Below are 57,671 nucleotides of genomic sequence, written 5' to 3'. Positions count from 1 at the left end.
TCAGCGGGCAGATCGCCGCCGGCAATCTCGATCTGTCGGCCCGCACCGAAGACCAGGCGGCCTCGCTGGAAGAAACCGCCTCGGCCATGGAACAGCTGACGGCCACCGTAAAGCAGAACGACAGCCACGCGCGCGAAGCGAATCGACTCGCGCGCAATGCCTCGGATATCGCCAGGCAGGGCGGCGCCATCGTGGACGAAGTGGTCGATACCATGGCAGCCATCAACACCTCTTCGCGCAAGATCGTGGACATCATCGGCGTGATCGACGGCATCGCCTTCCAGACCAACATCCTGGCCTTGAATGCCGCCGTGGAAGCGGCCCGTGCGGGCGAGCAAGGACGTGGCTTTGCCGTGGTCGCCACAGAGGTGCGCAACCTGGCCCAGCGCAGCGCAGCCGCTGCCAGGGAGATCAAGCAGTTGATCGATACCTCGGTCGGCAATGTGGAAACGGGCGCGCACCTGGTGCAACGCGCCGGTGACACCATGGAGCAAATCGTGGCCAGCGTGCAGCAGGTCACCGATGTGATGGGCGAGATCTCGGCGGCCAGCCATGAGCAGAGCCTGGGCATCGAGGAAGTCAACAAGGCGATCGCACTGATGGATCAGGTGACCCAGCACAATGCCGCGCTGGTGGAAGAGGCCACCGCCGCCGTGACCACGCTGCAGGAACAAGCGGTGAGCCTGACGCGGGCAGTGGGCGTGTTTCAGCTGGAGGCGCCGGATGCCGCAGGCTCGGTGGCGGCCGCAGCGCCCTCGCCTGCGCTCAACACCGTACAGATTCCGTTGCGCGTGGTACCGAAGCTGGAAGTGGTACGCAAGGCGGCATGATCCCGCGCCGCAGCCAGTCTGACTCGCCTCGCGGTACCACCGCACTGGCTGCACTGGCTGCACTGAGTGCATCTGGGCGAGTAATTACAGCTCGCTCAGGAATTGCTCCACAAACCCCCGCATCCTCTGCTGGCGCGCCTGCGCCATGGCCGCACCGGCGGCAGTCTGGAAACCCTCCTGCAAGCGGAACAGCTTGGCAGGAAAATGGTCCAGCGCATATCGCGCGTCCTGCAACGGGCGTTGCTCGGCCTGCGGATCCTGCGCTTCATACAGGCCCGATCCCATTCTCCCGGCGACATAGAAACAACGCGCCACACCGATGGCCCCGATGGCATCGAGGCGGTCGGCATCCTGCACGATCTTCGCCTCCAGCGTTTGCGGCGTGATCTGGGCCGAATAGCTGTGGGCCTGGACCGCATGGGCGACGCGTTGCGCATCTTTCGCTGCCCATCCCAGCGATGACAGGATCTGCTGCGCGCGCTCGCCGGAGAGCGTGGAAGCCTGGCTGCGCAGCGGGGAATTTTTTTCCACGTGCACGCAGTCGTGCAAGAGGACCGCAGCCACAAGGATGCGCAGCTCACCGCCCTCCTCGGCCTGCAGACGGCGCGCATTGTTCCATACGCGCAAGAGATGTGAGAGATCGTGGGAACCATCTCCGGCATCATCCTCGACGTAGGGCAACAATTGCGCAGCCAGTGTATCGAAGGGCTGGAAGGCCGCGGCGACCTGGGAAAGATTCATGATGCAAACAGATAAAAAGATGACGGTCCAGCAGTATGGCAGATGAATCAAGAGGATCGGGGAGCTTGCGGTGATGCGCACCATTCCGATTTTCCGACAAGTGTTTTTCCCCGGCTCCGCTACACGCAGGCGGGCCGCATATGAGATGATTCGGCTTCCATCTTCTCGCGGCCTGCCCCGGGATCACGATAGCGGCCCCGCTGCCGCAGCGATCCGCACGCCGCACATGAATGGCGTATCGCCACCTGCCGCTTTCTCTTGGGGTACGCCACAGTAACAACGCCCGACCACGCCTGTCCGGCCGACTGCCTTGGTGGCTGCCGGCCTGCGGTACCCGCCGTCGGCCCTGGTCCGATTTTTGGAGTCCCCTGATGTTCAGCTGGTTTGAAAAACTGGTCCACCCCTACCCCGAGTCGCAACCCTTGCCGCCGCCGCGCGGCTTCATGCGTTTCATCTGGTTCTGTACCAGGGGCGTACGTCCCTACATTGCGGCCATGACCCTGATGACGGCCATCATCGGCGTCTTCGAGGCGCTGCTCTTCGCCGCGCTCGGCCGCATCGTCGATTGGCTCTCCAAGATACAGCCCGCGCAATTGTGGCCGCAGGAAGGTCATACCCTGGCCTGGCTGGCGCTCATCCTGGCCGCCAGCCCGCTCTTGATCGCGCTGCAGACCATGTACAAGCACCAGACCCTGGCCGGCAATTTCCCCATGCTGCTGCGCTGGAATTTCCATCGCCTCATGTTGAGCCAGAGCATGAGCTTCTACCAGAACGAGTTCGCCGGACGGGTGGCCACCAAGGTCATGCAAAGCGCGCTGGCGGTGCGCGACTTCTGCATGATCGTGGGCGATATCCTGGTCTTCATCACGATCTACTTTGCCACCCTCATCGGCGTGGTCGGCAGCTTCGATATCTGGATGCTGGCCCCCTTCTTCGTCTGGCTGGCCGCCTTCGCGGTGGCCATGCGCTACTTCGTGCCGCGCCTGTCCGCGGTGGCACGCAACCAGGCCGATGCGCGCTCGCTGATGACCGGACGCATCACCGATGCCTACACCAACATCGCCACCGTCAAACTGTTTTCGCACGCAGGGCGCGAGGCCGAGTACGCCCGCAGCGCCATGCGCGAATTCCTCGCCACGGTCCATCGCCAGATGCGTCTGGTGTCGGGCTTCGAGGTGGTCAATCACCTGCTGAACATGGTGCTCATCATCGGTGCCACCGGGGTGTCGCTGTACCTGTGGACCCAGGGCAAGGTGGGGGTGGGCGCAGTTGCTGCCAGCACCGCCATGGCGCTGCGCCTGAACGGTATCGCGCACTGGGTGATGTGGGAAATGTCCTCCCTGTTCGAACACGTGGGCACGGTGCAGGATGGCATCAATACGCTGGCCCGTGCACATGAGGTCAAGGATGCACCCGATGCGACGCCGATCAAGGTCAGTCGGGGCGAGCTGCGCTTCGAGGGGGTGAGCTTCAGCTACGGCGGCGCGGCGCCGCGCCCGGTGGTGGACCAGCTGGACCTGGTGATCCGCCCCGGTGAAAAGATCGGACTGGTGGGCCGCTCCGGCGCCGGCAAGTCGACCATCGTCAACCTGCTGCTGCGCTTCTACGATATCGAGGGTGGCCGCATCACCATCGATGGCCAGGACATCGCCCATGTCACGCAAGACAGCCTGCGCGCGCAGATCGGCATGGTCACGCAGGATACTTCCCTGCTGCATCGGTCGGTGCGCGAGAACATCACCTATGGCCGTCCCGATGCGAGCGACGCCGAGATGATCCACGCCGCCGAACGCGCCGAGGCGCATGACTTCATCGGCACGCTGGCCGATGCCAAGGGCCGCCGCGCTTATGACGCGCATGTGGGCGAGCGCGGCGTGAAGCTCTCCGGCGGCCAGCGCCAGCGCATCGCGATTGCCCGCGTGATGTTGAAGGATGCGCCCATCCTGCTGCTGGATGAAGCCACCAGCGCGCTCGATTCGGAAGTGGAAGCGGCCATCCAGACCTCGCTCTACAAGCTCATGGAAGGCAAGACGGTGGTAGCCATTGCGCACCGCCTGTCGACCATCGCCGCGATGGATCGACTCATCGTGCTGGACCAGGGTCGCATCGTCGAGCAAGGGACACACGCCGAACTGCTGGCCGCCAATGGCCTGTATGCGCGGCTATGGTCGCACCAGAGTGGCGGCTTCCTGGGAGAAGAGGAAGAAGATGCGGTGATGACGGCGTGATGCCTGATCTTGGTAAATGATTTATATCATTTACGATGAATGCAGAAAGATTGCTGCAAAAAAATGGGCGCACTCAACGGTGCGCCCATTTTTCTTGCCCGCCCGGTTTTATCTTTATTGCAGAGTGAACGAAGCCGTCTTCACCTCCTTGGAATCCAGCCCGATCTGCACCTGGAATTCACCCGGCTCGGCCACGTATTCCAGCTTGGCGTTGTAGAAGGACAGTGCCTTGCGGTCGATACTGAACTGCACCTCTTGCTCTTCACCTGGCTGCAACATCAGCTTGCGGAAATCCTTCAGTTCCTTGACCGGACGCACCACCGAGGCCGCCACATCGCGGATGTACAGCTGCACCACGGTGGCGCCGGCGCGGCGGCCCACGTTCTTGACCGTCACACTGGCCTGCACCTGGCCGTCAGCGCTCATGGCGGCCTGCGACAGATGCACGTCCGAGAGCTTGAACTCGGTATAGCTCAAGCCGTATCCGAACGGATACAACGGGCCATTGGGCTCATCGAAGTACTGCGAGGTGTAATTGCCCGGCTTGCCTTCGGTGTAGGGACGGCCCACGCGCGGATGGTTGTAGTAGCTCGGGATCTGGCCCACCGAACGCGGGAAGGTGATGGGCAGCTTGCCCGAAGGATTGACGTCGCCGAAGAGGATATCGGCAATCGCATTGCCGCCCTCGGTTCCGGTGTACCAGGTCTCCAGGATGGCCGAGGCGTTCTCGCGCGCCCAATTGAGATCCAGCGGACGGCCATTCATCAGCACCAGCACCAGCGGCTTGCCGGTGGCTTTGAGGGCCGTGAGCAGATCCTGCTGGCTCTGCGGCAGCGACAGCGAGGTACGGCTGGAGGATTCATGCGACATGCCACGCGACTCGCCCACGGCGGCCACGATGACATCGGCATCGCGCGCGGCCTTGAGGGCCTCATCGATCATGGCCTTGGGGCTGCGCTTGTCCTGGATCACTTCCGGATCATCCCAGTTCAGGAAGTTGAGGTAGTCGACGATGTGCTTGTCTTCGGTGATGTTGGCCCCGCGTGCGTAAAGCAGCTTGCCCTGCCCGCCCAGCGCATTCTGCAGCCCCTGGCGCAGGGTGATGGTCTGCCTGGCCTGGCCGGCTGCAGACCAGCTGCCCAGCATGTCGATGTGGGAATCGGCCAGCGGACCGACCAGGGCGATGCGCGCAGTCTTCTTCAGCGGCAGCGCGGCATGGCGGTTCTCCAGCAGCACCATGGACTGCTGCGCGACTTCGCGCGCATCGCGACGATGCAGGCGGCGCTCGGCATGGACGTCCGGCGGATCATCGGCGGCGCGGCCGATGCGGATATACGGGTCCTTGAACAGGCCAAGATCGTACTTGGCACCGAGGATGTCGCGCACGGCATTGTCCAGCTCCTGCTGCGGCACCTTGCCCGAGCGCACCAGCGCCGGCAGTTGCTTGATGTAGACCTGGTCGGCCATGCTCATGTCGGTACCGGCCTTCATCGCCAGGCGTGCCGCTTGGGCATCGTCCTGTGCCACACCGTGGTTGACCAGTTCGGTGATGGCTCCGTGGTCCGACACCGTCAGCCCCTTGAATCCCCAATCCCGGCGCAACAGGTCCTGCAGCAGCCAGGTATTGGAGGTGGCCGGTGTCCCGTTGATGGAGTTGAGCGCCACCATCACCGCGCCCGCGCCGGCATCGATGGCGGCACGGTAAGGCGGCAGATAGTCGTTGTACATGCGCTGCGGGTCCATGTTGACGACGTTGTAGTCGCGTCCGCCCTCGACTGCACCGTACAGCGCAAAATGCTTCACACTGGCCATGAGGCGATTGGCGGCGATGGGCTTGGTATCGCCTTGCAGGGCGCGCACCGAGACCTCGGCAATGCGCGAGACCAGGTAAGGATCTTCACCAAAGCCCTCAGACGTGCGCCCCCAGCGCGGATCGCGGCTGATGTCGACCATCGGGGCGAAGGTCATGTCGATGCTGTCGGACGCGGCTTCTTCGGCGGAGATGCGCATGGCGCGGCCGACCAGGTCCATGTCCCAGCTGGAGGCCAGGCCCAGGCCGATGGGGAAGGTGGTGCGATGGCCGTGGATGACGTCATAGGCGAAGAACATCGGGATCTTCAGCCGTGAACGCATCGCGCCCTCCTGCAGCGGACGATTCTCGGGCCGGGTGATGGAATTGAAGGTGCCGCCGACACGGCCGGCGGCCAGTTCCTCGATCAGCTTCTTGGCGGGCATGTCCGGACCGATGCTGATGAGGCGCAGCTGGCCGATCTTTTCTTCCAGCGTCATCTGACGCAGCAGGTCATTGATGAAGGCGGTCTTGTCGCCGAGCAAGGCCGGATTGGCTTGCGCATGCGCGGCCGTGCCGGTGAGCGCGGCGCTGCAGGCCAGCGCGCACAAGGTCATGACCAGGGCCAGGCGGGGACGACGCGGGGACGCGGCGTGCCGCTCGGTAAGCTTGTGGGACACGGGTTTCCTCTCTCTTTTTTAAACTTTGGCGGCGCTCTGCCCTCTACTGTGTGACCTGCACAAGCGGGACAGCGGCCGGGCGGCGGGAGCATTTATTGCTTGCGTTCTTTGATGCGTCGCCAGCCAGACGGTTCGCTATATTATTCTGTTTTGATGCCTGCCGGACGCGCAGGCACACAGCGGCGTAGCTGGCCAACATGCCCGCGCGCCGCTTCTTTGTGGAGAAATACATTGATCAGACATGGATTGAAATGGCCCCTGCTGCAGGGGCTGGTGTTGTCGGCAAGCCTGCTGGCTGCCTCGGTGCAGGCACAGAGCGCGCAAGGCTTCGACCTCAACCAGGCCGTGGCCCGCGCCCAGGCACTGGCCGCCAAACCCTATCAGAAGCCGGTGAGCAATCTCTCGCCGACGTTTGCGGCGATGCAGTTCGCCGATTACATGAAGATCCAGCCCAAGAGCGACAAGTTCGAATGGCGCAACCAGCCTACCCCCTTCAAGCTGGCCTTCTATCATCAGGGCATGCAGTTCAACTCGCCGGTGGCGATCCACGAAATCGTCGATGGACGCGTGCAGGATGTGGGCTACAGCACCGATCGCTTCAACTTCGGTGACCTCAATCTGGCCAAGAGCAGCACCGCCCATCTGGGTTATGCCGGCTTCCGGGTGGTCTATCCGCTCAACCGCGATGACAAGGAAGACGAGGTCATGAGCGTGCTGGGCGCCAGCTATTTCCGCGTCATCGGCAAGGGTCAGGTCTATGGCCTCTCGGCACGCGGACTGGCGATCGATACGGCCATGTTGAGCGGTGAGGAATTCCCCCGCTTCACCGAATTCTGGATCCAGCGTCCGGCCCCCGGCGACAAGCAGCTGACCTTCTATGCACTGCTGGATTCACCGCGCGCTACCGGCGCCTACAAGTTCACGCTCACGCCGGGCAAGGATGCCCTGCTCGATGTGCAGGCACGCGTGTTCCTGCGCGCCGACGTGGGCCGCCTGGGCATTGCACCGCTGACCAGCATGTTCCTCTTCGGTCCCAACCAGCAATCTTCGCGCCGCAACTTCCGTCCGGCCATCCATGATTCCAATGGCCTGGCGATCCATACCGGCAATGGTGAATGGCTGTGGCGACCGCTGAACGATCCGCAGAACGTGGAAGTGAGTTCCTTCGAGGTCAGCCATCCGCGCGGCTTCGGGCTGTTGCAGCGGGGCCGCGATTTCGCCTCCTATGAAGACCTCAAGGATCGCTACGACCTGCGTCCCTCGGCCTGGATCGAGCCCAAGGGTGACTGGGGCCGTGGTGCCGTGCAACTGGTGGAGATCCCCACCGCCGACGAGACCAACGACAACATCGTGGCCTACTGGCTGCCTGCGCAACTGCCGCCGCGCGGCACGCCGCTGGCCTATGACTACCGCATCCACTGGACCATGGATGAACCGGCCATCCTCAACAATGAAGTGGGCTGGGTCAAGCAGACCTTCCATACCGATGGCGAACTCACGCAGGCCAACCTGATCCGCGCCTTCGATGGCACCACGGCCCTGCTGGTGGATTTCACCGGCGGACCACTGGGCTCGCTGCCCGCCGGGACGACGGTTCAGCCGCAGGTGAACGTTTCCAACAATGGCGAACTGATCGATGCCCAGCTGCAGCCCAATCCGGCCATCAATGGCTGGCGGCTGACGCTGCGGGTGAAGATTCGTAACGTTGCGCAGGCCGTGGAATTGCGCGCGGCACTCACGGCCAATGGCAAGCCCTTGACCGAGACCTGGAGTTATCAGCTGCCGCCGCGTTCGGATGTACAGCGGACTTTCTGATATTTCGGAAATTATTTATATCAATAAAAATGGGCTGCTCCGAATCGGGCAGCCCATTTTGTTTGGTGCATCCTGCCGGCGCGATCAGCTCTCCACCGACTCCCCGCGCAGACGCACGATCACGCCATCGAGGGCATCGAGGTCGTTGAAGTTGATGATGAGCTGGCCCTTGTTGCGGGCACCGGTCTTGATGCTGACCTGGGTGGCCAGCAGGTCCGAGAGTTCTTCTTCCAGGCGTGCGATATCGCGAGACTTGTCCCTGGCTTCGCGCGGCTTGGCGGCCTGCTCGGCGCTGGCGCGGGTGACCAGTTTCTCGGCATCGCGTACCGACATGCGCTTGGCCACGATCTGGTTGGCCAGCTGGATCTGCGTTGCCGAATCGACGGCCAGCAGCGCACGGGCGTGGCCCATGTCGATGTCACCGGCCATGAGCATGGTCTGCACCGGCTTGGCCAGGTTCAACAGGCGCAGCAGGTTGGAGACCGCACTGCGCGAGCGCCCCACGGCCAGCGCGGCCTGCTCGTGCGTGAAGGCGAAATCGGTAATGAGGCGATGGATGCCCTGGGCTTCTTCCAGGGGATTCAAATCCTCGCGCTGCATGTTTTCGATCAGGGCCATGGCGGCCGTGGTCTGGTCATCCACGTTCTTGACCAGCACCGGCACCTCGGTCAGCCCGGCGATCTTGGCCGCGCGGAAGCGGCGTTCACCGGCGATGATCTCGTAGGTATCGCGACCGTTCTTCTGGCCGATGGCGCGGATCAGGATGGGTTGCAGCAGGCCCTGTTCCTTGATCGAGGCAGCCAGCTCGTTGAGCGCGCCTTCATCCATGCGGGTACGTGGCTGGTACTTGCCGGCCTGCAGTTCGGTGACCGCCATCACGGTGGGCAGACCCTGCGCGGCCTGCGCCTGGACTTCTTCGGTGATGTCGGAGGATCCGCCCAGGAGCGCGTCCAGTCCGCGTCCCAGACCCTTGGATTTTTTCGGTAAAGTTGCCATGCGATTGCCTGATGAAAAACGATGCGTGATGACGGGGCCGGTTATAGCGTCTTGATGCGCTCGACCATTTCCGCGCCGAATGCGATATAAGCCTGCGCGCCCTTGGACAGCGGATCGAAGGTCACGCCCGGCAGACCATACGAGGGTGCTTCGGCCAGCCGCACGTTGCGCGGGATGACGGTCTTGAAGACCTTGTCGCCGAAGTGCTGTTCCAGCTGGTCCGAGACCTGCTGCGACAGTGTCATGCGCGGATCGAACATCACGCGCAACAGACCAATGACCTTCAGTTCCGGGTTCAGCTTGGCGTGCACCTTCTTGATGGTGTTGACCAGGTCCGACAGCCCCTCCAATGCGTAGTACTCACACTGCATCGGAATGATGACGCCATGCGCCGAGCACAGCCCGTTCAAGGTCAGCATGGACAGTGCGGGCGGGCAATCGATGAGGATGAAGTCATAGTCCTCGGCAACCTGGGCGAAGGCCATCTTCAGGCGCGCCTCGCGCTGCTCCAGCTCGACCATTTCCACTTCGGCGCCGGCCAGTTCGCGATTGGCGGGCAACACGTCGAAGCCCCCGGCTTCGGAACGCTTGCGCACGGCACGGATGTCGGACATGCCCAGCAGCACTTCATAGATCGAGCCTTCCAGGGTCGCCTTGTTCACGCCCGAACCCATGGTGGCATTGCCCTGCGGGTCGAGGTCGGCCAGCAGCACGCGCTGGTTCAGTTGCGCCAGCCCGGCAGCGAGATTGACCGCAGTAGTGGTCTTGCCTACGCCACCTTTCTGGTTGGCGACACAAAATATTTTTGCCATATCGTTGTTATGTGAGCGTTATTGCGTGGTCAACTTGATGCCGAAACCGATCAGGAAAATACCTGCCGCGCGAGAAGCCAGCTTGGCGATGGTGCGATTGCGGGCCATGCGGCGCGCGGCGGCATTGCCGACGATGACCAGGAAGCTACCATACAGGAAGGTGCAACTGCTGATGACTGCGCCCATCGTGAAGAAGGTCAGCGCGCCTTGCTGCGTGGCCGGATCCAGGAACAGCGGGAAGAAGGCCATGTAGAACACGATGGCTTTCGGGTTGAACAAGGTGACCAAAAAGCCGCGCCGGAAGTCTGCGGCATTGGAAAAGGGTACGACTGTACCACCGCCCTCGCCTCTTGCAAACAGGAGACGTCCGCCCAGGTAGGCCAGATAGGCCGCGCCCAGGTATTGCAGGCCGTGGAACAGCAAGGGATTGGCATGCAGCAAGGCGGCTACGCCAGCCGCGGCCAGGAACATCAGCACGATGTCGCCCAGCATGATGCCCGCCTGCGCCATGAAGCCGCCGCGCAAGCCGCCCTTGGCCGCGCAGGTGAGCATGCAGAAGGTACCGGGACCGGGCAGCAGCAGGAACACCATGGTGGCGGCGATCAGTTGCCAGATATCGGTGATGCCGAGGGAATGAAAGATCGCCTGCATGGTGGGTCTCCTTGAATGTGCGCGGCCCGGGTTGCTGCCCGGGCCGCTGGCCTGATCTCAGGTGCCGTATTACGGTTTGCTCTTGACCACCCGCGCGGTATCGAAACCTTGCTTGGTGGCGTTGTTGAGGGCGTTCTCGTATTGCTCGTCGCTGATGGTGGGCGTGCGCGAGAGAATCCACAGGTATTCGCGCGAGGGGCTGCCCACGGTGGCCAGGGTGTATTGATCGTCCAGGTCCATGATCCAGTAGTCGCCCCACACCATCGGGATCCAGGACAGCCAGGCCGGCGCAAAGCGCACTTCCAGCTTGCTGTTGTTGCTGCCCGGGACCACCCGCGCCACGCCCTTGGCTTCATCGATGCCGTCGGCCGTCTTGCAGCGGTTGACGACATCGATCATGCCATCATCGCGCGCGGAATACTCTGCGCTGGTGCCGGAAATGCACTTTTTCTGGAAGCTGTTGGGAATCTTGGCGATTTCGTACCACTTGCCGGCGTAACGCTTGAGGTCCACCGAAGCTACCGTCTTGACCTCTTGGGCATGAACGCAAGCCATGCCCAGCGCGCCATAGGCTGCCATCGAGACCATGGTGGCCACCAGGGCCCGTTTCAGTTTGTTCATCAGGTCGTTCTTTCCATGAAGATGAGATGCCGTTCAGCATCCAGGCCCGGTACCTGCAGGGGCTGCACTTGGCGCACTGTCCACCCCGCCGGCAACCGGTCGATTTCCTCTTGCGGCAGCACACCCTTGAGGGCGATGTACTGACCACCTTGTTGCAGGAGATGATTCGACCACGTCACGAAGTCCTTGAGTTCCGCAAACGCGCGCGACGTGATGACATCGTATTGTTGCTCGACAGGCAACTGCTCCACACGGGCATGCAGCACCGCGACATTGCTCAAATGCAATTGCGCCTTGACCTGGTTGAGGAAGGCGGTTTTCTTCTGCACGGTGTCGACCAGGGTGATCTGCATCTGTGGTTGCGCCTCGGCGGCCCAGATGGCCAGCACGATGCCCGGCAGGCCGCCGCCCGCGCCCACGTCCAGCACGCGTCGGGCGCCGGCAAAGGCCGACATCGCCGACAGGGAATCCAGCAGATGATGCGTGACCATCTGCGCCGGGTCGCGCAAGGCAGTCAGGTTGTAGACCTTGTTCCACTTGGCCAGCAGGGCCTGGTATGCCATGAGCTTGTCGATCTGGGCATCGGAAAGCGTCAGGCCCATGGCCTGGGCGCCTTCCTTCAGGGTATGGGTCAAAAGGTTCAGGTCTGCAGTGTTGCTCATGCGTGATGCCTTGGGTTGGATCTGGTTCGAGGGCGATGCCTGGTATTTTTCTTCACGCTGCCAGGTTGTCGGCGCCGCTCGGCTGTTTCAGGCCACCCTTCTTCAGGTGCACCAGCAGCAGCGACAGCGCCGCAGGCGTCACGCCGGAAATGCGCGAGGCCTGGCCCAGGGTTTCCGGACGATGCTTGTTGAGCTTCTGGCGCACTTCGATGGACAGTGCCTTCACATCCATGTAATCGAGCTCAGCCGGCAGCTTCAGGTTTTCATTGTGATCCTGGCGGCTGATCTCGTTGGCCTGGCGGGCAATGTAACCGGCGTACTTGACCTGGATCTCGACTTGTTCGCGCACCGGACCCTCTTCGATGCCGGGGCCGGCCAGGGCTTGACCCTCGGTGCCGGTCAGGCCCATCAGACTATCGTAGGTCACGTTGGGACGGCGCAGCAGGTCCAGCAGGTTGTATTCGCGCTCGATGGCCTTGCCCAGCACACGCTCGGCTTCGGCGGCCGCCAGGATGCGCGGGTTGACCCAGGTCGACTTGAGGCGTTCCATTTCACGTGAAACAGCTTCGCGCTTCTTGTCGAAGGCTTCCCATTGCGCATCGCCGACGCAGCCGAGTTCGCGGCCGATTTCGGTCAGGCGCAGGTCGGCATTGTCTTCGCGCAGAGAGAGGCGATACTCGGCACGGCTGGTGAACATGCGATACGGTTCCTGCACGCCCTGGGTCACCAGATCGTCGACCAGCACACCGAGGTAGGCTTCATCACGACGCGGGGTCCAGGCTTCACGGCCCTGGGTCTGCAGCGCGGCGTTGATGCCGGCCAGCATGCCCTGGGCGGCCGCTTCTTCATATCCGGTGGTGCCGTTGATCTGGCCGGCGAAGAACAGACCCTGCACCTGGCGTGTTTCCAGCGAGGACTTCAGGCCGCGCGGGTCGTAGTAGTCATATTCGATGGCATAGCCCGGACGCAGGATGTGGGCGTTTTCCATGCCCTTCATCGAGCGCACCAGTTCCAGTTGCACATCGAAAGGCAGGCTGGTGGAAATGCCGTTGGGATAGAACTCGTGGGTGGTCAGGCCCTCGGGTTCCAGGTAGATCTGGTGCGAATCCTTGCCGGCGAAACGATGGATCTTGTCCTCGATGGAAGGGCAGTAACGCGGGCCCACGCCTTCGATGACGCCGGTGTACATGGGGCTGCGATCCAGTCCGCCGCGGATGATGTCGTGGGTGCGGCTGTTGGTATGGGTGATCCAGCACGGCATCTGACGCGGGTGCATGGCGGCATCGCCCATGACGGAGAACACCGGTACCGGGTCCAGGTCGCCGGGCTGTTCTTCCAGGATCGCCAGGTTGATGGTACGGCCATCGATGCGCGGCGGCGTACCCGTCTTCAGCCGGCCTTGCGGCAGCTTCAATTCCTTCAGGCGCGCCGACAGCGACACCGCAGGCGGATCACCGGCACGGCCACCGGAATAATTGTTCAGGCCCACGTGAATCTTCCCATCCAGGAAAGTCCCGGCGGTCAACACTACGGCCCTGCCCGCGAAACGGATACCGGCCTGGGTGATGGCACCGACGACGCGGTCGCCTTCGAGCATCAGATCATCCACGGCCTGCTGGAACAGCCACAGGTTGGGCTGGTTCTCCAGGCGCGAACGGATCGCTGCCTTGTACAGGATACGGTCGGCCTGGGCACGGGTCGCGCGCACGGCCGGACCCTTGGAGGAATTCAGGATACGAAACTGGATCCCCGCCTCGTCGGTGGCAATGGCCATCGCCCCACCCATGGCATCGACTTCCTTGACCAGGTGGCCCTTGCCGATCCCGCCGATGGAGGGATTGCAGGACATCTGGCCCAGGGTTTCGATGTTGTGCGTCAGGAGCAGGGTTTTCTGGCCCATGCGTGCTGCGGCCAGTGCAGCTTCGGTGCCGGCGTGACCGCCGCCAACGACGATGACGTCAAATTGTGTGGGGAATAGCATGATGCGGGCCTCGCGTAGAGGTGAGAACAGAGGCGAGATTATAAGACCTTTTATCTGACGGGGTCGGGGGTGAGGTCCTTGGCTGTTGGTTTACCGCACTTCCCTGCCCCGCTGGACACTATCGCCGGGCCAGATTGATAGCAGGAGCTGATCAATGAAACATCCACGTGAACTGTTTCACGTGAAACAGTGAGGCTGGATTTTGCCCACGAGGGCGTTATATGAATAAAAAAACGGAGCAGCGCGCTCCGTCTTTCTGGTCGGGGGCCGGTTGTTTCACGTGAAACAACCGGTGAAGTTTTCTCCCTTATTTAAGGAAGGCGTCGTACCCCGACTTGAGAATCAATGCCCCCACCACCACGAGAAACAACTTGCGGACAAAGACGCTGCCATGTTTCATCGCCAGGCGGGTCCCCACCAGCGAGCCCCCAATATTGAATACCGCCATCAACAAACCCAATTGCCAGATCACATGCCCGCTATAGCCGAACCAGCACAAAGCCGCCAGGTTGGTGGCAATGTTGACGAACTTGGAGACGGCAGACGCCGAAAGAAAGTCGTAGCTGAATACACGGACAAAGAGAAAGACCAGGAAGCTCCCCGTCCCCGGACCGAACACCCCATCGTAGAAACCCACCGCCGCACCGATCAAGGCCGCGAACACCATTTCACGACTCCCCGTCAGGGTCGGCGCGTGGGTCGTCCCGAAATCCTTCTTCTTCAGCGTGTACAGGGCGACCGCCATCAAGATGAAGGGCAATGCCTTGCGAATGAGATCGGTCGGAATATGGGTAACGACATAAGCACCGAAAAAGGAGAAGGCAAAGGCTGCCATCGCAGCCGGTGTCACGGTACTCCAGCGCACGGCCACCTTGCGCGCAAAGTTGATCGCGGCGGCACTGGTGCCCATCACGCCGGCGACCTTGTTCGTCCCCAGCAAGGTCGCCGGGGGGGTATTGGGAAAGACCGAGAACAAGGTCGGCACCAACACCAGTCCACCTCCGCCCACCACGGCATCGATCAAGCCGGCCACGAAGGCTGCGCAGCACAACACCACATAATCGACCATTACTTGCCCTCCGCTGACGAAGTGAAGAAACAATCGGAAAAATCGGCAAGGGATGAAACAGGACTGAACATGGGATGAGGGGGAATGGACGGACGGTGAAATGAAGAATGGAGCAGGCCGGCCACATTCTACCGCCCTGCCCCGGATGGCATCAGCCACAGGGATGACGCTTCGCGTACTGTTGCGAAACACCTGGCTGCTGTTCTGGTTCGCCGAAAATGAAGATAAAAAATTACCGCCAGGAAATCACCCCAAGGTGACTTGCCGGCGGCAGATGAAGCGTTGAAGTTCAGCGCAAGAACTAGTGCGATCCCTTGGCCTTCCCCTTGCCCATGAATGCCAGGATCTCGCCCACGATGCCCTTGCGGAAGGCCAGCACGCAAACGATGAAGATGAAGCCGGTCACAATCGTCACCGAATCTCCCAGGGTATTGAACCAGTCGATGTGGGTGACGCTGGCCAGCCAGTTGCCGATATCGCCCAGCTTGTTCTCCAGCATGATGATGATGACCGCACCGACGATGGGACCGAGGATGGTGCCCAGCCCCCCTACCAGGGTCATCAGCACCACCAGGCCGGACATGCTCCAGTGCACGTCGGTCAGGGTCTCGAAGCCCAGCACCAGGGTCTTGGTGGCCCCCGCCAGCCCGGACAGGCCAGCCGATAGCACAAAGGCCAGCAGCTTGTAGCGGGCCACGTCATAGCCCAGCGAGACGGCACGCGGCTCGTTCTCCTTGATCGCCTTCAAGACCTGACCGAAGGGCGAATGGATGGTCCGCACGATCAGCGCAAAGCCCGCCACGGCGATGACCAGCACGACGTAGTACAGGGTCATGTCGTTTTCCAGGTTCAGGAAGCCCAGCAGCTTGCCGCGTGGCACGCCCTGCAAGCCATCCTCACCGCCCGTAAACGGCAGCTGCAAGGCCACGAAGAACAGCATCTGCGCCAGCGCCAGGGTAATCATGGTGAAGTAGATGCCCTGACGACGGATCGCCAGCAAGCCCATGACCAGGCCGATCAAGGCACCGGTCAGGGTACCAATGATCAGACCCAGTTCGGTCGGCAAACCCCACACCTTCAGCGCCTGGCCGCACAGGTAGCCGGCCCAGCCCAGGAAGGCAGCATGACCGAAAGACAACAGGCCGGTATAACCGATGAGCAGGTTGAAGGCGCAGGCGAACAGCGCAAAGCACAGCATCTTCATCAGGAACACCGGGTAGATGCCGAACGGTGCCGCCAACAACAATATTAGTAAAACAGCAATTCCGATTTTCTTGTTCATGCCGGTCTCCGATTATTTCTCTTTGCCGAACAGGCCGGCCGGACGGACCATCAGGACGATGGCCATGATGATGAAGACCACGGTGGCCGACAGCTCCGGGTAGAACACCCGGGTCAGGCCCTCGACCAGGCCCAGCATCAGGCCCGTGATGATGGAACCGAGGATGGAGCCCATGCCGCCGATCACCACCACCGCGAAGACGGTAATGATGAGGTTGGAACCCATCAGCGGCGAAACCTGGATCACGGGTGCGGCCAGCACGCCGGCAAAGGCGGCCAGCGCCACGCCGAAGCCGTAGGTCAGGGTCACCATGAGCGGCACGTTGATGCCGAAGGCTTCCACCAGCTTGGGGTTCTCGGTGCCGGCGCGCAGATAGGCGCCCAGGCGGGTCTTCTCGATCACGAACCAGGTAGCGAAGCAGATCACCAGCGAGGCCACCACGACCCAGGCGCGATAGTTGGGCAGCACCATGAAGCCGAGATTGGTCGCCCCCTGCAGCAGGTCAGGCACCGAATAAGGCTGGCCCGAGACGCCATAGATGGAGCGGAAGATACCCTCGACCATCAGCGTGATGCCGAAGGTCAGCAAGAGGCCGTAGAGGTGATCCAGCTTGTAGAGCCAGCGCAGCATGGTCTTTTCGATGACGATGCCGAAGGCGCCCACCAGGATCGGTGCGAGGATGAGCATGACCCAGTAGTTGAGCCCGAAATAGCTCATGCCCATCCAGGCCAGGAAAGCGCCCAGCATGTAGAGCGTGCCGTGCGCGAAGTTGATCACGTTGAGCAAGCCGAAGATCACCGCCAGACCCAGCGAGAGCATGGCGTAGAAGGAGCCGTTGACCAGGCCCAGCAGCAGCTGGCTCAACAAGGCTTGCAGGGGTATGCCGAATAGTTCCATAAAAACCCGTTCATCCAGATGGGTAAAAAACGCCATCGCTTACAGCAAAAATCTGCCATCCCCGCGTGAACAGAAATGACAGATTTTGCTGGGCTGTGCGATGGCCTTACTGCTACGGTGCTACGCCTTGCTTACTTCCAGGCCGCGCACTTGGACTCGGCCTTGGTGGTCCAGGCCTGCTCGGCAGGGATGGTCTGCACCAGCTTGTAGTAGTCCCACGGATACTTCGATTCCGACGGTGCCTTGACCTGATACAGGTACATGTCGTGGACCACGCGGCCATCGGCACGCAGGTAGCCGTTCTTCTGGTACATGTCGTTGAACTTGGTCTTGCGCATGGCCGCCAGCACCTTGTCGGAGTCATCGCTGCCGATTTCCTTGACGATCTTCAGGTACTGCAGCGCAGCCGAATAGTCAGCCGCTTGCAGGGAGGACGGCATCTTCTTGCGCTCGGCAAAGTAACGCTTGGCGAAGGCGCGGGTCTCGTCGTTGGTGTCCCAGTACCAGCTGTCGGTCAGGTACAGACCTTCGGTGTTCTTCAGGGTCAGCGAGTGCACGTCGTTGATGAACACCAGCAGGCCGGCCAGCTTGGCGGTCTTGGTGATGCCGAACTCGTTGGCGGCCTTCACCGAGTTGATGAAGTCGCCACCGGCGTTGGCCAGGCCGATGATCTGGGCCTTGGAGCTCTGTGCCTGCAGCAGGAAGGAGGAGAAGTCCGACGCGCCCAGCGGGTGCTTGACCGAACCCACCACGGTGCCGCCGGAAGCCTTCACGACGTTGGCGGTATCGGATTCCAGCGAGTGGCCGAAGGCATAGTCGGCTGTCAGGAAGAACCAGCTCTTGCCGCCCTGCTTGACCACGGCCGAACCGGTACCCTTGGCCAGGGCCACGGTGTCATAGGCGTAGTGCACGGTGTAGGGCGAGCATTCTTCGTTGGTCAGACGGGCCGAGCCGGCACCGACCTGCATGTAGACCTTCTTCTTTTCGGCGGCGACCTTGGCGCTGGCCAAGGCAGTGCCGGAGTTGGTACCACCGATGAGCATATCTACGCCCTGCTGGTCGAACCATTCACGGGCCTTGCTGGCGGCCACGTCGGCCTTGTTCTGGTGATCGGCGACCAGCAGTTCGATCTTCTTGCCGTTGATCGCACCGCCCATGTCGGCGATGGCCATCTTGATGGCTTCCGCACCACCCTGGCCGTCGATGTCCGAATACACACCCGAGATATCGGTGATGAAACCGATCTTGATCACATCACCCGAGATCTGTGCCGAAGCCGGCGCGGTCGCGAATGCCGCAGCGGCTGCGGTGACGGCCAGTGCCATTGCCTTGAGTTTCATTTTTCATCTCCTCTGTTTTGAAGCCCGCTTGATGATTTCGATGCGAGACAACTTGGTGGAACGGGGAGAGGGTCGCTCACCCCCGCGGACGTACTTGTTGCCAGTACTTCTTCTAGTCGTGAAGCTGGTGATACCGGAAAAATCGGGACAGTCGCTCAGGCAGCAACACAGGCTGCCCGGGCGCGATGCTCATACGCCGAGCAGTTCGTTCAAGGTCTGCATCTTTGCTTCCAGCTGCGAGGAAGCGAAGGACTCGACGATCTGGCCGTGTTCCATCACATAGAAACGATCGGCCAGGGGAGCGGCGAAGCGGAAGTTCTGCTCGACCATGACGATGGTGTAGCCCTTGGCCTTGAGCGTGGTGATCATGCGCGCCAGAGCCTGCACGATGACCGGGGCCAGGCCTTCGGAAATCTCATCGAGCAACAGCAGGCGCGCACCCGTACGCAGGATGCGGGCCACCGCCAGCATCTGCTGTTCACCACCGGACAGACGCGTGCCCTGGCTGTTGCGACGTTCCTTCAGGTTGGGGAACATCTCGTAGATCTCGTCGATGGACATGCCTTTGTCCGTCTTTGAAACAAAGGGCGGCAGCATCAGGTTTTCTTCGGCCGAGAGCGAGGAGAAGATGCCCCGCTCTTCCGGGCAGTAGCCCACGCCGTGGTGGGCGATCTTGTGCGTGGCCAGGTTGATGGTTTCCTGGCCGTTGATCTTGATCGATCCCTTGCGGGTACCGACCAGTCCCATGATGGAACGCATCGTGGTGGTACGACCGGCGCCATTGCGGCCCAACAGCGTCACCACCTCGCCCTGGTGGACGTTGAGGTTGACGTTGTGCAGGATGTGCGATTCACCGTACCAGGATTGCAGATCGCTGATCTGCAGCACCAGCGGTGCGGAAGAAGAAGACGTGGTCATGGCATCAGCATTCAGGGTGGCGGTGCTCATCAGTGGGCCCCTTGCAGTTCGACCGAGGTGCTGCCCATGTAGGCTTCCATCACCTGCGGATTGCGCGAGACTTCTTCATAGCTGCCTTCGGCCAGCAGCGCACCCCGTTGCAGCACGCTGATGCGGTCGCAGATGCCGGAGATCACGCTCATGTTGTGCTCCACCATGAGGATGGTGCGACCGGCCGAGACCTTCTTGATCAGGGCGGTGACACGGTCCACGTCTTCATGGCCCATGCCCTGGGTCGGTTCGTCCAGCAACATCAGTTCCGGTTCCATGGCCAGCGTCGTGGCAATCTCCAGCGCACGCTTGCGACCGTAGGGCAAGTCCACCGTGGTGGTGCGGGCAAAACTGGTCAGGTCCACTTCGTCGAGCAACTGCATGGCGCGCTCGTCGAGCTGCTTCAGGCTCTCGCCGTTCTTCCAGAAATGAAACGAAGTACCGAGCTTGCGTTGCAGGCCGATGCGCACGTTTTCCAGCACGCTCATGTGCGGGAAGACTGCGGAAATCTGGAAGGAACGAATGATGCCCTGACGCGCAATCTGCGCGGGTGCATCCATGGTGATGTCTTTGCCGTTGAACAGGATCTGGCCCGAAGTCGGTACCAGGAACTTGGTCAGCAAGTTGAAGCACGTGGTCTTGCCGGCACCGTTGGGGCCGATCAAGGCATGAATGTGACCGCGCTCAATTTGCAGGTTGACCGCGCTTACTGCCGTGAAACCCTTGAATTCCTTCGTCAGGTTTCGTGTCTCCAGAATGACGTCTGTCATGGTCTCTTCTTTCCCTTTGATGCCCGCGCCGGTGGGTCCGGTCGTCAAGGCCTGCCTGCTGCGGATCATCTGAATCTTTTGGATTCAGGAACCGCCCTTAATGACTGGCGAATCGAGAAGCTCGTTTTAATATTTGGCGCATAGTAGCCGGTTCGTACCATTCATACAATACGTATAAGTACCGTATGGTTCAGCACCTGAGAATTGCCGTTTTATGCCCGGGAAAGCAGGCTGGAAGCGACTTTCTCGGCGATCATGACGGTCGGCGAATTGGTGTTGCCGGAGGTGATGGAGGGCATCACGGAGGCATCGGCCACGCTCAGTCCTGACACGCCGCGCACCCGGCATTGGGCGTCGACCACGGCCATCGCGTCATCGCTGCGCCCCATGCGACAGGTGCCCACCGGATGGAAGATGGTGGTGCCCACATCGCCGGCAGCGCGATACAAATCCGCTTCACTTTCATACTGCGTACCGGGCTTGTATTCCTCGGGCCGATAGCGCGCCAGTGCAGGCGAGGCCGCGATGCGACGGGTCAGGCGCAACGCATTGGCGGCGACCTGGAGATCTTCTTCGGTGGAGAGATAGTTGGTGGTGATGCGGGGCGCCAGTGCGTGATCAGTCGAGGCCAGGCGCACATGACCGCGCGAGGTCGGACGCAAATTGCACACGCTGGCGGTGAAGGCCGGGAAGGCATGCAGCGGATCACCGAATTTTTCCAGTGACAACGGCTGCACGTGGTACTGCAGATTGGCGCTGCTCTGCCGGGCGTCGGACTTGGCGAAGGCGCCCAGCTGCGAAGGCGCCATCGACATCGGACCGCTTTGCATGAGCAGGTATTCCAGCCCTATCCTCATCTTGCCGACCAGGGTCGAGGCCATGGCGTTGAGCGTCTTGACGCCATCGACCTTGAAGACCATGCGCATCTGCAGGTGATCCTGCAGGTTCTCGCCTACGCCCGGCAACGCATGCTGCACGGGAATCTGGTGCTGCTGCAACAGGACCGGATCGGCGATACCCGACATCTGCAGGATGTGCGGCGAACCAATGGCACCGGCGCACAGGATGGTCTCCTTGGCCTCGGCAAACCAGGCACTGCCGCCCCCGGTGAATTCGACACCGGTGCACACCGGTCCCTGCTCGCCCTGCTCCATGCGCAGGCGGCTCACGTGGGAGCCGGTCATGATGGTGAGGTTGCCATCCTTCATGGCAGGCCGCAGGAAGGCTTTGGACGCGTTCCAGCGCACGCCGCGCTTCTGGTTGACGTCGAAGTAGCCAGAGCCCTCGTTGTCGCCGCAGTTGAAGTCCTCGACCTTGGGAATGCCATTTTCGGCGGCCGCATCGCGGAAGGCATCGAGGATGTCCCAGCGCAGGCGCTGTTTCTCCACGCGCCATTCACCGCCGGCACCGTGGAACTGGCTGGCACCGAGATGGTAGTCCTCACTCTTCTTGAACAGCGGTAGGACGTTCTGCCAGCGCCAGCTGTCGTCGCCCGTGACCTCGGCCCAGTGATCGTAATCACGCGCCTGACCACGCATGTAGATCATGCCGTTGATGGAGGAGCAGCCCCCCAACACCTTGCCGCGCGGGTAGATCAGGCTGCGGCCGTTGAGACCAGGATCGGCCTCGGTGCGAAACATCCAGTCGGTACGCGGATTGTTGATGCAGTAGAGATAGCCCACCGGAATATGGATCCAGATGTAGTCGTCCTTGGCCCCCGCTTCGATGAGCAGCACCTTCTTGCCGGTCTGGCGCGAGAGCCGGTTGGCCATGACGCAACCGGCGGTGCCGGCGCCAATGATGATGTAGTCGTATTGCCCTGCCGATTGCATGGTGTCTCCGCTTGCTTGTTCTTGTGGTCTTGTGGTCTGCTGCCGCCCCCTGCCCCGGCGAGGAAGCGGCCAGCGCCCTGCTTACTTCGCCACCGGCATGGTGAACTCCGCCCCCTTGCCGATGGTAGCCGACCAGCGCTGCATGATGGACTTGTAGCGCGTATAGAAGCGGATGCCCTCTTCGCCATAGGCATGGGTATCACCGAAGAGCGAACGCTTCCAGCCACCGAAGGAATGCCAGGCCATCGGCACCGGAATGGGCACGTTGATGCCGACCATACCAACCTGGATGCGGCGCGAGAACTCATGCGCCGTATTGCCGTCGGCGGTGAAGAGCGAGACGCCATTGCCGTATTCATGAGCATTGATCAGCTGCACGGCCGAGGCGAAGTCCGGCACGCGCACCACACACAGCACGGGACCGAAGATTTCTTCCTGGTAGATCTTCATGTCGGTCGTGACATTGTCAAACAGCGTGCCGCCAATGAAGAATCCTTCCTCGTGGCCCGGCACCTTCAGGCCACGGCCATCGACCAGCAGCCTGGCACCGGCATCCACCCCGCTCTGGATGTAGCCTTCGACCTTGGCCTTGTGGGCAGCAGTGACCAGCGGCCCCATCTCGGCATCGTCTTCCATGCCGTTCTTGACCTTGAGCGCTTTGACGCGCGGGATCAGGGCATCGACCAGCTTGTCGGCCACGCTGCCCACGGCTACCGCCACCGAAATCGCCATGCAGCGCTCGCCGGCCGATCCGTAGGCAGCACCGATGAGAGCATCGACGGCCTGGTCCAGATTGGCGTCCGGCATCACCACCAGGTGGTTCTTGGCACCGCCCAGGGCCTGGGCACGCAGCGGGAAGGTCCCGGCGCGCTCCGTGGCCTTGCGGTAAATGTATTCGGCAATCGGGGTGGACCCCACGAAGGACACCGCCTGCACGTCCGGATGTTCCAGCAGTGCATCCACGGCCACCTTGTCCCCCTGGACCACGTTGAAGACGCCATCGGGCAGGCCGGCGCGCTTGAACAGTTCGGCCAGCATCAGCGAGGGCGAAGGATCGCGCTCGGAGGGCTTCAACACGAAGCTGTTGCCGGTGGCGATGGCCACGGGCGCCATCCACAGCGGCACCATCACCGGGAAGTTGAACGGGGTGATGCCGGCCGTCACGCCCAGGGGCTGACGCAGGTTCCAGTTGTCGATACCGCCGCCGATGTTGTCGGTGAACTGGGTCTTCAACAGTTGCGGGATGCCGGTGGCGAATTCGACGATCTCCAGACCGCGCGTGACCTCCCCTTTCGCATCCGAAAACACCTTGCCATGTTCCAGCGTGATGGCCTTGGCCAGGGCATCGTGGTTCTGCTCGATCAGTTCCTTGAACTTGAACAGCACCCGCGCACGCTTCAAGGGCGCCGTCTCGGCCCAGGCCGGGGCGGCAGCACTGGCGGCGGCCACCGCCGCATTGACCTCCTGCACCGAAGCCAGCGCGACCTTGGCCGTAACCGCGCCCGTGGCCGGGTTGAAGACGTCCTGGCTGCGACCGCTCTCGGAGCGGGAAATCTGGCCATTGATGAAGTGATCGATGTGCGGGCGGCTCATAAGGTTTCCTTTGGTGTTTTGGACAATGGTGGACGGCGCTGTCTCCTGCGCCCTCCTGCAAGCGGGCCAGTCCGTCATCATGACGGGTCCATGGCGTGGAAGAGCAAGAATAGTCGTCTGCCCGCAGCACATCCAATGAGGAATTATCAAGAGCAATATAAAGATTGCTTATAATCTGGACTTTCTTGTACACACGCTACCCACAAGATCCTCACAAGCTGTACACCGGGATATCCACCGGTTTATCCACATCCAGCAAGGACAAGAAGAGGGATCAAAGGCGGGAGAAGACGATGGATCTCACCCAGTTACGCGCATTTATTGCAGTTGCCCATGAAGGTAACCTGACCCGGGCAGCCGAGAAGCTGCATCTGACTCAACCGGCCGTGAGCCTGCAGATCAAGGCCTTGCAGGAAAGTCTGGGCATTGCCTTGTTCAATCGGAGTGCATCCGGCATGGTCCTCACCGGCGAGGGCAATGCCCTGCTGCCGCTGGCCGAGCGCGTGCTGGCCGATGTCCAGGCATTGCGGCGCCAGGCGACCGACCTGCGTTCGAACGACAACATTGTTTCCGGCACCCTGGCCATCGGGACCATTCTGGATCCGGAATTCATTCGCCTCGGCGCCTTTCTGAAATTGCTGGTGGAACGCCATCCGCAATTGTCGACCCAGCTGTCCCACCACATGTCGGGTTCGGTGCTCAACGAAGTCAGGGCCGGCCGTCTGGACGTGGGCTTTTTCCTGGGCGACCCCGGCAAGGGGTTTCATGCCATGACGCTGACCTCCTTCAGCTACAACGTCATTGCACCAGCCGGTTGGAAGAACCGCGTATCGGGCAAGGGCTGGAAGGAACTGGCGCGCCTGCCATGGATATGGACTCCGGCAGAATCCGCACATCATCGTCTATTAAGCAAGATCTTCGCGCAACATCAGGTAAAGCCGCAGACTGTTGCCCTCGTCGACCAGGAGTCGTCGATGCTAGATCTGGTCAAGTCAGGGGTGGGCCTGTCACTGGCGCGCGAGTCGATCGCACTCAACCAGGCACACGCCCACGGGCTGGTGATCGCCGATGCAGTCGATCTGTCGACTGAACTGAGCTTCATTACATTAGAAAAAAGACAACATGAGGCTGCCATCAGGGCGGTTTTCCAGCTGTTGCAGCAAGTCTGGCAATCGTAAGTCTGCCAATAACTTGCCGAAAAGATATTGAATTGGCCTGAATACAGGCAACAAGGACTTGAGATCCTCGTTTTCCTGCCGAACCCAAAGGACTGTTCTTTCGCTTGATCGGTTTGCCAAGGGCTTTTCTGCTGGTTTTGGTGCTTGAAAGCCAGCTTTTTGGAAAGATGTCCACTGCGCACGCGCTTTCGGTTCTTTAATTTAGCTGTGGATATATATAAATAGTAGTAGTAGTTAACGTCGCCAAAAACTGTGGATAAGTCGGTTTACACGAAAAAAATCAAGACTTTAGCTTTCTGATAAACGCTTGGTAAGCTTCTGCATTGTCCAGGCACAGATTCTGGACAAAATTTCGTCCGTGGATAAAACGGCGAGATATACCCAAAACGCCCAGCGGATATGCAGAGACTTATCCACAGGGCGCCTTCAAACCCGCGAAAAACAAGGTATGGATAACCCAAAACCGTTCCGCGTCGCCATTTCACCCTCGGGTTTGCAATTTGAACAAGTTCCTGGACTGTCGATTTTGCAATCCGGGTTGCGTGCCGGTATCCGACTGCCCAACTCTTGTCGGAATGGCACTTGCCGGACCTGCATGTGCAAATTGTCCACAGGCGACATCGCGTACCAGATCGAATGGCCAGGATTGACCCGCGAAGAGAAGGCTGAAGGCTGGATCCTGCCCTGCGTGGCCCAGGCGTCTAGCGACCTGGTGCTGGAAGTCCCTGGAGCGCTCGACCTCAGCGCTTGATGTCTTGTCCACCGCTGCTGGCCAGCGCAGACCATTTCAGGCCGCCCTGTGGATAAAAAAAGGCAACAGAGCCCCGGCAGCGGTCGCAGGCGCTCTTTGTTTTCCACAGCAGCATGCCCCCTGCCTGTCTTATCCCCTTGCGCCTTGGCGAGCCCACCAGTGCCTCCGAGACCAGCGCTCCGTGTTTTCTCTTTTCTTGCTGCATTGAGCTTGCCTCTACGCACAGGCAGTGACAGTGGTCGCTGACCGACTGCAGGCCAAGCCGCGTCGCGGGCGAAAGCTCGCGCGCTTAGGCTTTAAATCCAAGCTGTTTATAAAATTAGTAGTGATGGTTAACGTCCAGCGTCTGCTGTGGATAACCTGGTTTACGCGAGAAAAATCAGCTGTTTACGGCAAGGACAAGGCCTTGGGCAAGCTCTGTATGACGCGATCACCGATCTTGGATAAAAATCCGCCTTTGGATAACTTTTTGACTTTTCCCCAATCGGTGAAAAAGTTATTCAGAACTTTATCCACAGGCAACTCCGAAATTGATGGAATCGTGTCGATCCGGGGTGGAATTTCAGGAAGTCACCGATTTCGGGCATTTGGTCCCCGATTTCGCACCTTGGCAGGGGAGAAACAGGGGCCGCCAGGCATGATTTCATGCAATTTCCCCACAGGCGAAAAAAGCAAACGGCTGCCATCGTACGCAGACGAGGCCCTGAAAGCCGCCGGGCCAGGGAAGTTATCCCCTGGCCCGGCGGCAATTTTCTTCCTGTTTTGCGGCTGCCTATTTTTTAGGCGCGGCTTGATGCGGACGGGATTTGCCCGCCGGCGGGGCCTGCGGCGTTTTCTTCACTTCCTCCAGCAAGCGGCCACACTCGGCCTTCTGGTCTGCGTCGATATTGATGAGGGGCAGGATGGCCGCCACCGGTGCCAGCAGGCCGAGCGCCACGGCACCGCCTGCACGCAATGCCAGCACGCCCTTGTTCACGCCGACGTCGGGATCCTTGAAACTGCCCTTGACGTATAGCGGCGAGCGCAAGGAGATGATGCGCAAGCCCTTGCTGTGCGGGTGTACGTTCAGGTCCAGCCGTTCGTGTTTCATGTCGATGCTGCCATCGACCACGATGAGCGCGTCTTCCGTATCCAGCAGCAGGGTCTTGACGGTCATGACGCCGTCGCGCACGGGCAGGTCGCCGGCCAGGCAATTGAGCTTGACCTCCTTGTCGCCGAACAGCTTGCTGATGACCACATTGCCCACATTCAGGCCTGCCGCCTCCAGCAGGAATTTGCTGATGGCGCCCTGGCTGACCAAAGTCTTCACTTCGCCATTGGCCGACCCCAGCATGGCGGCCACCGAATTGCCGCTTGCGCTCAAGCGCGCATCGCCGTTGATCTCGCCGAAGCTGGTACGTGACGCATCGAGCTCGGGATAGAGCTTCTGGATCTTCAGCTTGCGCGCAGAAAGCGTCATATCGGACTTCATCCGGGCGGCCTGGCCGTCCAGTCGGATGGTGGAGGTGAGATTGCCGCCGGCCACCCCGAAGTTGAGCGGGTCCAGCGTGAGAACTTTGTCCTTGAGCATCAGATGCGCCTGCAGATCGCTGATGGGCAAGCCCTGCTGGCGCGTGATGCGCTTGCCCGTGAAGCGTACATCGGCATCCAGTGCGCCCCAGGCCTCGGTGCTGAAGGTCTTGACCGGCAGCACCTTGTTGCCGGGCTGGCGTTCTTCGGCGCCGCGTTGCGCCTTCTCGGCATTGGAATCGGCGCCGATGAGCGGCGCCAGGTCGTCAAGCCGCAGGACATTCGAGCTCAGTGTCCCGGTCAGCTGCGGGCGGACCCCGCCGGTGAGGTAATTCAGGCTGCCGTTGAGATCGCTGTCGCCGACCTTGCCGCTGAAGTCCTGGTACTGCCACTGACTGCGGTCCGGGGCAATCGTGCCGATCAGGCGACCCTCGGTCGCAAAGGGCGGCGTTTCCGGCAGCAGCACCCCGGTCAGCGGATACAGGTTGCCCATGCTGGCACCGGCGACCGACAGCCGCAGATCCAGTGCCGCCAGCTCGGCCGGCTTGGTCAGGGTGCCGCGCACGCCGATGGTGGTTTTGCCGACCTTGACCAAAGCCTGCAGCGGATAGGGTTGCTGCTGGTCCTGCAGCGAGAGCACCCCGCCCGCCTTGCCTTGACCCGACACCGGCGCCCCGTTGAAGCTGCCGGTCAGTTTCCAGCCCAGTCCGTAGACCTTGTCCTTGTCCTTGTCCGGATCGAGGGTATCGATATCGGCCTTGATGTCGATCTTCTGCACCGCATCGTTGAGCGCCAGCTTGCCCTGGCGCAGGCTGATCCGTCCCAGCTGCAACTGCCAGGTAGAAGGACTGCCGCTGTCGGTCTTGAATGTCCAGTTGTTCACACCCTCACGGTCGCGCAGCAGTGACACGGCCGGCTCCTGTATCTCCAGCGCAGGCAAGGAGATCTTGTGCACAAGCAGCGGTAAGGGATTCAGGGTAAACGTGACCTGCCGCACCGTGACCATCTGGCCGGAGCTGGCCAGGGCTGCCGGATTGCCCAACCGCAGGTTCTCGGCCTGCAAACGCGGCCAGGGTACCCAGCGCGCCCAGAAGCCGGCGGGCGGCGTGCTCGGCTGCGGGCGCTGCCAGTGCAGCGACAGATTGCCGTCGATGGCGAACGCGCGCCCGGTGGCCGCAGAGACGCGCGCGTTGATCCAGGGCTTGGCCCGGTTCCAGTCGAAGGTGAGGAGGAAGATGACCGCGGCGGCGATCACAAGCAACAGGCTGGCGAGCAGCCAAAGGAGGAGTCTGGTCAGGCGCGGCATCGGATCGGCTTCCCTGGTTGGGGTTATCAACAGGCGCCGATGCGCGAACACGGGGGCTTTCCGGGCGCCTGTCTCCCGCACGCCCGTGGATGAGTCAGATCGGGAAAGCCTCGTGTACGCGCTGCCTCAGCGCTTCATGTTGATACGACCGAATTCGTCATGGGTTGTTGCAGACAAGTGCGCACGCAGCCACTTGTGGGCGGGATTGCGGGCATCGCGTTCATGCCAGAGCATGTCGACGTGTTCTTCCGGGGTCTGGAAGGGCAGTTCCTTCACCACCAGCACCTCGGCCATGCCGGTGGCGGCTACCAGATGGCGCGGCAGCACGGTGATCAGTTCCGAACTGGCCACAATGCGCCCGGCCGTGAAGAACTGGTTCACCGTCAACAGGATCTTGCGCTCGCGGTTCATGCCCGCCAGCACGTCATCGATGACCGCATGGGGTTTGCCCGACAGGCTCACCAACAAGTGATCGGCGCTGCAGTAGCTGTCCAGCGTCAGCGGCTGGGTGGCCAGCGGATGGTTCTTGTGCATCACGCAGACGTATTGCCCCGTATAGAGCCGGGCGTGGCTGATCTGGCTCTTGGCCATGCCCTGGCCGTCGGCCAGTTGCGCGGTCACGCCGGGGAAGAAGCCCACGGCCAGGTCGATGTCACCGCGCAGCAGCATGGCGCGCGGATCGCGGGTGGTCAGCGGCATCATGCGGATCTTGATGCGCGGGGCATCGCGCATGATGGTGCGCACCAGCGAGGGCAGCCACAGCGCGGCCGTGGCATCGACCATGGCCATGCGGAAGGTGTTCTGGGCGCGCGAGATGTCGAAGCTTTCCGGGGCAATCACCGCTTCCAGCTCGGAAAGCGCCCGGCGCACCGTCGGCCAGAGCTCTTCGGCGCGCGGAGTGGGCTTCACACCGTGGGCGGTGCGAATGACCAGGTCATCGTTGAGCGTGTCGCGCAGGCGGCGTAGCGCATTGGAGACAGCCGGCTGCGTCATGGCCAGCAGATTGGCCGCGCGCGTGAGGTTCTGCTCGGTCATGACGGCGTCGAATACGCGCAACAGGTTCAGGTCCAGGGTGAGAAAGCTCATAGGGCGGGCCTTTGCGGCGGTAAGGAGAGGCAGTATGGACGCCGGTCATCGCCGGCGGAAATATTATTCACAGATTATATAACTGATATCCGAAACGGAAAGTGGTCAAACAAATGTGAGTTCACTACACTGCAATGCAACATAACACACAACGTCAAGGATCGAATCATGGCAACCATCGCACAAAGCACCAACAGCACCTTCAAGAGCAAGTTCGCCGCCGTCATGCGCAACATCTTCGTGCACTTCGTGAAGGCCCACGAACTGCAAGCCGTTGCTCTGGTCGCCGCCGAACAGGATCGCGCCACCGGCAGCCGCCAGCTCAACCGCATGGCTGACAAGTTCGAAGCCACCCAGCCGAACCTGGCTGCTGAACTGCGCTTCATCGCTTCGCGCGGTTAATCGAAGGTTTCTGCTTCACCAGATTCCAGTTTTACCGGTCCGCATGACTTCTGCGTGACCTTGGCATCAGCCCGAGAGCTTGATGCCGGTAGTGAAGGATTTCGGTAGTTCCCGGCGCTTACGGCGCTTATGTTGACGCTGATTCGATCAACGCGTCAGGACACCGATCCGTTGTCTCCTCCTCCCTCTTTAGGAAGGATTAACCCCGCAGGCACAGCCTGCGGGGTTTTTTTTCGTGGACTGCCCGCAAAGCCGCGCCGGGTGGGCCTGTTGTCCTCGGCACCTTCATTTCTCCGGGCTCTGACGTGAGCCTTTTTGCCAATTTCCGCAAGTCAGATATTCACCGCCGCGCTCCTTGCCGTCAAATTGCGTTGCAAAACCACATCAGTGCGATCAGACAACAGGGGCTCATGCAGCCATGTTGCCGACAAAGGACGCGCCAGCATCGCTCAGGAAGCCGGTTTTACGCGGGATTGAGAGTGAACCGGCATGCCGGAACCTTCTTATTCACAAACGCTATAACTGATATGAGAACTCTAAAGTAGTCAATCCAGGGGCCAAGATTCATACTGCGACGCAACAACAGTGAACTTGAACGCCGCGCAATCGTGTCGCGGCCTGATTATCAGAGGTAGAAATATCATGTCCTTCCTGAATCTTGCCTTTCCCGCAGAAGCCGCCCTGCCTTTCGCGCAGTCCTTCCTGGGTTTGATGGCGGCCTATGTCCGTCCGGCGCTGGGTCTGGGAGCACTGGTGACCCTGATGATGGTGTTCAAGCCGCTGATCCTGGGACTGGCGCAAGCCGCCGTGCTGCTGATCAAGCCGCGCAAGTCGCTGGAGCAACGCATCCTGGCGCACAAGTTCAGCGGCAAGATGATGTTGAACCGCATGGCCAACGAATACAGCCTGTCCCAACCGAGTTTTGCCGCCGAACTGCGCAACATGGCCGCGCGTGATTGATCCAGTCCCCGCCTGACCGTAGTTCGAGGCCCACCGGCTTCTGGTCGTGTAGTTGAAGTTTTGTAGTACGTACTGTGTCTCCTCCTCCCTCTTTAGGAAGGATTAGCCCCGCCAGCGCAAGCTCGCGGGGCTTTTTTTGTCCACAGCCCGCGTCATGGGCGGCGGCAATCGTGATAACTTGTCCAGCTCACTATCATCACAGCCTCACCGCAAGACATCATGTGCCAGCTTCTCGGGATGAACTGCAACACCCCCACCGATATCGTCTTCAGCTTCACCGGCTTTGCCACCCGTGGCGGGCTGACCGACCATCATCGCGATGGCTGGGGGATCGCCTTCTTCGAAGGCTCCGGGGTGCGCACCTTCGTCGATCACCAGGCCGCCGTGGATTCCCCGGTGGCCGAGCTGATCAAGCGCTATCCGATCAAGTCGCAGCATGTCATCGCCCATATCCGCAAGGCGACACAAGGGCGTGTCACACTGGCCAACTGCCATCCTTTCGTGCGCGAGCTGTGGGGGCGCTACTGGGTATTTGCCCACAATGGTGACCTGAAAAACTTCACCCCCACGCTGGACGGACCTTTCCGCCCGGTCGGCACCACCGATAGTGAACTGGCCTTCTGCTTCATCCTCCAGGAGCTGCGCAAGCGCTTCGGCGATACCCTGCCCTTGCTGGCGGACCTGCGTACTGCACTGCGCGGGATCGTGGAGGACATTGCCAGCCATGGCACCTTCAACATGCTGCTCTCGGACGGCTCGGCGCTTTATACCCACTGCTCCACCCACCTCTATTACATCGTCCGCCAGCATCCCTTCACGAAGGCCAAGCTGTCCGACGAGGATCTGTCGGTGGACTTTGCCGAAGTCACCACCACCAATGACCGGGTGGCCGTGATCGTCACCCAGCCGCTGACCAACAATGAAGTCTGGACGCAATACCAGGCCGGTGAAATGAAGGTCTTTGTCGATGGGGCCGTGGTCGACTGACGCCGGTCATTTATCTTATCCACAGCCGGAATGTCACATCATTTCATTTGCCCACAGGGGAAATCGGGGACAGGATCCGTCCCTCTCTCAGGTTTTGCACAGGCTGTTACAAAAAACCGCGTCCCCAAGGATGAGCTTGTGTTTTCCACAAGATCGTTACTCTGTCCCCCTATCACCCGCCCCTCAAGCGCCTTTGCGTGAACACGACGAAGATGCCTGCTGCGCAGCCTGTGGATAGATGAAGTTTTTCAGGGTTTTTTGCCGGATCGCCTGTGGATAACTTCAGTTTACCGGAGTAAAATGCGTCCCTCGTTTCGCGCCCGGACGACTTCGTCCACAGGCCCGTCCCCTGGACGCGGCGGTCGGGCGCCGCAATCATCCGACAAGAAAGCTTCATGGAAAACTTCTGGCAGGCCTGCTCCCACAAACTTGAGCAGGAGCTGACGCCTCAGCAATACAGCGCCTGGATCAAGCCGCTGGTCCCGCTCGACTTCGAGGACGGGCTGCTGCGCATTGCCGCGCCCAATCGCTTCAAGCTGGACTGGGTCAAGACGCAGTTCGCCAACCGCATCACCGCGCTGGCCTGCGAATACTGGGACGCGCCCACCGAAGTGCAGTTCGTGCTGGACCCCCGCGGCAACCAGGGCCGCCGCCCGGCCGCCAACGCGCAAGCCAATGGCGGTGGCGCCAGCGGCCTGGGTCTGCCCAACCACGAGCAACTGCACCTGGATCCGGAACCGGCCCAGCCGGTGCGCGCGGTAGCCCCGCGCCAGGAACAGTCGCGCATCAACCCGGTGCTGACCTTCGACAACCTGGTGACCGGTAAAGCCAACCAGCTGGCCCGCGCAGCAGCCACCCAGGTGGCCAACAATCCCGGCACGTCCTACAACCCGCTGTTCCTGTACGGCGGTGTGGGTCTGGGTAAAACCCACATCATCCACGCCATCGGCAATCAGGTGCTTGTGGATAACCCGGGCGCCAAGATCCGCTACATCCACGCCGAGCAATACGTACGCGATGTGGTGACGGCTTACCAGCGCAAGGGCTTTGACGATTTCAAGCGCTATTACCATTCGCTGGACCTGCTGCTGATCGACGATATTCAATTCTTCGGCGGCAAGAGCCGTACCCAGGAAGAATTCTTCTACGCCTTCGAAGCCCTGATCGCGGCGAAGAAGCAGATCATCATCACCAGTGATACCTATCCCAAGGAAATCAGCGGCATGGATGACCGCCTGATCTCCCGCTTCGACTCCGGCCTGACGGTGGCCATCGAACCGCCCGAGCTGGAGATGCGGGTGGCGATCCTGATGAAGAAGGCGTCTGCCGAAGACGTGGTGCTGTCCGACGACGTCGCCTTCTTCGTGGCCAAGCACCTGCGCTCGAACGTGCGCGAGCTCGAAGGCGCGCTGCGCAAGATCCTGGCCTACTCCCGTTTCCACGGCAAGGACATCACCATCGACGTGGTCAAGGAAGCCCTGAAGGACCTGCTGTCGGTACAAAACCGCCAGATTTCGGTGGAAAACATCCAGAAGACCGTGGCCGATTTCTTCAACATCAAGGTCGCGGACATGTATTCCAAGAAGCGCCCGGCCAACATCGCCCGACCGCGCCAGATCGCCATGTACCTGGCCAAGGAGCTGACCCAGAAGAGCCTGCCGGAAATCGGCGACCTCTTCGGCGGACGCGACCACACCACCGTCCTGCACGCCGTGCGCAAGATCGCCGCCGACCGTGCCAAGAGCCCGGAATGCAACCATGAACTGCACGTGCTGGAGCAAACCCTGAAGGGTTGATCCGCTCGCTCCCGGCGAAAACGCCTGTGGATAAATCGACATGCCGCCCGCTTCCAGCGTGAACCGGGCGGCATTTCTTTTCCACAGGGCATTGCCGCAGAACAATGGCGAATTTCGTCAAAACCGCCTGTGGATAATTGAAAAATCCCGCCTTCGGCGGCATATGAAAGAAAAGACAACACAGCAGCTTCGCCGTCCATTTTTTCCCTCCCAAAGCCCTTGCCGGACCCCCGCCGCACTACTCCGAAGAGGGGATGATTGGTACAATGGAAGGCGTTATTTCGCAGGCGGACGCAAGGGCCGGCCATGGAGCAGGAAATCCGCGAAGTAGCACGGAAAATTCGAATAACTACCCGGCAAGATCCGGCAAAAGTATTCAAATGTTCCAAAAGTATAGCCAAGTGGTTCTGGCTACCCGGGCTTGTCAAGCGCAGATGGACAATGCCGGGTCGCTGTATCACCAGCTTTTCGGGAACGGGTTTTCGGACCGGCAGCGGCCGGTCATGCACGAGCAGGAGCGTTGCGTATTTCAGGCAGGTTGCAGTGCAGAGAGCAGCTGTTTTTCACCCAGAGGAGGAACACGCGCGACATGGGCATGACTGAACGCCGGCCGACGGCGCCCTTTAAACCACTACTAGCAAGGACAAACTGACTATGCAATTGGTTAAAACCCAACGAGACACGCTCCTGCGTCCTCTGCAGATCGTGAGTGGTATTGTCGAGCGTCGGCACACATTGCCGATTCTGGCCAATATTCTCATTCGCAAGGACGGCGAGAAGGTGTCTTTCCTGTCCACCGACATCGAAGTGCAGATCACCACGCACGCCGACGTCGGTTCCGGCAGCGAAGCGACCGCCACCACCGTGGCGGCGCGCAAGCTGCTCGACATCCTGCGCGCCCTGCCGGATTCCGGCGAAGTCTCGATTTCGCTCTCCAACAAGCGCCTGACCGTGCAATCGGGCAAGTCCCGCTTTGCCCTGCAGACGCTGGCCGCCGAGGAGTTCCCCACGGTGGCCCAGGCCGAGCAGTACAACGCTCAGGTCAACCTGCCGCAGAAGACCCTCAAGCATCTCTTCAACATGGTCCATTTCGCCATGGCCCAGCAGGATATCCGTTACTACCTCAACGGCCTGCTGCTGGTGGTGGAAGGCAAGAACGTCATCGCAGTGGCTACCGATGGCCACCGCCTGGCCTTCTGCCAGGTTGAGACCGAAGAAGACTTCCCGCGTCAGGAAGTCATCATCCCGCGCAAGACCATCATCGAGCTGCAACGTCTGCTCGACGACAGCGACGAGGAAGTCCAGCTGCAGATCGCCAACAACCAGGTCAAGCTGACCTTCGCCGACATCGAGCTGATTTCCAAGCTGGTCGAAGGCAAGTTCCCCGATTACACCCGCGTGGTGCCCAAGGGTTACAAGAACAGCTTCACCATCAGCCGCGACCAGCTGCTGCGCTCGCTGCAACGCGCGGCCATCATGACCAGCGACAAGTTCAAGGGCGTACGCTGGGTGATCGCACCGGGCAGCCTGAAGATCAGCTCCACCAATGCCGACCAGGAAGAAGCGGTCGAAGAACTGGAAATCGACTACGGTGGCGACACCGTCGATATCGGTTTCAACGTCAGCTACCTGCTCGACGTGCTCAACAACCTCAAGAACGACTACGTCAACATCGCCCTGGGCGATGCCAACTCGTCGGCCCTGATCACCATCCCTGATAACGCCGACTTCAAGTACGTCGTCATGCCGATGCGGATCTGAGCAAGCCCGCTCCACGCGCCCGAGGGGCCGTCCCAGACGGCCCCTCGGTTGCTTTTAAGAATTCCAAAGATTCGTCCCCAGAATTCCGTTTTTTGCAGCTCCCTAGTCGTTTGGCTAGCATTTTCAGAAGGTAACCATGTCCTCCAGCCCCGCAGACAACACCAATTCCGCGCAACAAAGCTATGGCGCTTCTTCCATCCAGATCCTGGAAGGGCTGGAGGCGGTGCGCAAGCGTCCCGGCATGTACATTGGCGACACCTCTGACGGCACCGGCCTGCACCACCTGGTGTTCGAAGTGCTGGACAACTCGATCGACGAAGCCCTGGCCGGCTATTGCAGCGAGATCCACGTCACCATCCACGCCGACAATTCCATCTCCATCACCGACAACGGCCGCGGCATCCCCACGGGCCTGAAGATGGACGACAAGCACGAACCCAAGCGTTCGGCGGCCGAAATCGTGATGACCGAACTGCACGCCGGCGGCAAGTTCGACCAGAACTCCTACAAGGTCTCCGGCGGCCTGCACGGCGTGGGCGTGTCCTGCGTGAACGCGCTGTCCAAGAAGCTCAAGCTCACCATCCGCCGCGACGGCAAGGTGCACGCGATGGAATTCGCCAAGGGCATCGTGCAGAACCGCGAGCTGGAGATGATCGATGGCGTGCAGGTCTCCCCGATCAAGGTCGTGGGCGAGTCCGACAAGCGCGGCACCGAAGTCCACTTCTGGGCCGACGAAGAAATCTTCACTCACGTCGAATTCCACTACGAGATCCTGGCCAAGCGTATCCGTGAACTGTCCTTCCTGAACAATGGCGTTCATATCAAGCTGACCGACCAGCGTACCGGCAAGGAAGAGGACTTCGCCTTCGAAGGCGGCACGCGCGGCTTCGTGGAATACATCAACAAGAACAAGAGCATCCTCAACCCGACCATTTTCCAGGCGACCGGCGAGAAGCAATCCGACCAGGGCACGCTGGTGTCGGTGGACGTGTCGATGCAATGGAACGACGCCTTCAACGAGCAGGTGCTCTGCTTCACCAACAACATCCCGCAGCGTGACGGCGGCACCCACTTGACCGGCCTGCGTGCCGCGATGACCCGCGTCATCAACAAGTACATCGAAGAAAACGATCTCGCCAAGAAGGCCAAGGTCGAGATCTCCGGCGACGACATGCGCGAAGGCCTGACCTGCGTGCTGTCGGTAAAGGTACCGGAACCGAAGTTCAGCTCGCAGACCAAGGACAAGCTGGTCTCCAGCGAAGTGCGCGGTCCCGTGGAAGAAATCGTCGCCAAGACCCTGACCGACTTCCTGGCCGAGAAGCCGAATGATGCCAAGATCATCTGCGGCAAGATCGTCGAAGCCGCACGTGCCCGTGAAGCCGCCCGCAAGGCACGCGAACTGACGCGCCGCAAGGGCGTGATGGATGGTTTGGGTTTGTCTTCCAAGCTGGCCGATTGCCAGGAACGCGACCCGGCCCTGTGCGAGCTGTACATCGTCGAGGGTGACTCCGCAGGCGGCTCAGCCAAGCAAGGCCGCGACCGCAAATTCCAGGCCATCCTGCCGCTGCGCGGCAAGGTCTTGAACGTGGAGAAGGCGCGCTTCGAGAAGATGCTTTCTTCCGAGCAGATCACCACGCTCATCGCGACCCTGGGCACCAGCATCGGTGCTGACGAATTCAACCCGGACAAGCTGCGCTACCACCGCATCATCATCATGACCGATGCGGACGTTGACGGCGCCCACATCCGCACGCTGCTGCTGACGCTCTTCTATCGCCAGATGCCGGCGCTGGTCGAACGCGGCCACATCTACATCGCCCAGCCGCCGCTGTACAAGGTCAAGGCGGGCAAGGACGAGCGCTACCTGAAGGACGACTTCGAGGAAGCGCAGTACATGATGCAGATCGCCCTGAACGATGCCGAGATCAAGCCTTCCGAAGGTGCTGCGCCGATCAGCGGCGAAGCGCTGGTGGAACTGGCACGCCAGTACAACACGGCCAACGCGATCATCATGCGCCTGTCGCGCGCGATCGATGAATCGGCCCTGAACGCCATCATGACCGGCGGCGTGGCGCTGAAGATGGACGACATCGAGCAGGCCACCGCCACGGCCGAAGAACTGAAGAAGGCCATCAACGACATCAACATCGACGTGCAGGCGCGCGTGGATGAGCATAGCGAGAAGGTGGCGCTGCATATCCATCGTCGCCAGCATGGCAACATCAAGGCGACCGTGATCGATGCGGACTTCGTGAGCGGCCCGGATTACCAGCAGCTGTCGACGGCGGCCGAGACCTTCAAGGGTCTCATCGGCAAGGGCGCCATCGTGGCGCGCGGCCAGGGCGAGAAGCGCAAGGAATCGGTCATCACCGAATTCCGCCAGGCCATGGCCTGGTTGCGTGATGAGGCTGAGCGTGGCGTCAACAAGCAGCGTTACAAAGGTCTGGGCGAGATGAATCCCGAGCAGCTGTGGGAAACCACCATGGATCCGACCGTGCGCCGTTTGCTGAAGGTGCAGATCGAGGATGCGATTGCTGCGGATCAGATCTTCATGACCTTGATGGGCGATGATGTGGAGCCGCGTCGGGCGTTTATTGAATCCAATGCGTTGCAGGCGGGGAATATTGACGTTTGATCTCTGTAGATAGCGGCATAAGCTGAGAAGAAAAAGGCCCATATGTGAGAAACATATGGGCCTTTCTTTTTGCTGAAGAATATTGTTACCAACCAGCAACTAGAAGATTTCCTGCTCTATCTCGTATGTGCTTAGAATAAAAGCTCTTGTACGAAGAATCCGAATCTGGGAGAGCGAAATTGAAAGTCTTTCTTGACACGGAATTCACTGATTTCATAAAGCCACAATTAATCAGCATTGGTTTGGTCGCTGAATCAGGTGAGGAGTTCTATGCCGAAATACCGTTCCTCTTGGACGAATGTAGTGATTTCGTCCGCGAGGTAGTATTGCCCTTGTTAGGAAGAATTCCGGGAGCAGCAGTATCGAAGCATGAAATGACCGCAAATCTGAAGTCCTGGCTCGAGAATATCAGCTCAGACAACAATGTGCTGGAGATTTGTTTTGACTTCCAAACAGATTGGGACTTGTTCATTGGGGCACTTGACTACTCTCTGCCGAAGCAATGTCAACAGAAAAAAATAGCGAATAAAGTCGACGAGCTGGCATGTCAAGAATTTCTACGTATCCACAATTTACCTGAGCATCATGCCTTATATGACGCACAGGCTAATCAGTTTGGATATCGCGAGGAATAGCCCTAGCGATGCAAGTGAATGCTTGCGCAGGAGCTGTAGAAAATATACGGAGTACCCGATACAAATCAAATGATCTTTTATTTTCCTGAGATATTGAAGCGTGCTCCGCTTGTAAATTAGATTGTCGCATTCAAAAAAAATGATCCAGGAGGGGGCATGAAACTATACAAACTTCATATTGAAGGGCTAAGGCGTTTAAAAAATGTTGACGTATTTTTCGGAGATGCCACGTTCTGCATCGGCAGGAATAACTGCGGAAAGAGTACAGTACTGCTAGCAATAGAGAAGTTATTATCTGGGGACAAACAATTCAATGCGACCGACTACTATTCCGAGCGGGATATTGATACTCGTGAGACAAAGATTGTCGGCACGAAAATTGTGCTTGAAGGTGAATTCAGAAACGTACCGATCGCTGCGAATGAATGGCCTGGGTTTAGGGGAAGGATCTTTGAATATGAAATTCCTCTGGATAGCGAAGAAAGTGGTCGGTGCATTTTTTACCGAAAGACCTATGAGCTTGGCAAGGATGTTGTGGTTGAGCTGAAATCACATACGCGAACTCTTAGGGAACAATTCTCCCGGTGCCTCACTCCTCAGCAGTTCGTTGAAGCAGGTGCGGACATGAAGACGCTAAGAGACATGTTTTCAGACTTCGGAAAAAGAATTCCAGAAAAGGAAAAAATCTATTTGCAAGCCGTTGACGATCTATGGGAGATCGGAGATCAACAGGAATGGTTTGTAAACCCAGGAGGAATTCCCGGGAACGTACTTAGCCGATTACCACGATTCCTCAAAATTCCAGCAGAAGTTTCGGCGTTTGAAATCGAAGATACAAAAAAAGGTGTTCTCGGAAAGACATTGGGAGATCTTTTTGAGGATGTGCGTAACGCATCCCCCTATTACAAGGAAGCACAGGGACTATTAGAAAAATTGGGAAAGGAGCTCGATCCAACTGATCGCACGTCTGAATTTGGGAAAATGATGGCCGAGCTAAATGGGGTCTTATCGAATGTATTTCCGGATTCAGAAGTGCATGCCTCCGCCGATCTAAGTGATCCAAACAAGGCGCTTGTCCCGAGCTTTTCTGTAGAGATGTCTAGTAATGTTCGTACTCCGGTTAGTCATCAAGGAAGTGGCATGGTGCGGGCCGCGGTATTTGGCGTACTACGATTTCGACAAAAATGGGTATCCACGCGGTTAGCCCATGCAGATCGCAGCTTAGTTATTGGATTCGAAGAACCAGAGATATATCTCCATCCAAGCGCGGCAAACCAAATGAGGGATATTATTTATGAGCTTTCGAGTGCTCAATCACAGATAGTCGCCACGACCCACTCACCTTATCTTATCGACCTTTCGCGAAAGCCAAGGCAGGTTCTGAATCGATTCAGAGGTGATGAAAGGGAGTCCGTCTGTAGAACATTTAGCGTGACCGAAAAATTTATGGAGCTACAAGGCGACGATAAATTTTACGTGAAGATGATATTAAAAATCGATGACCATATATCTCGAAGTTTTTTTACCAAACACGTTGTCATCGTCGAAGGTGATACCGAAGATATAGTTCTTCGAGAAGCACTTAGGCGTTTGCCCGAGGTACAGCGGCTCAAAATTCGTGCAGACTTTGAGGTTATAAAAGCCCGTGGCAAGGCTTCCATAATTGGTCTGGCAAAGTATCTAAAGGCCTTAGATGTTGACTTTACGATTATTCATGACAGAGACGCAGGGATAGAGGGGGCGGAAAAATTTAATGGGCCTATCCTGGAGGCTGCTGGCGATATAAATTCTGTAATCGTATTAGAGGAATGTATTGAAGATGTTTTAGGATACGAATCGCCGAAAACGGAAAAGCCCTCTACTGCGTTTGCTCATACCCTTCAGTGGGCTGATAACTGGGAGGGGGTTCCAGAAAAGCTCCGCGCGGTGCTAATTCGGGCCTTTAACGGATATATTCAATAACGTTTGGCTGAGGAAAAAATCAATCTGATTTAAGTGGCTATCAGAGCGATTTTCAAAATCTTCTTTTAATAATAAGCAGTGGGGAAATAATGGCATTGAAAATCAGGGTCAAAGATATTGCACAGCGAGAGGAGCATATCAACCTTCATATTGAACAATCGAAAGAGACGGTATCTTTTCATGGTTACCAAGGTCGTTCACTCCCTCTGCCGAAAATTCGCATTGCATCGGACTATCTGGTTTATCGAATGGCCAATTTCCGAACACAGACAGCACAACTTCGTTGGCTTCGAGAGAACGCCGATAGAACGGCTGACTATTTTTCAACGGGAGAGGAGAATGCGTCTACTCAACAGGTTCAACATGTCTTGCTCTTGGAGCTCTCTCGTAAGGGCACGCAGAGCATCACACCGATATATGATGTTCTGAAAAAAGAACCTATTCAAATCGAACCTCTTCTGATCACTCGAACTGGGGTAATCGTCAATGGCAACAGGCGCTTAGCAGCAATGCGCCAACTAGTTGCTGACGAGCCGAGCACACATCAAGGTTTAGCATTTGTTGAGTGCATAGTTTTGCCGGGTACGGTAACGGCACGAGACCTGGAGGAAATTGAGGTTCAGTTGCAAATGGCCAGAGAGACGAAGCTCCCTTACAGCTGGATTGATCAGGCGCTGGCAGTTCGGAAGTTGTTGGCTGATGGTGTCCCGATAGGCCGTGTTCGTGAACTGATGTACTTGGAGGAGGATGATGAGGTCAAGTCAATCATCAGCCAATTGAACGAGGCTGAACTCTACCTCTCAGAATATAAAAATGAAGACGGTGGATATGAGCAAGTTGACAGCGATAAGCAAATATTTATCGAGCTTGAAAAATCCCTCAAAGGAAAAGAGGGAGTTCAACAAGAAACTAGACGATTAATTGCTCATGTGATTATTGGAAATAATCAAAATGTACTAGATGGTCGCGTATATAACTACCGTTTAGCATTCGGAAAGCACCATGATGAGGTATTGGATGCGCTTACCGAGAAGTTCAACTTGGAGGAGCTGGATGCAGCCGCCGACGAGGATGATTTAGAAATTGATATCGACGATGGATCTGGGCGGGATGTGCTAGCTGGTTTCAGGGCCTTGTTAAAGGACACGAGCCGAGGACCTGAGCTTGCAAAGGTTATTGCAGAAACTCTCGATGATGTTATTGCAGACAAAACGGAAGAGAAGTCAGCCAAACGCTCACTTGCGTTGGCCCAGAAAGCTCTAAATAATTTAGCGAAAATTGACGTTTCAAAAACGCCCTCAGACGTTGTTTCAGCAGTTACGGCTGTTCTCGAACAGATAGAGAAGGAAACGGTACGTCTTATTGGTGAATTTGAAAAAGCAAAAACGTGAATACCATCGAAATATCTCTGCTAAATGGCAATGGCATATTTACTCCCTCTAAAGAGCTAGAGTCAAATATCTGGGCACGAATCCGGCATCTCGCAGTAGACGCTTATCCTGAGGGGGAGACAGAGGATGGCATCATAATTTTGCCATGGGCTAATGCACTAGGGTTAGTAAGGGAACTGTCGCCATTCCAACGACCTTTCGGATTTCGTCTGATTGCTAAAGATGGCGCTCGTGCAGAAATTCAGCGCTTCCAGAGCGAATTTAAAAAAGCACGTGAACTGAGCCCGACTTCTGTTCCACCAGAGTTTTCGGCGGAACAAATTGAGAAGGCGCTGCTTGAATGTGGTTTCTCTAAGCGGAGACTGAAGCCATATCAAATTCGCGACATTCAGCGCCTGCTCCAGTTACCTCATGGGGCAAACTTCAGTGTGCCTGGGGCAGGTAAAACTACGGTGACTTTTGCCCTTACGTTGCTAGAGAATCAGCGAGCTCCGTTCGTCTTGGTCATCGCTCCTCGAAATGCTTTCAAAGCATGGGATGAGGTGATAACGGACAACATTTCAGATGATTGCCATGAGTGGCCAAGTGAGCCGCTTTGGCGGCTAGATGGCGATATATTATTAATTAAAAAAGAGCTGAACTCAGGACGACGTCGATTCATTATCAGCTATGACAAAGCCATACGCGTTACTGACGTGCTCGAAGGTTTTCTCATAACAAATCCTACCCATCTGATATTGGATGAGTCTCACAGAATCAAGTCGGCAATTAGCCAACGGAAAATCGCAACATTGAGGTTAGCTCCATTTGCAAAAAGGCGGGATATTCTGTCTGGTACTCCCTCTCCTCATAGTGTGGCCGATCTGGTACCGCAACTGGATTTTCTTTGGCCTGGAACCGGGCTTAGTAAAAAAGTCTTGGAGAGCGCAAGCCCTAGCGAAGCAATGAGGACCTTGTACGTTAGGACTACAAAGCGAGATTTGAAACTACCGCCCAGGAAGATTGTGTTCAAACGCGTGCCGATGAGTGATTCCCAACTAGCTTTTTATGGGTTACTTCGTTCGGAATTCTTGCGCAAATATGGAGCGGCTCAATTAAATGGTAGCTTTGATCTCTTCCGAGCGCGCAACAATGCATTACGTCTCCTTCAAATAGCGACTAATCCAGTTCTTGCAGCGAAAGGTATTGAGGACTTCATACCTGAAGATGACAATGCGAGTGACATTGTTAAAGCCGTACTGCGCGAAGGTAACTCACCCAAAATACTGAAGGCTTGTGATCTAGCACGAGACCTTTCAAGAGACGGGCATAAGGTCGTCATTTGGACTGTCTTTATCGATACAATTCGTCGAATTCGCGACGAGTTGGCCGATCTTAGCCCCGTCGAATTACATGGCGGTATTCCAACAGGGAGTGCAGAAGATCCGCAGACCCGTGAATATGCAATTGAGAGGTTTCACAATGACCCAAATTGCCGTGTTGCTATTGCAAATGCGGCTGCTTGCGGGGAAGGAATAAGCTTGCATAGGATTTGCCATCATGCAATCTACGTGGACCGGAACTACAACGCCGCGCATTACTTGCAGTCTATTGATCGGATACATCGGCTAGGCCTGCCAGAGGGTACGAACACATATATTCACGTCCTGCAGTCAGTGGTCCCTGCTGGACTTGGCTCAATCGACCATTCGGTGAGCCGTCGGTTGGCAAGCAAAATCAGGGCAATGCAGGCGATTCTTGAAGATCAGGATCTACATGAGATAGCTCTAGATGAAGAGGAGGCAGAAGTCCCAATCGATGCTTCCATAACGCTCGAAGACGTAAAGGACATAATAGAACAGCTGATTAGCGGCTCGATTCCAGAGGGAGATGACGCTGCATGAGTAAAGATAGTGTTCTCTGCATGAGTGTTTTGTCTGCTGTCTTAGCGATGAGAAAAGCGCGAGAGAGGGATGCGATTTCATCCTGGGATGAGATCGCGTTATTGCTTTCTGAGCGCGGAATGTTTTCCCTAGACTTCAGTCGAGCGATAGCCATCGATCGGGAGCTAAATTGGCTATCGTGCCCTATCAGAACAGAAAGCCGCGTAGTGCAGTTTCGGGATCTGCTTGGCGACATACTGAAGAAGACTAAACCGATTTGGTTAGATGCGGTCCCGTCTGGATTGAGGTCCGTCAAGGGCGCGATTAATGATGATGTCAACCAAGTATTAGAAAGTGCCGGCCTACTAGGCGAAGAGATTGATCGGGATGCTATAGCATGGTGGGATCAAATAGCTTCTTCCGTTCGCAAAGATACAGATGATCGCCTACTCCTACAGGGGCGTAATGCCGAAGAATTAAGCTTTAATTTTGAGTGTGCACTTTTGAAGCGGCAAGGAATAGAGAGTCATGTACCAAAATGGGTCTCGATTGAGGACAATTCCCTTGGCTATGACATTTTGTCATTTCGGTTATCTGCAGATGGAGATATTCGAGAGACTCTCATTGAGGTCAAGTCAACCAGTCGACCTCATCCGTACTTTTTCATCAGTCGTAATGAATGGAAAAGGGCACAGAGTTCAATAAATCATTATCAATTCCACATCTGGACGGCCGGTAGTAAATCTCCACTAGAGCTACCGGCCCATCAGATTGCGGAACATGTGCCCAATGACCATGGAAAAGGGAAGTGGCAAAACGTCCTAGTAGATCTAGCAAACTAAGATTTCTATGAATGTTGCATCTGTTATCCCCGAAATACTGAGGATGCTATTGGGCCTGGCTGGATGTTACCTGCGCCGAAACATCGTTCAAAGAGGTCGCCGGGATTCCCTGGTGAAATGCGGGGGCTCCCTCGGGGGACGGCTCCGCGCGAGCAGCCGCGAAATGCGAAGGGGCGGTGGCGACTTTAGACCTTGGATCTGGTTGAGCGATCGGTGTTTCAAGTTCGCGAACTTTCAACGTGCCATCCAATGCGCCAACTAACCGCTCCTCGGCAATAGTGCAGTAATCAGATGACAATTCGGCTCCAATAAATTTTCGTGTATTTCTTAGAGCTGCTGCTCCAGTGGACGCTACCCCAGAGAATGGATCCAACACCAGTCCCTCCTCCGGGGATAAGGACAACACTAACTGTTCCGCTAAAGCGATGGGAAATTGGCATGGATGGGACGTTTTTTCCACATGCTTAGCTTTGACATTTGGAATATGTGCCCAAACGTCTGAGGGATTTTTCCCCAAAGGATTTCCGCTTGGCTGTCCGGCCTTTGGACCCTTGTAATGAGTTTTCCCCGGATATTTTTGGCGAACTCTTACTGGGTCGAGATCAAAATAGTAGTTATCCCCCTTCGTGAACCATAAAATAGTTTCATGGCGGCCGCTAAAGCGTCTAACTCCATGAAGACCATGTTCATAACTCCAAACAATACGGTTCCGAAGCTTAAGACCTGGTATTTTTGAGGCGATCTCAAAGATCAAGAAATCGAGTGGAGTGGTGACTCCATCTTTTACGTGATATCCGACTTCCCAACAAAGACTCCCGCCATCTTTTAAAACACGTGTGGCGGCTGGAAGTATAGTTTGATGAAGCTGTTTAAATCGGTCTAGATCCCAACCCTTTTCATATTCTTTACCGATGCAATAAGGCGGTGACGTCACTACCAAGTCAACGGAGTTGGACGGCATAGCATCGAGCAATTTCGTGCAGTCACCCTGAAATAGCGTTCCGCGTCTAGCCGGGTTATTCAGTGATTGGACCGCAGACGTTGCTTGTCGGTACACCTTAACAAGATCGTGTTGATTAGTTTTGCTCATTCGTGAATGCCAATGCTAGTCGGTAGATGCCATCTAGATTTCCCCTGTGTGAATGGTAGATCTATTTGGTCACGGGGGATAGATAAATTTTTTCAAAATGGCCACCTCTCCACCGCCGATTCAAAATAGTTGGTATTTTATACTGAATAAAAATACAGTGTCTGGAGGGAAAGGTGAATCATAAAGCTCCTAAGGTATTTCTGGCGCACAACTCTTGTCTCAATGCAAGTTATGACCTGAATGTGCTAAAAATCGGGTTAGAGAAAAGTGGTTATCAGATCGTGAATCAGCCCGAAGATGCCGACGAAGTCATCTTCTCGGGATGTTCCGTACGAAGCAAATGGGTTGATGACGCGATAAACCAAATTGATCAAATTCATGAACGAGCTCCAAGTGTAAAAATTACTGTTACGGGTTGTGTCGCCAATGTCAATGCTGCAGAAATCAAAAGCCGTACGATCGCTCAAACACTCGAATTTCATTCACAGCATGAAATCCTGAAAAATCGAACAGGATTGGATTTCAAGGCACTTGATAGGGTTATTTCGCAAGACACTTCTCACAGTTATGAAGGAGACGTAAACAATGGTTTGACTCAGCTGCGGCAACGAGTCGGCCCAGAAAAAGCGGAAGTCGTAGCAACGCTGCAGAAAATTGATCGGGAGTTTGGAACGGAATATGCGGAACGGTACCAGCGCGAAACAAAAGGCTTCGTCTTCTATAACGAAGCGAAGTTAGCAGAGCTCATCACCGTAACCCGGAGTTGTTTATACAAATGCAGTTTTTGTAGCATCCCTCGTGGGCGTGGGCCATTTACCTCCGTTCCTCTCGCCGACATCCTATTTAAAGCGAAGGCTGCGCTCGAGAGAGGGGTAAAACGAGTGATTCTCGTAGGGGACGAGGTCGGAAATTATGGCGCAGACGGGGGAAATCATAAATTCAGTGATCTACTGACGGCGCTCGTTGCGTTGGATGATCAAATTAGTATATCTATTCGATATATCGAGCCAAAGCCCTTTATCAAAAACGCTGAGCTGTTGAAGCGACTATGTGACCAGGGACGTATAGATTTGCTATATATATCTCTACAGAGCGGGTCGCAGCGGATCTTGAAAGCGATGAATCGTAACGTCGATATTGAAAGTGTCGCAGCTGTATACGCAGATTTTCGGAAGAGAACAGACGTGGTTTTTTACTGTAACTGGATGGTCGGCTTTCCAGGAGAAACTGAGCAAGACTTCCAAAAAACTGTACAGCTTGTGAAAGACCTTGATCTTCAGATCAGCGTCGCGATCCCATTCTCAAGTCGCCCAGACACTCCAGCTGCAACTTTGGAGGATCAGATTGGCGAAGAAATCAAAGAGCAGCGCGTGCTGAGTCTCACTCGTGTAATCGCGGACATCAAAGGCGCACAATACGAAAAGCATCTCGCATTTCTTGATGCTGAAGTACGAAATCCGTTAATCGATTTGATTAGAGCTGCGGAAATGAGACGTTATGCAGAGTCCAAGAGTGAAGCGCGACCACTGACTTTGCATGAACGATTGAGCGATTGAACGAAATGCCGAACGACTTGGATATTCATTGGGGAGATTGCCACTTCGCTGTAATTGATGTGGAGGGCAACGGACAAAATCCACTGGAGATCATCGAGATTGCAGTTCTTCATGTACGACACACTGAAATCCAATTACCCGTCGCCGAATGGATGGTTTTGCCTGAGAAGCCGGTGACGGAAATAGCTTCTCGCATACACGGCATTACCAATTCGGATCTAGTTGGAATGCCGAGATTAAGTGAAATTTCAACTGAGCTATTTCCCCTCCTGGGAACAAACATAATTATTGGGCATAACGTTTCACACGACGTGAAACTAATAAGGGATAAGATTCCTGCCTGGCATCCGGCCGTGCTATTGGATACGTTAAAGCTAGCTCGTCGACTTCTTCCCAACGTTCACTCTTATGCTCTACGAGATCTAATGGCGGAATATTCGATTAGTTCTAGTAGCCTACGGATGCACCGAGCAGCGGCCGATGTACTTGTGACTGCTCAGCTGTTTCTTCGCCTAGTAAAACAGTTAGATAAAAATGCGGACCTTACGATAAAGCAGCTGATAGAACTATCTGGAACAGGTGCGGGAACTCTTCTCACGGGCTCACAACTGAATCTGTTCTAACGAGCACCTGTACTCCGTTGTAAAAACGCAGCATGGCTTTAAATTTGATTCTTTTGTGATTCGAGGAATTTTTTATATTTTTTTTTAAAATTCCGGCCAATTATTTGGTCTTCCTGAAAGAAACTCCACCAGGCGACAATTTAAAAATAAAAAAAATGTCTGAGATTGGATGTGTAACCGCATATTCCCTTCAAACAAAATTGTAAATCCATTTGAATTTGCAAAATCGGCCAAAAACCATTTAGCCGGCGGGAAATCTATTCTGGTTGCATTGACCACCCGCCTTCGTTAGCCTCAAGACTTCACCAAAATTGGAGCTTGAAAATGTCCCCTTATGGAAGACGTCTGCAGGAGTTCCTACTTCGCGCCGAAATCCAAAAAGGAAAGCTCGCGAAAGCCATCGGGATTTCTCACAATCATGTGAGCCAGGTGTTGAAGGGGACAAAATCTCCATTTACGCAGGAGATACAGGACCGCATTTGCCTGGTTCTTAAGTTGAGCGATGGGGAAAAAGCAGAGCTAAGACAGCTGGCGAGCATATCTAAAGCAACTTTCCGCCTTCGAGAGGGGGCCCGGCCTGAAGAGTTTCACATCGCAGCCCTCTTTAGCAATAAGTCCTCCTTTTCATTTCATACCTATATCACGGTAGCAAAATTAGCTATGGCTGCGTACGAAGCGACCGTTCCGTATGCAGCTAGTCCTAACCAATTGGCGCCAGGTGACGACTGTCTTTCATATGCCAACAAAGAAAAGGAGGGGGAGAAGAAATATCTGTAGAAAATACGGCGTAGAAAAGCACAGGGCCCGATACCGTTCGAGCGGTAATCGGACCCTTTGATGTGCCTACAAGCGAGAGCAAGTAATGCCATCTTGTGCCAGCAAGCTGGGATTGTCAATATCCCGGCAACAGGATTCCTTTGTCTGAATCTTTTGCGCTACGCCATTTCACGTTTTCCTGTGTTCTGCATCTGCGGGACACTGCACACAAGGAAAAGAAATGGCTCAAATCGATTGTCAGGCGACGCGCTCTTGGTACCAAAAATCCATTGCGTCCGTAAGTCAGCTAGCGGTATCGATCTTCACGATTGAACGTTTAGAGTCGGCCGGGGTAGCCCTTCATGATGGTGGAGGTGTTTCATGACTCGAGCATCTCCAACATATGGGCGCCGTGGCCAACAAGACGAAGGCAATAACGGCATTCGAGCGGTGTCATCAACATTTGGCAAAGCAAAGCGCGGCACTTACAGCGAGAAGGCTGGCGGGGACATTAACGTCGAGTCGGATCCAGAGCGATTTGCCTCCCACCTGTTGTCCATTGACCCACGTGTAAAAAGCTTCCACCCACAGCCTTTCTCTGTAGATCTTCTTGATCAGCGACTATTGCTGAACCGTGAAGAGAAACGCGAGGCGACTCTAAGACATCGTGGCGTGCCTGGAGTAAAGATCTATACAACTGACTTTAGTGTCATGTGTACAGATGGTTTGCGATATACGATCGAGGTCAAATCGGAAGGGTATGAAGGAGACTATCTTTACTGGGAGAAGATACAACGTGCTCGACTCGTCTTATCTGCTAATGGCTATCCACTTAGGACGCTGCTTTTCCCCGCGAATACTGCTCATCCGATCCGCACAAACGCGAGGCTGCTGAAGCAGGCCCTTCATCAGATCGATACATACTTCGATAGGCTGCCCATCGACCGCATTGTGCGCCGCTGCGAGCAGGAACGATTGACCGTCGGAGAGCTGTGTAGAGATTTTCAGCTCTCACCCGGTCTCGTCCCTATCTTGCTTGTTAAAGGCGTTCTGAGCGCAAATGTCGCGCACCGTTACATCAACGGCAGCCTCGAGCTTTTCCCTGCCTACGGAGACCTGAGTCACCTTTTCTTACTTGAAGAGGTGGAGCTATGATGCACTCTCTACGTCTTCATGATCGGCTCGTAGATCCGAGAAGCCAGGAAGTTTATTTAGAAGTACTTGATGTTCAACTGCATGGTGGATGTGTCAAGGTATTCGATTCCGCTCAGAAAACGGATAGATATATTGAGTTGGCCGCTATTGCAGAGGACATTCACGTCGGAACATTAATGGTGCTCCGAAAAGGAAAGCCACGTCATAGCCATGCCGAGCAATATAACGATGATCACCTTCATCAGAAAGACCACTTTGTCCGTGGCATCCTATATGCCATACAAGACCGACAGAGCCAAGATGGGGTGAGCTTCTTAAGGGCGTATCGCCATGTTGAGCAGGCATACAAGAATAAAAAGGTTGATCCAACATTCCCTTTTCCCTCTCAGGCGGCGATATACAGATATCACCAAGCCGACATAGCAGGTTTGCCAATTCTCCGTGGAGATAAGAATAAAGGTAACCGCTCAAGCCGCTATTCGTCCGAGGTTATAGACACCATTCTGCAGATTGCCAGTGAGCATTACCTACAACCGCACTCACGATGGACCTTGATAAAGATTGCCGCGAGTGTGAATCGTAGGGTGCAGGGTATCTACCTTCCGCCCGGTCACCCCCCAATAAGCCCGAAGTATGTAAAGGCCGTTATAACGCGTCATGCCTGCACGGACCCAGAGGCAACAAGAATGCTTCCGAAAGACGCGATTGCTGGAAAGTCGATTGCCAAAAAGCGTATTCGCGCTGAGCAACCCCTAGAGCGAGTAGAGCAAGATGCTCTGCACCTGCCGTTTGTCGTTAGAACGCCAAATGGGGTCACCAGTGAAGTTTATCTCGTACTTGCTATTGACTGTTGTACGGGCTTTCCTCTTGGTTGGCGTCTCGTTGTAGGGACGCCAACTGACACAGATACCCTGGCATGCATCGAGATGTACATGTCGCCAGTGGCGAGAGAGCACGGTTTTATGCGGCTCGGTCTCACTCATAAGGTTTCACTATACGGCACACCTGGGCAAATCATATTTGACAACGGGCCTGAGAATCGAAGTGGGCGGATTTTGCGCCTCCAAAGAATTGGAAGCGACGTTCAATATTGCAAATCGAGAGCTGGCCAGGAGAAGCCCTTTGTAGAGCGTACAAATCGCTCAATCAAAGAAGACCTCGAAGTATTGCCGGGTTGCACGCGGCTCGACGGTGTAGACGGCAAGCGCGACCCCGTCAGTCTGGGTGAGGACCTGATGGATTTGGAGGAGCTCGAGCTCTGGGTCGTCAGATGGCTTTACGAGAAATGGATTCACAAGCCACTTGATCGACTACTTTGGGATGCAGTACTTGTGAGCTCCGTAGAGGGAGTAACTCCAGCTGAACGCTGGGCCCATTTCCAAGATTCTTGCTCCGCCATTCCACTTCCACCGTCTCGTGCTGAATGGATGGCCGTTCTCTATGAGCACGTAGAACGCAAGATCAACCGAAAAACAGGTGTCACCGTAGAGGGCCTTCATTACAAAGGTGATGCAGTAAGTTACTTGATCCAAAAGTATGGGGAGCAACGCAGCCTACGAATTCTTTTCGACCCAGACGATTTTAGACAGATCTACGTCTACGAGGGGGATGACTATCCATTAGTAACGCTGACCTTCGAGCACTTACGACCGGAGACGCCTGCGTGGTCATTCAAAGAAGCCAAGGAACGGCACCGCCAGAAGAAAGCTGGTCATGCACAGGCTCCTGAATACGCGAGCTTTGAGCAGGAGCTGGATGAGCGAGCTACCGGAGATGCGTCCTCTTGCAAGAGAAAAAGTGTCAGTAAACGTGAGCGGAACCGTTCAACAACAAAACGGACACGAGCGGTCGACGCTTTAAAGCGTGCGAGTAAATCTCCAAATCCTCCAGTGTCGAAATCTAGAAGTAAGGTCTTAGATTCACCCGGCGTAGAACAGCCCAATAACCTTCAGCTCGAAGAGACCGGAATCCTGGATATCTTGAGCCGTCATAGCGGAGAAAAACTATGTTGACACCAGCAAAAGAACTACGCCTTGCAATCGATAGTTGTGAGCTTCCACATCCGCTATATATACATCAACTTACGTATCTAGAGCGGCGGGTTGAAGATGCCATCGATGGCGCTCCAGCATGCGTTGAGAGAGTTATAGGGCCATCACGGGTTGGGAAATCGATGTTAATCAATGCCCTTGCTAGGAAATTTCCGGAGCAAAAAATTGACGGGCGCCGCTACGTGCCTGTAGTTGTCGTCCGAGTTCCTACCCCTGTCTCTCCGCTGCTATTGCCATCGAGCGTACTTGAGGCGCTGAAGGTACCTGTTCAGCGGCGCATTACGTCTGGTGCAATGGGGAGTCGTATGTTGGAGCAATTAAGACTGGCCGGTGTTCGTGCCCTGATTTTTGAGGAGGCCAGCCATTTGGTCGAGCCCGGAGCGCGAGTGCCACCGCGTGCTGCTGGAGACTGGTTCAAGGCACTTGCGGATTCGTTGAACCTGACAATAATTCTGCTAGGTGTTCCCAGGTTAGACAGGCTCTTTGAGTCCAATGAACAACTTCGTCTCCGAGCATCTGCAGCTAGCCATTTCCGTCCATACGATTCTCGAGTCCAGGAAGGCATGCAGGCCTTTCACACGTGCGTTGCTAGCTATGCTCATCTCTTCCGAAAATTCGGCTTTCCAATAGAGTTGTCTTCGCGCGCACTTACCTACCAGTGTTATCTGCTAACAGGTGGTCTTATTGGAGTTTTGAGTCGCTTCATGCAAGAACTTGCCATCCAGAGAAAGCGGGAGACACCTCGAGCGCTAACTTGTGCAGATTGTTGGGCTGCGGCTCAAAATGTTGAGTCAGCTGGATCTCCACATTTCCGCGCGTTTTCGGATGCGACACTCCTAGAAAGCGTAGCGCCTGCAGCGCTTCATCACGCCTTTGTTCAGGTCATGAATGATAACGGTATGGCTGTGCCAATCATTAAAGAGCCAGGAGAAGTTAAATGACGCTGCTCGTAACATATGGGCCCCACGGCAATGGATCGGGAGTGGGCTACTACCGTCAACTGGCGGAGGACAATTTTCTTTCTTGGCGTGACTTGCCTGCATTGGCTGGTCTGCAGCGTACGCGTAGGGAATTGTTTGTTCATCCAGAAATCATCGCCCAGCAACTTGGACTAGAAAAAGCATGGACGGAGGATGCGTCTCAAAAGGAAAGTGAGTGCCAAAGTTGGGGGCGGCTACATAGAGCCAAAACAGACCCTGTTTGTCCAGACTGCCTGCAGGAGAATTGTTATATTCGACACTTCTGGCAGCACGCTTATGTCACAGCCTGCCCATATCACCGCACCAGGTTAATCGACGTCTGCAACCAATGCGATAAGCCTTTATCGCAACATCGCTATCACATAGGAACATGCGACTGCGGGCAACCTTTAACGATGCTACCTCGGATTCCCGCGACCTCTTCGCAGCTATGGTTATCGACTCTGATCACTAGCCGTGGTGAGGACGCAAACGGAATTGCGCCTGCAATAGAAGGAGTAGATGTTTCTGCTCTGATAAAAGTTGTTCACGCACTGTGTACGTTTGCCGATCCGGCGAAACCGGTTTCTCGTCGTGACGGAATGAAGTCAAAGCTCGTAGCCGACGCGATTGATTTCCTAAAACCACTCGACGATCTGCTGCCAGATTGGCCAAAAGGCTTCCATTTCCATGTTGAGAAACGTATCTCAGCTGGACGCGCCAATGCCAGAACGTTGAATTCACTCTTGGGCCCTTGGTACGTGATGCTTCGAAAGCACTGCCTGGGCACGCCCCTTGAACCGCTACTAACCGCCATCATTGAGGTTGCTGCGCTCAAATTTGATGGCGCTCTCGGCATGGATTCCTCCAAAGCTATTGCAGAAGGAGTTACATCTTACGTTCGGGCTCCGGATGCTGCGAAAGCGATAGGAGTTAGCGCCTCGCGTTTGCTTAAAGCGATACAGGATGGCGAGTGTGAATTTCGTACTCGTCGCCTTGGAACGCGTGGCCAGATATATGAGATTCCATGCCAGGAAGTCGAGCGCATTCAGAAACAACGGAGTGAGTGGATAAGTGAAGAGACCGCATGCGATCTTGCGGGTGTCTCCCCCTCTGTCTTGCTGCATATGATGGCATCGAATGTGATTCAATCTGATGTAAATTGGCGCAACGATCTCTTGAAGGCGGGACCAATTCAGAGCAGCTCAATATTTAAGCTGGAGGGGCTAATTCGCGATGCGGCAACAGCTGTGGCAGCGACGCATAGTGAGAAAATGACTTGGGCCGAACTTAATAGTCGGCGGATGGGAGACAAGCACGCTATTCGAAATACGATGCAGGCTGTTTCGGAGGGAAAGATTAAAGCCGTGGCCTGTGGCGCTCGTTTGGGCGACACACAGTTTCTGCGAAGCGAGGTAACTCCGTATTTCGGTACTCCATTGCTCGAGTCGGGGTTCTCGATTCAGCAGCTCTCGAAGTTTACTGGCTGGAAATGGGAGAGTATCTCTCACTGGATAGACCAGGGGCTTTTGGAGTCTGAATCAATCCAGCTGAGAGGGCAGTCTTGTAGAGTAGTCCTCCCACCTCAACTACTTGCGTTCAGACAAAACTACGTACCTATGGCAGACCTGGCGAGAGGCATGGGGACTAAATCGTCGGCGCTCTTCAAGCAGCTATCAGGCATCGAAATCGTTGGCGCTCAACAGCTAGGAGATGGCGCATTACGAGGCGCATTGATCCGTATTTCTGACCTATGCAGGTTAGCAGTAATCGGCGCGAAAGCGGGAAAGGATCTTTTTGTTCCTTTCAGATGAATCACTAACTTATGCACTAGGTACGAATAGCAAATTCAACACCTCGTTCCTGTCACAGTTCGTAATCTAAATCTGTCGCACCTACGTCAATCAATCTAGCCATGAGCGCGTTATACGCGACATCAATTTTGATATTTTCAGACGCGTACTTGTTTGCAATGACAAGTATAGGGTTCCATATCAGGATGTATTGCACTTCACTTGCTAAGCCAGCGCGAATGTCGATAAAACCTAGTTCTTGAAGGCGGCGCATTCTTCCGCGCCAAGTAACTTCACCCCTCGGACCGGAAAAACCGGCTTCAAATGCGACCTCACGCTCATTGCGAATTTCGACAAATGCTTCGTCGTAGACACGGCCCCACAGAGCCAAATAGGTACCAAACAGCGGAAAACCTTTGCCAGAGAGCTGATCCATGATTCGGCCAATTAGGCTCATCGTGCGCGGAATAGTAGTGAAGCCAACTCTGTCTTTTCGGAGCCAAAGTTGCTCTTCATCAAGTTCCGGCCACAGTCTTTCACGCATAGCGAGCCGTTTTCCGCCTGCACCTCTTACTTTTTTCTTGTCTGTTGATGCCATTCATTCCCCAGGATTTGCAGGTTCTGATGAAAATAAGAGCTGCTATATTCAAATAATGCGTAAATTCTACCGCTATATCTACAACATACGTTGAATATACACCTTTTTAAATCAATGAGTTAGTCGCTTTTATGTACTCCATGTTATCTGTGTAATCTTCGTTATCTTTGAGTACTCCCGTTGTCGGCGATTGCGACTTTTTCTCGAGTTGCTGAAACTCACGCCTGATAACGCACGAAACGCTTGAGATCCGTAAAACGACTCATGTTTTTGGTCTTCCGATTCGGAAGACCAAAAACAAGCGCAACAATCGTGATACTACGATCATCGTCTTATCGATGATCGGGGAAAAAGGCCCTAGCGGGCCTTTTTTTTTGCCTATAACAAGATGAGCGATTATAACAAGGCGCCTCTTTCCAACACGGAGCTTTACGATAAGCTCGTGTCGCGCAATCTGCTGGGGGCAGAGGAAGACAAGAAGGCTATTTACAACGCCATCATCAAGATTGGCTACTATCGTCTGAGCGCGTATTGCTTGCCGTTCCTCCAGAGAACCGGCACCGTACCGCCTGCGAAAGTATTCAAACAAGGAACAACAATACACAAAATTCTTGCGCTCCTTGAATTTGATTCGAGCGTCAGAGCAATTGCGCTTAAAGCTCTCGAAAGAATTGAGATTGCCTTAGGAGCCTCTATTTGCAATCACTTATGCAGGGCGCATGGCATAAATTGGTATGTTAATGCCGACGCTTTCGAAAACGAGAAAGCGAGAGACGAGGTCTACGCAAAAGCAATCAAGCATATTGGTTTTGACCACGAAAATAATTGTGGTTTGCCTAGCAATCCGAATTTGTATCTCAACCACTACTACACGAAATATAAAAAGCCGAAGCTCCCACCAGCATGGATGCTTCGGGAGTGCGCGAGCTTTGGTTTTTGGTCTATCGCATTCAAGAATCTAAATAGTGCGGAAAAGACAAAGATAGCAAACGCGTGGAGCTACCCAAACAAGTCAAAAATCCAGCCAGCTGTGTTTGAAAGTTGGCTGCACTCATTGACGATCTTTCGAAATCGGTGTGCCCATTACAACCGCATAACGAATCTATCGATACCTTATGGCCCCAAGACGCCCGACAACCCGGTGGCTGCAGGCCGATTTACGAGTAGTGCGAATACGTTGAGAGCATTTCTTCTAGTTACGGATATTTTCATGCTCAACGTCGACCCCAATTTTGATTGGAAGGCTCTTTTGCGCGACGAATTCGAACGTCTTTCTGATCGAGTTGACGTTGCCAAAGCTGCTGATTTCGCCCCTGGTTGGAAGAACGATATCTTCTGGCAGCCTTGGCGTCCGCCAGCTTCTCAATCGAGTTCTTAATAGCTCACGGGCGCGGCTTGCAAGCGCAGTTGATAGCGATCACATCCCCTCTAGTATTTTCGGCGCAGGTGCATAGTAGCGCTCCTCTGGAGGTAGGTGCAGCTTAGGCCTAATAGGCCATCTATGAGTATCTGTCCCGAAATCGTTTTAATTTACTTGCTGAAAAATCTTGAAATCAGCATCCTAGACGGAACTGCACCTACACGTACTACCCAGGTGTTGATGGGAGGGGTCAGGCGAGAGGAAATCCAAGCGGGGTTGATTGGCGTTACGTCTTGGAGATGAAAGAAAAATTTCTCCCGATATGCTTTCAACTTTCTCATGACATGCATCGCACCAGTCTGCAAATGCGGCGTGTGCGGCGTATGTCTTTCTCAGCATATGCGTTCATCTACAATCTCAATCGTGTAGGGAGTCACAGTAAGTGAAAAAATCGTCACTCCCGTGAAAACGAATAGTCATAGTAAATGAAAAAAGAGAGCCGATATGGCTCTCTTTTTTTTGTCATGCAATCTTGCGTTTCAAATATAACGCCTTGATGCGAGGTAGCTAACTGGTTCGGTTTAGCCAAAAGATAGGCTAACGAAAGTCAATTAAGTATTTGATTTTGTTCAGTTTTGTTCCTATTTCCACGTTGTTTTCTCGCGTAAAATCAAGCTCTCTCATATCTCTTGGATTGGCCGTGACACCTCTGGGATTGGTCCTAAATGATCTACGCAGAAATCGGCGTATGCACCAAAAACAGTTAGCGAGTTTGCTCAACTTGGATCAGTCCTATTTGAGCGGGCTTGAGAGTGGTCGCAAAGGATCGTCGAGGCAGTGAGCCATCTTCACCTGACACTCAAAATGTCTGCCGCAGGTGCTAGTCCCAAGCATTCACTCCTGCTTGGTGAGTCAGGCACCGGTAAAACATGGGTAGCGAAGCATTTGCAGTCCTTGTATCCGGCAGGCGTGGATGGTGACCACCTTCTTCGCCCTATTGTTTGTGTGCAGACCCCCGCATCGCCATCTATCAAATCCCTGGCCGAAAGTCTACTAGAACTCATTTCATAAATAGCGCCGCATGAGGATGACGGAGAAAGCGAGATGAACAAAGCCGGTGTAATGATCGG

General features: G+C 56.3%; 47 protein-coding genes (1 of these 47 running past the window's edge). 26 read left to right on the top strand and 21 right to left on the bottom strand.

Annotation, left to right across the window (positions count from 1 at the left end; genetic code table 11):
- Positions 1 to 830 carry the 3' portion of a methyl-accepting chemotaxis protein gene (locus HWE01_RS18870; protein WP_008333864.1) on the top strand. Its footprint begins 871 nt before the window's first position, so 830 of the gene's 1,701 nt are visible here — the last part of the coding sequence; its start codon lies beyond the left edge, outside the window; its stop codon occupies positions 828 to 830.
- 84 nt (positions 831 to 914) lie between these two features.
- Here HWE01_RS18870 and HWE01_RS18865 read toward each other — a convergent pair whose 3' ends face one another.
- Positions 915 to 1,571 carry an HD domain-containing protein gene (locus HWE01_RS18865; protein WP_241822565.1) on the bottom strand — a complete coding sequence of 219 codons (657 nt, stop codon included), beginning with the start codon at positions 1,569 to 1,571 and terminating at the stop codon, positions 915 to 917.
- A 371-nt stretch (positions 1,572 to 1,942) separates the two neighbouring features.
- On the opposite strand from HWE01_RS18865, the gene HWE01_RS18860 reads away from it, so the two are divergent.
- Positions 1,943 to 3,799 carry an ABC transporter ATP-binding protein gene (locus HWE01_RS18860; protein WP_241822564.1) on the top strand — a complete coding sequence of 619 codons (1,857 nt, stop codon included), beginning with the start codon at positions 1,943 to 1,945 and terminating at the stop codon, positions 3,797 to 3,799.
- A 114-nt stretch (positions 3,800 to 3,913) separates the two neighbouring features.
- Here the strand turns inward: HWE01_RS18860 and bglX are convergent, their stop codons facing one another.
- The gene (gene bglX / locus HWE01_RS18855; RefSeq protein ID WP_241822563.1) at positions 3,914 to 6,268 is read right to left on the bottom strand and encodes a beta-glucosidase BglX; all 2,355 of its coding nucleotides are present in this window, start codon (positions 6,266 to 6,268) and stop codon (positions 3,914 to 3,916) included.
- A gap of 258 nt (positions 6,269 to 6,526) precedes the next feature.
- Between bglX and HWE01_RS18850 the strand changes: the two genes are divergently transcribed.
- Positions 6,527 to 8,083 carry a glucan biosynthesis protein G gene (locus HWE01_RS18850; protein ID WP_081486121.1) on the top strand — a complete coding sequence of 519 codons (1,557 nt, stop codon included), beginning with the start codon at positions 6,527 to 6,529 and terminating at the stop codon, positions 8,081 to 8,083.
- Between the two features lie 84 nt (positions 8,084 to 8,167).
- Here HWE01_RS18850 and HWE01_RS18845 read toward each other — a convergent pair whose 3' ends face one another.
- From HWE01_RS18845 to HWE01_RS18780, 14 genes are all read right to left on the bottom strand, one after another.
- Entirely contained in the window at positions 8,168 to 9,079 is a 912-nt protein-coding gene (locus HWE01_RS18845) for a ParB/RepB/Spo0J family partition protein (protein WP_241822562.1), read from the bottom strand.
- A 41-nt stretch (positions 9,080 to 9,120) separates the two neighbouring features.
- Entirely contained in the window at positions 9,121 to 9,891 is a 771-nt protein-coding gene (locus HWE01_RS18840) for a ParA family protein (RefSeq protein ID WP_008333877.1), read from the bottom strand.
- An 18-nt stretch (positions 9,892 to 9,909) separates the two neighbouring features.
- The gene (gene leuE, locus HWE01_RS18835; protein ID WP_008333879.1) at positions 9,910 to 10,542 is read right to left on the bottom strand and encodes a leucine efflux protein LeuE; all 633 of its coding nucleotides are present in this window, start codon (positions 10,540 to 10,542) and stop codon (positions 9,910 to 9,912) included.
- A 69-nt stretch (positions 10,543 to 10,611) separates the two neighbouring features.
- Positions 10,612 to 11,163, bottom strand: coding sequence for a lipocalin family protein (locus tag HWE01_RS18830; RefSeq protein ID WP_008333880.1), 552 nt, complete (start codon positions 11,161 to 11,163; stop codon positions 10,612 to 10,614).
- Positions 11,163 to 11,825: a 16S rRNA (guanine(527)-N(7))-methyltransferase RsmG gene (gene rsmG, locus HWE01_RS18825; RefSeq protein ID WP_241822561.1), complete on the bottom strand. Its 663-nt coding sequence runs from the start codon at positions 11,823 to 11,825 to the stop codon at positions 11,163 to 11,165. Before rsmG ends, HWE01_RS18830 begins: the two co-directional genes overlap by 1 nt.
- A 52-nt stretch (positions 11,826 to 11,877) precedes the next feature.
- Positions 11,878 to 13,806, bottom strand: coding sequence for a tRNA uridine-5-carboxymethylaminomethyl(34) synthesis enzyme MnmG (gene mnmG, locus HWE01_RS18820; protein WP_241822560.1), 1,929 nt, complete (start codon positions 13,804 to 13,806; stop codon positions 11,878 to 11,880).
- Between the two features lie 307 nt (positions 13,807 to 14,113).
- On the bottom strand, positions 14,114 to 14,875 hold the full coding sequence (locus tag HWE01_RS18815; RefSeq protein ID WP_008333886.1) for a sulfite exporter TauE/SafE family protein: 762 nt from the start codon (positions 14,873 to 14,875) through the stop codon (positions 14,114 to 14,116).
- A 301-nt stretch (positions 14,876 to 15,176) separates the two neighbouring features.
- Positions 15,177 to 16,157, bottom strand: coding sequence for a branched-chain amino acid ABC transporter permease (locus HWE01_RS18810; protein ID WP_241822559.1), 981 nt, complete (start codon positions 16,155 to 16,157; stop codon positions 15,177 to 15,179).
- A gap of 12 nt (positions 16,158 to 16,169) precedes the next feature.
- Positions 16,170 to 17,054, bottom strand: coding sequence for a branched-chain amino acid ABC transporter permease (locus HWE01_RS18805; protein ID WP_008333897.1), 885 nt, complete (start codon positions 17,052 to 17,054; stop codon positions 16,170 to 16,172).
- 131 nt (positions 17,055 to 17,185) lie between these two features.
- Positions 17,186 to 18,394 carry an ABC transporter substrate-binding protein gene (locus tag HWE01_RS18800; RefSeq protein ID WP_008333899.1) on the bottom strand — a complete coding sequence of 403 codons (1,209 nt, stop codon included), beginning with the start codon at positions 18,392 to 18,394 and terminating at the stop codon, positions 17,186 to 17,188.
- A 189-nt stretch (positions 18,395 to 18,583) separates the two neighbouring features.
- Positions 18,584 to 19,312 (bottom strand): ABC transporter ATP-binding protein, encoded by a 729-nt coding sequence (locus HWE01_RS18795; protein WP_034351713.1) that lies wholly within the window; start codon positions 19,310 to 19,312, stop codon positions 18,584 to 18,586.
- Positions 19,313 to 19,341: 29 nt separating this feature from the next.
- Entirely contained in the window at positions 19,342 to 20,112 is a 771-nt protein-coding gene (locus tag HWE01_RS18790) for an ABC transporter ATP-binding protein (RefSeq protein WP_034351715.1), read from the bottom strand.
- A 212-nt stretch (positions 20,113 to 20,324) separates the two neighbouring features.
- Positions 20,325 to 21,944, bottom strand: coding sequence for a GMC family oxidoreductase (locus HWE01_RS18785; protein WP_008333904.1), 1,620 nt, complete (start codon positions 21,942 to 21,944; stop codon positions 20,325 to 20,327).
- 81 nt (positions 21,945 to 22,025) lie between these two features.
- Positions 22,026 to 23,537, bottom strand: coding sequence for a CoA-acylating methylmalonate-semialdehyde dehydrogenase (locus tag HWE01_RS18780; protein ID WP_008333908.1), 1,512 nt, complete (start codon positions 23,535 to 23,537; stop codon positions 22,026 to 22,028).
- A gap of 293 nt (positions 23,538 to 23,830) precedes the next feature.
- On the opposite strand from HWE01_RS18780, the gene HWE01_RS18775 reads away from it, so the two are divergent.
- Entirely contained in the window at positions 23,831 to 24,715 is an 885-nt protein-coding gene (locus HWE01_RS18775) for a LysR family transcriptional regulator (protein ID WP_008333910.1), read from the top strand.
- Positions 24,716 to 25,163: 448 nt separating this feature from the next.
- Positions 25,164 to 25,466 carry a 2Fe-2S iron-sulfur cluster-binding protein gene (locus HWE01_RS18770; RefSeq protein ID WP_034351717.1) on the top strand — a complete coding sequence of 101 codons (303 nt, stop codon included), beginning with the start codon at positions 25,164 to 25,166 and terminating at the stop codon, positions 25,464 to 25,466.
- Here the strand turns inward: HWE01_RS18770 and HWE01_RS18765 are convergent.
- The 3 genes from HWE01_RS18765 to HWE01_RS18755 form a co-directional block, all read right to left on the bottom strand.
- The gene (locus HWE01_RS18765) at positions 25,456 to 25,671 is read right to left on the bottom strand and encodes a hypothetical protein (RefSeq protein ID WP_241822558.1); all 216 of its coding nucleotides are present in this window, start codon (positions 25,669 to 25,671) and stop codon (positions 25,456 to 25,458) included. The two genes, HWE01_RS18770 and HWE01_RS18765, sit on opposite strands and share 11 nt — an antisense overlap.
- 567 nt (positions 25,672 to 26,238) lie before the next feature.
- The gene (locus tag HWE01_RS18760) at positions 26,239 to 28,281 is read right to left on the bottom strand and encodes an AsmA family protein (protein WP_241822557.1); all 2,043 of its coding nucleotides are present in this window, start codon (positions 28,279 to 28,281) and stop codon (positions 26,239 to 26,241) included.
- Positions 28,282 to 28,407: 126 nt separating this feature from the next.
- Entirely contained in the window at positions 28,408 to 29,367 is a 960-nt protein-coding gene (locus tag HWE01_RS18755; protein ID WP_008333922.1) for a LysR family transcriptional regulator, read from the bottom strand.
- A gap of 168 nt (positions 29,368 to 29,535) precedes the next feature.
- Between HWE01_RS18755 and HWE01_RS18750 the strand changes: the two genes are divergently transcribed.
- From HWE01_RS18750 to HWE01_RS18700, 11 genes are all read left to right on the top strand, one after another.
- Entirely contained in the window at positions 29,536 to 29,769 is a 234-nt protein-coding gene (locus HWE01_RS18750; protein ID WP_008333924.1) for a hypothetical protein, read from the top strand.
- A gap of 642 nt (positions 29,770 to 30,411) precedes the next feature.
- A complete protein-coding gene (locus tag HWE01_RS18745) occupies positions 30,412 to 30,729 on the top strand; it encodes a hypothetical protein (protein WP_008333926.1) in 318 nt (105 codons plus the stop codon).
- A gap of 219 nt (positions 30,730 to 30,948) precedes the next feature.
- Positions 30,949 to 31,716: a class II glutamine amidotransferase gene (locus tag HWE01_RS18740; RefSeq protein WP_241822556.1), complete on the top strand. Its 768-nt coding sequence runs from the start codon at positions 30,949 to 30,951 to the stop codon at positions 31,714 to 31,716.
- A gap of 395 nt (positions 31,717 to 32,111) precedes the next feature.
- Entirely contained in the window at positions 32,112 to 33,512 is a 1,401-nt protein-coding gene (gene dnaA, locus HWE01_RS18735) for a chromosomal replication initiator protein DnaA (protein WP_008333930.1), read from the top strand.
- Positions 33,513 to 34,166: 654 nt separating this feature from the next.
- Positions 34,167 to 35,273 (top strand): DNA polymerase III subunit beta, encoded by a 1,107-nt coding sequence (gene dnaN / locus HWE01_RS18730; protein WP_241822555.1) that lies wholly within the window; start codon positions 34,167 to 34,169, stop codon positions 35,271 to 35,273.
- Positions 35,274 to 35,409: 136 nt separating this feature from the next.
- A complete protein-coding gene (gyrB, locus tag HWE01_RS18725) occupies positions 35,410 to 37,908 on the top strand; it encodes a DNA topoisomerase (ATP-hydrolyzing) subunit B (protein WP_241822554.1) in 2,499 nt (832 codons plus the stop codon).
- A 179-nt stretch (positions 37,909 to 38,087) separates the two neighbouring features.
- Positions 38,088 to 38,543: a 3'-5' exoribonuclease gene (locus tag HWE01_RS18720; protein WP_241822553.1), complete on the top strand. Its 456-nt coding sequence runs from the start codon at positions 38,088 to 38,090 to the stop codon at positions 38,541 to 38,543.
- Between the two features lie 156 nt (positions 38,544 to 38,699).
- Positions 38,700 to 40,505 carry an AAA family ATPase gene (locus HWE01_RS18715; protein ID WP_241822552.1) on the top strand — a complete coding sequence of 602 codons (1,806 nt, stop codon included), beginning with the start codon at positions 38,700 to 38,702 and terminating at the stop codon, positions 40,503 to 40,505.
- Between the two features lie 89 nt (positions 40,506 to 40,594).
- Complete coding sequence (locus HWE01_RS18710) at positions 40,595 to 41,896, top strand: hypothetical protein (protein WP_241822551.1); 1,302 nt, start codon at positions 40,595 to 40,597, stop codon at positions 41,894 to 41,896.
- Positions 41,893 to 43,779, top strand: a complete 1,887-nt coding sequence (locus HWE01_RS18705; RefSeq protein WP_241822550.1) for a DEAD/DEAH box helicase — start codon at positions 41,893 to 41,895, stop codon at positions 43,777 to 43,779. Before HWE01_RS18710 ends, HWE01_RS18705 begins: the two co-directional genes overlap by 4 nt.
- Positions 43,776 to 44,600, top strand: coding sequence for a protein NO VEIN domain-containing protein (locus HWE01_RS18700; protein WP_241822549.1), 825 nt, complete (start codon positions 43,776 to 43,778; stop codon positions 44,598 to 44,600). Before HWE01_RS18705 ends, HWE01_RS18700 begins: the two co-directional genes overlap by 4 nt.
- 46 nt (positions 44,601 to 44,646) lie before the next feature.
- Here the strand turns inward: HWE01_RS18700 and HWE01_RS18695 are convergent, their stop codons facing one another.
- Positions 44,647 to 45,690: a DNA-methyltransferase gene (locus HWE01_RS18695; protein ID WP_241822548.1), complete on the bottom strand. Its 1,044-nt coding sequence runs from the start codon at positions 45,688 to 45,690 to the stop codon at positions 44,647 to 44,649.
- A gap of 173 nt (positions 45,691 to 45,863) precedes the next feature.
- On the opposite strand from HWE01_RS18695, the gene HWE01_RS18690 reads away from it, so the two are divergent.
- From HWE01_RS18690 to HWE01_RS18660, 7 genes are all read left to right on the top strand, one after another.
- Entirely contained in the window at positions 45,864 to 47,246 is a 1,383-nt protein-coding gene (locus tag HWE01_RS18690; RefSeq protein ID WP_241822547.1) for a radical SAM protein, read from the top strand.
- 5 nt (positions 47,247 to 47,251) lie between these two features.
- Positions 47,252 to 47,869, top strand: a complete 618-nt coding sequence (locus HWE01_RS18685) for a 3'-5' exonuclease (RefSeq protein ID WP_241822589.1) — start codon at positions 47,252 to 47,254, stop codon at positions 47,867 to 47,869.
- A 324-nt stretch (positions 47,870 to 48,193) separates the two neighbouring features.
- Positions 48,194 to 48,646: a helix-turn-helix domain-containing protein gene (locus tag HWE01_RS18680; protein WP_241822546.1), complete on the top strand. Its 453-nt coding sequence runs from the start codon at positions 48,194 to 48,196 to the stop codon at positions 48,644 to 48,646.
- Between the two features lie 360 nt (positions 48,647 to 49,006).
- Positions 49,007 to 49,780 carry a Tn7 transposase TnsA N-terminal domain-containing protein gene (locus tag HWE01_RS18675; RefSeq protein ID WP_241822545.1) on the top strand — a complete coding sequence of 258 codons (774 nt, stop codon included), beginning with the start codon at positions 49,007 to 49,009 and terminating at the stop codon, positions 49,778 to 49,780.
- A complete protein-coding gene (locus HWE01_RS18670) occupies positions 49,777 to 51,792 on the top strand; it encodes a TnsB C-terminal domain-containing protein (RefSeq protein ID WP_241822544.1) in 2,016 nt (671 codons plus the stop codon). Before HWE01_RS18675 ends, HWE01_RS18670 begins: the two co-directional genes overlap by 4 nt.
- Entirely contained in the window at positions 51,786 to 52,772 is a 987-nt protein-coding gene (locus tag HWE01_RS18665) for a TniB family NTP-binding protein (protein ID WP_241822543.1), read from the top strand. Before HWE01_RS18670 ends, HWE01_RS18665 begins: the two co-directional genes overlap by 7 nt.
- Entirely contained in the window at positions 52,769 to 54,604 is a 1,836-nt protein-coding gene (locus HWE01_RS18660; protein ID WP_241822542.1) for a TniQ family protein, read from the top strand. The genes HWE01_RS18665 and HWE01_RS18660 overlap by 4 nt, the downstream gene beginning before the upstream one ends.
- Before the next feature lie 52 nt (positions 54,605 to 54,656).
- Here HWE01_RS18660 and HWE01_RS18655 read toward each other — a convergent pair whose 3' ends face one another.
- Positions 54,657 to 55,181: a hypothetical protein gene (locus HWE01_RS18655; protein WP_241822541.1), complete on the bottom strand. Its 525-nt coding sequence runs from the start codon at positions 55,179 to 55,181 to the stop codon at positions 54,657 to 54,659.
- A 388-nt stretch (positions 55,182 to 55,569) separates the two neighbouring features.
- On the opposite strand from HWE01_RS18655, the gene HWE01_RS18650 reads away from it, so the two are divergent.
- The 3 genes from HWE01_RS18650 (at position 55,570) to HWE01_RS22985 (ending at position 57,612) form a co-directional block, all read left to right on the top strand.
- The gene (locus tag HWE01_RS18650; protein ID WP_241822540.1) at positions 55,570 to 56,559 is read left to right on the top strand and encodes an Abi family protein; all 990 of its coding nucleotides are present in this window, start codon (positions 55,570 to 55,572) and stop codon (positions 56,557 to 56,559) included.
- A 682-nt stretch (positions 56,560 to 57,241) separates the two neighbouring features.
- Positions 57,242 to 57,382 carry a helix-turn-helix domain-containing protein gene (locus tag HWE01_RS22990; RefSeq protein WP_502798455.1) on the top strand — a complete coding sequence of 47 codons (141 nt, stop codon included), beginning with the start codon at positions 57,242 to 57,244 and terminating at the stop codon, positions 57,380 to 57,382.
- On the top strand, positions 57,367 to 57,612 hold the full coding sequence (locus tag HWE01_RS22985; RefSeq protein WP_502798456.1) for a TniB family NTP-binding protein: 246 nt from the start codon (positions 57,367 to 57,369) through the stop codon (positions 57,610 to 57,612). Before HWE01_RS22990 ends, HWE01_RS22985 begins: the two co-directional genes overlap by 16 nt.
- Positions 57,613 to 57,671 lie beyond the last annotated feature (59 nt).

The sequence above is a fragment of the Herbaspirillum sp. C7C8 genome, assembly GCF_022627875.1.
In the GTDB taxonomy this organism is placed as follows: Bacteria; Pseudomonadota; Gammaproteobacteria; order Burkholderiales; family Burkholderiaceae_D; genus Herbaspirillum.
This window is presented reverse-complemented; position numbering and strand designations above follow the sequence as displayed.

Bases quoted from the DNA above. Each gene is read 5' to 3' on its own strand.
- HWE01_RS18650 (WP_241822540.1), top strand. From the start codon at position 55,570: ATGAGCGATTATAACAAGGCGCCTCTTTCCAACACGGAGCTTTACGAT.
- HWE01_RS18655 (WP_241822541.1), bottom strand. From the start codon at position 55,181: ATGGCATCAACAGACAAGAAAAAAGTAAGAGGTGCAGGCGGAAAACGG.
- HWE01_RS18805 (WP_008333897.1), bottom strand. From the start codon at position 17,054: ATGGAACTATTCGGCATACCCCTGCAAGCCTTGTTGAGCCAGCTGCTG.
- HWE01_RS18660 (WP_241822542.1), top strand. From the start codon at position 52,769: ATGACGCTGCTCGTAACATATGGGCCCCACGGCAATGGATCGGGAGTG.
- HWE01_RS18695 (WP_241822548.1), bottom strand. From the start codon at position 45,690: ATGAGCAAAACTAATCAACACGATCTTGTTAAGGTGTACCGACAAGCA.
- HWE01_RS18760 (WP_241822557.1), bottom strand. From the start codon at position 28,281: ATGCCGCGCCTGACCAGACTCCTCCTTTGGCTGCTCGCCAGCCTGTTG.
- HWE01_RS18710 (WP_241822551.1), top strand. From the start codon at position 40,595: ATGGCATTGAAAATCAGGGTCAAAGATATTGCACAGCGAGAGGAGCAT.
- HWE01_RS18800 (WP_008333899.1), bottom strand. From the start codon at position 18,394: ATGAAACTCAAGGCAATGGCACTGGCCGTCACCGCAGCCGCTGCGGCA.
- HWE01_RS18865 (WP_241822565.1), bottom strand. From the start codon at position 1,571: ATGAATCTTTCCCAGGTCGCCGCGGCCTTCCAGCCCTTCGATACACTG.
- HWE01_RS18785 (WP_008333904.1), bottom strand. From the start codon at position 21,944: ATGCAATCGGCAGGGCAATACGACTACATCATCATTGGCGCCGGCACC.
- HWE01_RS18675 (WP_241822545.1), top strand. From the start codon at position 49,007: ATGACTCGAGCATCTCCAACATATGGGCGCCGTGGCCAACAAGACGAA.
- leuE (WP_008333879.1), bottom strand. From the start codon at position 10,542: ATGCAGGCGATCTTTCATTCCCTCGGCATCACCGATATCTGGCAACTG.
- HWE01_RS18670 (WP_241822544.1), top strand. From the start codon at position 49,777: ATGATGCACTCTCTACGTCTTCATGATCGGCTCGTAGATCCGAGAAGC.
- HWE01_RS18755 (WP_008333922.1), bottom strand. From the start codon at position 29,367: ATGAGCTTTCTCACCCTGGACCTGAACCTGTTGCGCGTATTCGACGCC.
- HWE01_RS18830 (WP_008333880.1), bottom strand. From the start codon at position 11,163: ATGAACAAACTGAAACGGGCCCTGGTGGCCACCATGGTCTCGATGGCA.
- HWE01_RS18840 (WP_008333877.1), bottom strand. From the start codon at position 9,891: ATGGCAAAAATATTTTGTGTCGCCAACCAGAAAGGTGGCGTAGGCAAG.
- HWE01_RS18780 (WP_008333908.1), bottom strand. From the start codon at position 23,537: ATGAGCCGCCCGCACATCGATCACTTCATCAATGGCCAGATTTCCCGC.
- HWE01_RS18810 (WP_241822559.1), bottom strand. From the start codon at position 16,157: ATGAACAAGAAAATCGGAATTGCTGTTTTACTAATATTGTTGTTGGCG.
- HWE01_RS18700 (WP_241822549.1), top strand. From the start codon at position 43,776: ATGAGTAAAGATAGTGTTCTCTGCATGAGTGTTTTGTCTGCTGTCTTA.
- dnaA (WP_008333930.1), top strand. From the start codon at position 32,112: ATGGAAAACTTCTGGCAGGCCTGCTCCCACAAACTTGAGCAGGAGCTG.
- HWE01_RS18750 (WP_008333924.1), top strand. From the start codon at position 29,536: ATGGCAACCATCGCACAAAGCACCAACAGCACCTTCAAGAGCAAGTTC.
- HWE01_RS18860 (WP_241822564.1), top strand. From the start codon at position 1,943: ATGTTCAGCTGGTTTGAAAAACTGGTCCACCCCTACCCCGAGTCGCAA.
- HWE01_RS18845 (WP_241822562.1), bottom strand. From the start codon at position 9,079: ATGGCAACTTTACCGAAAAAATCCAAGGGTCTGGGACGCGGACTGGAC.
- HWE01_RS18765 (WP_241822558.1), bottom strand. From the start codon at position 25,671: ATGCAGCAAGAAAAGAGAAAACACGGAGCGCTGGTCTCGGAGGCACTG.
- HWE01_RS18790 (WP_034351715.1), bottom strand. From the start codon at position 20,112: ATGACAGACGTCATTCTGGAGACACGAAACCTGACGAAGGAATTCAAG.
- dnaN (WP_241822555.1), top strand. From the start codon at position 34,167: ATGCAATTGGTTAAAACCCAACGAGACACGCTCCTGCGTCCTCTGCAG.
- HWE01_RS18770 (WP_034351717.1), top strand. From the start codon at position 25,164: ATGGATAACCCAAAACCGTTCCGCGTCGCCATTTCACCCTCGGGTTTG.
- HWE01_RS18680 (WP_241822546.1), top strand. From the start codon at position 48,194: ATGTCCCCTTATGGAAGACGTCTGCAGGAGTTCCTACTTCGCGCCGAA.
- HWE01_RS18775 (WP_008333910.1), top strand. From the start codon at position 23,831: ATGGATCTCACCCAGTTACGCGCATTTATTGCAGTTGCCCATGAAGGT.
- HWE01_RS18665 (WP_241822543.1), top strand. From the start codon at position 51,786: ATGTTGACACCAGCAAAAGAACTACGCCTTGCAATCGATAGTTGTGAG.
- HWE01_RS18745 (WP_008333926.1), top strand. From the start codon at position 30,412: ATGTCCTTCCTGAATCTTGCCTTTCCCGCAGAAGCCGCCCTGCCTTTC.
- HWE01_RS18795 (WP_034351713.1), bottom strand. From the start codon at position 19,312: ATGACCACGTCTTCTTCTTCCGCACCGCTGGTGCTGCAGATCAGCGAT.
- rsmG (WP_241822561.1), bottom strand. From the start codon at position 11,825: ATGAGCAACACTGCAGACCTGAACCTTTTGACCCATACCCTGAAGGAA.
- HWE01_RS18815 (WP_008333886.1), bottom strand. From the start codon at position 14,875: ATGGTCGATTATGTGGTGTTGTGCTGCGCAGCCTTCGTGGCCGGCTTG.
- HWE01_RS18740 (WP_241822556.1), top strand. From the start codon at position 30,949: ATGTGCCAGCTTCTCGGGATGAACTGCAACACCCCCACCGATATCGTC.
- HWE01_RS18685 (WP_241822589.1), top strand. From the start codon at position 47,252: ATGCCGAACGACTTGGATATTCATTGGGGAGATTGCCACTTCGCTGTA.
- gyrB (WP_241822554.1), top strand. From the start codon at position 35,410: ATGTCCTCCAGCCCCGCAGACAACACCAATTCCGCGCAACAAAGCTAT.
- HWE01_RS18715 (WP_241822552.1), top strand. From the start codon at position 38,700: ATGAAACTATACAAACTTCATATTGAAGGGCTAAGGCGTTTAAAAAAT.
- mnmG (WP_241822560.1), bottom strand. From the start codon at position 13,806: ATGCTATTCCCCACACAATTTGACGTCATCGTCGTTGGCGGCGGTCAC.